The following is a 56,299-nucleotide window of genomic DNA, read 5'->3' as shown; positions in this document are numbered from 1 at the left end:
GCGGCGGCGCGCTGTTGCACGCGCTGCCAGGTGGCCTGCAGGCGCTCGCGGCTGATCGGCTTGAGCAGGTAGTCCACCGCGCCGTGTTCGAACGCATCGATGGCGTACTGATCGTAGGCGGTGACGAACACCACCTGGGTGCGCGGGCTGACTTCGCGCAGTGCACGCGCCACCTCGATGCCGGTGAGCCCGGGCATGCGGATATCCAGGAACACCACATCGGGCTGCTGCGTGGCGATGGTTTCCAGCGCGCTGGCGCCGTCCTCGCATTCGCCCACGATCTGCAGTTGCGGGCACACCTGCGCCAGCAGGGTCAGCAACGATTGCCGCAGCAGCGCCTCGTCTTCGGCGATCACCGCACGCAGCGCGCTCATGCCTGCACCTGTGTGGCATGAATCTGCGCAGCGGGCACCGGCGGCGGCATGATGGACGCGGGCAGCGGCAAGGTGAGGGTGGCGGCCACACCGCTGGGGAAGTTGGACACGATGGCAAAGCTGGCCCTGCCGGCGTAGATCAGCTGCAGCCGCTCGCGCAGGTTCTTCAGGCCGATGCCGGTACCTTGCGTGTGCGTGCTGAAGCCCTGGCCATCGTCGGCCACGGTCAGCGTGGCATGGTCGTCGATGCGACGCGCCAGGATCCACACCGTGCCGCCGCCGGGCTTGGGTTCCAGCCCATGCTTGATCGCATTCTCCACCAGGGTCTGCAGCATCATCGAGGGCAGTTGCAGCGCGCGCAGCTCGTACGGCACCTCCACCTGCAGCGCCAGCCGCGTGCCCATGCGGATGCGCAGGATCTCCAGGTAGGCCTGGGTGCGCTCCAGTTCCTCGCCCAGGGTGGAGATGGCCCCGTCGGCGCTGGGCAGCGAGCTGCGCAGGTACTGGATCAGATGGCCGATCATGATGTCGGCGCGCGGCGGGTCGGTGCGCGCCAGTACCTGCGCACTGGCCAGCGTGTTGTAGAGAAAGTGCGGCTCGACCTGGGCATGCAGCAGATTCAGGCGTGCCACGGCCAGCTCCTTTTCCATCACCGACTGCTCGGCCGCGGCCTGTTCGTCGCGGCGCTGCTCGCCGACCCGCCGCACCACCGCGCGGTTGATCGCCTCGGCGTTCTCGTAATTGCTGCCTTCGTCCACCGCAAACAGGTCCACCCAGGCGCCGGCGTCGGGCTCGCACAGCACGGTGACGCTGCTGGTGCCCTGCCCTGGCGTGATCGTCACCAGCACCTGGTTGCGCTTGATCGCAAAACGCGCGAACAGGTTCCAGCGCGAGGGCTGGCGTCCTTCGTAGGGGTCGATGCGGCGCACCTTGGCGCGGATCAGCAGGCTGCCGGGCGCGCACTCGATGTCCTGCACGCGTGGCAGCACGCGCACCGCCTCCTCGACCACGGCGAAGCTGGCCTGCACGTCCAGCGGCACTTCGATTTGACGCCGCTGGCGGGTCGACAAGGTGTCGTGATCCAGCCGCCCGGCGATCAGGCGCACCCGCCGCACATGGGTGATCGCGCTCATCAGGGCCAGGGTCAGCAGCACCACGCAGATCAGCCCGAAGAACGCGCCGGTGGAGCCGAACAGCTGCGCCCACATGATCCCGGCCACCACCAACGCCGCGGCCCAGGCGAACACGATACGTACGATCAGGAAGACGCTGGCAGACACGGGTGGCGACTCGTCGGGTTGGGACGCGGCGAGCATAGCCGGCAAGCGATCGGACGAAAGCCCCGGGCGACGAATGGCCGTCAGCGCGGCCCCAATTGCCCGGATCGCGGCGCGAAACCCGGCCCGGCCGGCGATGGCAGGCGCTGACGCGCGCGGTATGCTCCAGGTCCGCAAGCGGCGGCCACCGGGCGCCGCCCGCGGCGACGCAGCTCCTGGCTTCTACCGATGCTGCGTGGCGCGCGCGGCGCGTGGCCGGTTGCGCAGGCGCCGTGGTCCCGATCATCTCCTCCACACCGCTCAGGAGTCGCATGCACCGTCGTCATTTCCTGCACAGCGCCGGTCTTGCGCTTGCGGCCGCTTCCACCGGAAGCTGGGCCGCGACCGGCAAGGTGGCCGCTGCGCCGTCTTCGCCATTGCCCGCCATGCCACCGGGCGCCCTGCCCGAGCAGTTCGCCGCAGCGCTGCCGCTGGCACCGATCCGTGCGTCCGTCGATCGCATCATCGCGATCAACGGCTGCACCCGCCCGTTCCGTGCGCAGGGGCCGCGGATCGAGGCCGAGCGCATCGGCCGCAAGACGGTGGTGCACAACTATGGACATGGCGGCAGCGGGTGGTCGCTGTCGTGGGGCGCGGCCGAGCACGCGCTGCGGCTGGTGCGCGCGGCAGATGCGGATGTGCGCGAGCTGGCGGTGATCGGCTGCGGTGCGATCGGGCTGACCACCGCGCTGGTGGCGCAACGCGCGGGCCTGCGCGTGCGCATCTATGCGCGCGAGCGCCTGCCGGACGTGCGCTCGTTCTACGCCACCGGCGTGTGGTCGCCGGACTCGCGGGTGTGCACCAGCGAATACGCCAGCGCCGATTTCAGGACCCGCTGGGAAGAGATGGCGCGCATCTCGTTCCGCCGCTACCAGACCCTGCTGGGCCTGCCGGGCGAGCCGATCGAATGGCGCGATGGTTACGCGCTGTCGGATGTGCCGTTCGACCAGCCGAGCGCATCGGCCGAAGCGCACGAGCCGGATTACCCGCCGCTGGAGCGCGAACTGCTCGACGATCTCGGCCCGCGCTCGCAGCCGGTCGCGCCCGGCAGGCATCCGTTTCCGGTGCCGTTCGTGCGTCGCTACAGCCAGTTGACCTTCAACCTCAGCGCCTATGCGCGGCTGCTGATGGACGACTTTCTGCAGGCCGGCGGCGAGCTGCAGACGCGCAGCTTCGAGCATCCGCGCCAGTTCGGCCAGTTGCGCGAAAAGATCCTGGTCAATGCCACCGGCTACGGGGCGCGTGCCTTGCTTGGCGACGACAGCGTCATCCCGGTGCGCGGGCAGACCGCGCGCCTGATTCCGCAACCGGAAGTGACCTACGGGCTGGTGTGGCGCGGCCACAATCTCAACGTGGTGCCACGCCGCGATGGCGTGCTGGTGCAGGCGCAGGGTGCCAACGATTTCAACAATCCGGATCCCACGCCGGATCACGCCGCATCCGCGGCAGCGGTCCGCGAGCTGGCGCGGCTGTTTCCTCAGGCCTGAGTCGCCTTGCCTGCGCGCTGCAGTCAGGACTCGCCGAGCGAGGCCTGCAGCGCGCGGGCCAGTGCGGCATCGCCGCTGACCAGCTCGTCCCAGCGCAAGGCCACTCCGTTGCGTCGGCCTTTTTCGACCAGCTTCAAGCCCTGCGGGTCGATGATCAAGGTGTAGGCCTGCTCGCCGATCTGCAGCTCGCGGCGTAGCGGTTTGTCCAACGGCGTCATGGCAGCCTCCGGGGCAAGAACGAGCCATCGGTTGTAGCGCATCGGTCCGCAACGACGTGCATCCTCCGCCCGTCCATGCTGCACGGTGCCGATACTGGCGCGAATCGCCGGCCTGCCCTCTGCGCAAGGTGGGTGCGTGATGCGGCAGGTAGCGCATTCACCATGCGCGGTGCACGGCGCAGCTTGAGCAAGTGCCCCTGTTGCTTGCAGCGAGGCCCCACCACGCGGCGCCATCGCATCGGCGACCGCGTGTGGTCGGCGCAGCGTACGGCACAGGTCGCCATCGCATCGGGATCACCGCATCCACCAATTGCGCTAACACGCAGACAGCTAGCGTAGCGACCATGCGAGACAGCGTGCATGTGCACGACCCAACGCTGCATGGCACGCGTCATGGCAGGCAGCGTGCCGTCGAGGCGATGCAACTGCTGGCTCGCGCGCATCGAAGGGCAAGACCCACACCCGGTGCACCGCATTGTTCATCCATCCATTCATCCCCTAGGAGCCGCCCATGGCGATCAAGACAATTGAAGAGCTTTTCGTCCACGAGCTGTCGGACATCTACAGCGCAGAAAAGCAGTTGACCAAGTCACTGCCGCGTCTGGCACGCGCGGCAACCGAACCCAAGCTGGTGGAAGCCTTCAAGCTGCACCTGGAAGAAACCCAGGGCCAGATCGAACGCATCGATCAGATCGTCGAACTGCTCGGCATCAAGCTCAAGCGCATCAAGTGTGCTGCGATGGAAGGTCTGGTCGAGGAAAGCCGTGAGGTGATCGATGAGATCGAGGAAGGTCCGGTACGCGATGCGGCGCTGATTGGCGGCGCGCAGAAGGTGGAGCATTACGAGATCGCCTCGTACGGCACCATTGCAGCGATCGCAAAGCAGCTGGGCTACACCGATGCGGTCACCTTGCTGCTGTCCACGCTGGAAGAAGAAAAAGCCACCGATGAAAAGCTGACCCTGCTCGCCGAGCAAGGCGGCAATCAGAAGGCATCCAAGCCCAGCAAGGCGGCCTGATGCCCTGCGCAGGCGGCGCTGCCGCCTGCGTTTGCCTGCATCCCGCAGGCAACCCCCACCCGTAGCCAGCCTCAGGTTTCTGCGCGCATGCCGCGTTGCAGTTGTCGCCGGGCGCCAGCCAGGAAACACGACCCATGTTCATGCATAACAAGCGTTTGATGTACACCGTACGCGTCGCCGAACCCAATCCGGATCTGGCCACGTTGATGCTCGAGCAGTTCGGCGGGCCGCAGGGCGAGCTTGCCGCGGCGATGCGGTACTTCACCCAGGCACTGGGCGAAAACGATCCGGGCCGCAAGGACCTGTTGTTCGATATCGCCACCGAAGAACTGAGCCACCTGGAAATCATCGGTTCGATCATCGCCATGCTCAACAAGGGCCCGAAGGCCGTGTTGTCCGAGGGCATGGAAGAGGCCATGGAGATGCGCTCCATGACCCAGAACAGCACCAGCCACACCCAGCAGATCCTGTACGGCGGCGGCCCGGCGCTGGTCAATTCCAGCGGCGTGCCGTGGACCTCGGCCTATGTCGATTCGATCGGCTGCCCGACCTCGGACATGCGCTCCAACATCGCTGCCGAAGCCCGCGCCAAGCTGGTCTACGAGCGCCTGATCACCGTCACCGATGACCCGGGCATCGTCGATGCGCTGCGCTTTTTGATGACGCGCGAAGTGGCGCATCAGAAATCCTTCGAGAAGGCGCTGTACGCGATCGAACCGAACTTCCCGCCGGGCAAGCTGCCGGGCGACCCGCGCTTCACCGACGTCTACTACAACATGTCGCAGGGCGAAGGCGATACGGTCGGCCCCTGGAATGCCGGCGAGCAGTGGGACGTGGTGGAAGACCGTGAGCTGCAGTCCGCGGTGGACGGCGGCGATGGCTCGGCCACGGTCACGCTGGATGCAACGCAGACCGAAGCACTGGATGCGATGTCGCTGCGCCTGCTGTCCAACCCGGAACTGGATCGGGTGACCGGTGCAGACCTGGGCGCAGGCCCGGGGGCCGGCTCCACCACTGGCGACATCCAGCGCTGATCGTCCTCGACAGCGATTGCTGAGATTAGCCCGGGTCGTTCGCGACCCGGGCTTTTTAATGCGCGACGTACTTTCCGTTGACGGTCCTGCAGGTGGCTGTTGCCGCACCTGGGCACATCATCTGCCACGACCACGCACTGTAGCTGGCGCGCCAAGGGACGCCGCCCCGTGGGCAACGCGTTACCGAACGACAAAAAAAGAGGCCCATCGGGCCTCCTGTTGCCACTGCCTGCCACCACGCCTCACACCGGCGCGGCCTGTCGGGCCTGCGCATCGGTCCACTCGGGCCGCACGTCCGCCGCGGTGGTGCAACGCTCCAACCGCCAGGGCAGGAGATGACGCATCGCCTCCTCGCCACTGCGCTGCAGCCACTGCGTGGCATCGCCGTCGACGCATAAGGGACGCTGTGTCGGCAGGCTGGCCGAGGACGCGACCAGCAGCGAGAACCCCATCTGCAGGCGGCCACCGATATCCATGACATTGCGCAGGCCTGCGGCGTACAGCGCACCCCCGTCCTGGCTCAACCAGGTTGCCGAGGTGGCGCCATCTGCCGATGCGGTGCAGACGAATCCGCACAGCGGGATCAGGCAGCGCTGGGTTTCCCAGATGGCGAGGTCGACCCGCCCCAGCCACTCCGGCTCCTGGGTATTGATCGAGCGCTGCTGTCCCGGCGCACGTCGACCGAAGGTTGCACGCTCCTCGCGTCTGCCGCCACGGTCGGCAACCAGAATGTCGGCATCGGCACCGACACCGATCTCGACCCAGGCATTGCTCGCAACGCGGCCTGACAACTGAAGGATGCGCGTAATCATGTTGACTCCACTGTGCAGCTTGATGACAGCAGCAGCTACGCACAATACGCGCCAAGTTTTTCGATCCCGCACACAGGCGTCCTGCAACGGTCTTGGATGACGGCAGCGGCAGCGGCGGCGCTGCGAGGTGCGAATTGGTCGCAAACATCTGCACGCACGCGCAGGATTTTCCGTGCGGGTGCGTGGATGTGCACTGCATTCGCACATCGGCACCGTAGCGCCTGCCAGCGTGCGCAGAGACTGCACGCACGCGTGCGCTCGGCTATGGATCGTGCAGCGAGGTCAGCGGCAACTGGATCTCGCATTCCAGGCGTGTATCGCTGAGCTCGTAACGCGTCTGCGCGCCATGGCTGTACGGCAGGGCCTTTTCGATCAGGCGGCGGCCGAATCCGCTTGCCTGGTCGCGATCGTTGCGTCGTTGCTGGCTGGCGCCTTCTTCGGTCCACAACAGCACCAGGCGCGCCGAGGCGTCGTCGTTGGTCACCACTTCCCAGCGCACCGACAAGGTGCCGGTCGCTACCGCCAATGCGCCATGCTTGAGTGCATTGGTCGCGAGCTCGTGCAGTGCCAGCGCCAGCGTCTGCACGGTGGACTTGCGCAGTGCCACCGCCGGGCCGTCCACCACGATGCGCCGTTGGTCGGGCTCGGCACCGAGCGCATCCAGCTCCATGCGCAGCAATGCGCCAATGGTGGTGGGCTCGTTGTCCGACTGCGACAACAGCCCTTGCACGCGCGACAACGCCGAGAGCCGGTCGTCGAACCTGCCGGCGAATTCCGGCATGCTGTGGCTGGTCTGTACGGTCTGCTTGGCGACCGACTGCACCACGGTGATCAGGTTGCGGGTGCGATGCTGCAATTCGCTGACCAGCACGCGCTGCTCATCCTGCAGGCGGCGCAGGTTGTCCGATTCGGTCGAGGTTCCCAGCCACTCCAGCACCTGGCCACGTTCGTCCAGCACCGGCGCGCTGCGCGTATGGAACCAGCGGTAGCGGTGCTCGGCTGCATTGAACAGGCGGTGCTCCACGTCCAGCCCGCCGGTGCGCGCACTGTCGTGCCAGGCATTCAAGGTCAGCTCGCGCTCGTCCGGATGCACTGCCTGCAACCAGCCCAGCTCCAGACTCTGCCCATCGTGTTGCCCGGTATAGCTGGACCATTGCGGGCTGGACCAGGTCCAGCGGCCGCCATCGCGCGAACGCCACACAAGTTGTGGAATCCCCTCCATCAAGGTACGCAGGCGCTGCTCGCTGCTGCGCAACGCGCGCTCGGCGCGCGTCAGCGGGGTGACGTCCATGAAGGTCAACACCGCGCCGCCGATGAAGTTGTTGACCGTGCGGTATGGCAGCACCCGCACCATGTAGCGGGCACGGGTGGCGGGGTTTTCCACTTCGCGATCCAGCACCGCCAGCGTGCGGATCACCCGGCGTACATCGTCCTGCAGTTCGTCGTAGGTCACATGCAGCTTGATGTTGCTGATCGGCCGGTGGATATCGCTTTCCACCAACGGCAGGATGTCGGTCACCGCGGGGGTGAAGTTGGTCACGCGCAGCTCGTTGTCCAGGAACACGGTCGCGATCTGGGTGCTTTCCAGCAGGTTCTTCAGGTCGCTGTTGGCATGCGCCAGTTCCTGCACGCGGTGGGCCAGCTCGCCGTTGACCGTGGTGACTTCCTCGTTGACCGACTGCAGCTCTTCCTTGGAGGTTTCCAGTTCTTCGTTGGCGCTCTGCAGTTCTTCGTTGAGCGACTGGTATTCCTCGTTGGAGGACTTGAGCTCTTCGTTGGTGCTCTCCAGCTCCTCGATCATCGACTGCAGCCGCTCGCGGGTCATGCGCAGCTCGTTCTCCAGCGCCTGCACATGTGCGTTGTCGGACACGGTGTCTTTCGGCGGCGCCAGCTCGGCCAGCTCACGCGCTTCCACTTCCTGGAACAGCACCACGTAGCCGCGCGGCACCTCCGAATCCGAGGTCGGCTCCACGAACAGGTCCACCGCCAGGGTCGCCGCATCCTCGTGCATCTGGATGCCCTTGGCCTGCACCGGCGTCATGTCCGCTTCGGCACGGCCGAGCGCGCTGCGCAACTCCAGCCGCAGGTCGCGGTGAACGAGGTTGAGCAGGTTGAGGCTGGGCGCGCCGCCGCCGGGACGGATGAAGCGTCCGGCCTGCGAGGAGAAATGCAGCACATCGAAATGCTCGTCCAGCACCGCATAGGCCGGCGCGTAGCGGTCGGCGATGCGCTCGCCGGCAAGCACCAGTGCATTGCTGACGCTGCGCTGCTGGCGGCTTGCCGCCGGCGCGTGGCCGTCCAGTCCGGGCGCGGACGACGGGAAGGGGGCATGCATGCGGCTGTCGGCATCGATCTTCTGGAACACGCGGAAGCTGCGCTCCACCGGTGCGAACAACTTGGCATGCCGCGAGACGTTTTCGGCATTGCCCAGGAACAGGTAGCCGCCCGGCTTGAGCGCAAAGTGAAACACCGGGATCACCCGGTTCTGCAGCTCGGCATCCAGGTAGATCAGCAGGTTGCGGCACGACACCAGATCCAGCCGCGAGAACGGCGGGTCCTTGACGATGCTGTGCTGCGAGAACACGCACAACTCGCGCAGCTGCTTGCTCACCACATAGGTGTCGCCTTCCTTGACGAACCAGCGCTGCAGGCGCTCCGGCCCCACATCGGCGACGATGCTGGACGAATAACGCCCCACCCGCGCAATGGCCAATGCCCGCCCGTCGATGTCGCTGGCGAAGATCTGGATGCGTGGCGCCACGTCCAGCGTCTGCGCATGCTCGCGCAACAGCATCGCCAGCGAATACGCCTCTTCGCCGGTGGAACAGCCCAGCACCCACACACGCAGGTGGTCGCCCGGCTGCTTGCCCTGGAACAGGCGCGGAATCACCTGCTGCTCCAGGAACTCGAACTCGCGGCGGTCGCGGAAGAACTGGGTCACGCCGATCAGCAGATCGTTGAACAACAACAGCGGTTCGTCGAAGCGGCTGCGCAGCTGCTCCAGATACTGCTCCAGCGTGTCCGCCTGCACCACCTGCATGCGGCGCTGCACGCGGCGCAGGAACGTGGCGCGCTTGTACCCATGGAAATCGTGGCCGGTGGCATTGCGCAGGATGCTGGCGACCTGGCTGAGCTGATCGTTCTCGCTGCCGTTGCGCACGCCCACCGGTGCCGGATGACCGAAGCGATGGTGGCGCTGCATGTGTGCGGCGATGCGTGCGGCCACCCGCGGCAGCGGCAGGATGTCGTCGCTGATGGCGGCCGGGTTGCCGGCATTGCGCAGATCCATGCCGTGCAAGGACGGGTCGTCCACCGCCAGCGCCAGGCCGCCACACTCCTTGATGGCCGCGGTGCCCAGCGTGCCGTCGCCATCCAAGCGCCCCATGATCACGCCGATCACGTTGCCGTCCTGGTCATGCGCCATCGAGACGAAGAAGCTGTCGATCAGGCCGTGATCGCTGGCGTCCTCCAGCGGGCGCAGCCGCAGCCGGCCTTCTTCCAGGGTCACCAGCGTCTGGCTGGGCGGCAGGTAGATGCGTCCGGGATGCAGCGCATCGCCATCTGCAGGTGCCAGCAGCAGACTGGATTGCGGGCCGAGCAACTCGCGCAGGCGCGACTCGTCGAGCAGGTGACGATCGCGCAGCAACAGCATGATGACCAGATTGGGCGCGCCAGCCACTGCGTCGAGCAGTTCGGCCAGGCGCGTGGCGTCCAGGCCGTCGGCACCGACACCGAGAATGAACAACGGCGGTGGCGCCACGGCATCGGGCGCAGTGGCCGCTGCGGTGTCGTCGCAGGAGGTGTCGTCGTCTGTCATTGCAGCCATCGCATCAACGGCGCCGTGTGTCAGGCGCAATCGTCAATGATGGCGTAAACCTGCCTCTACCGCTACGCGGCGTCTGAGCGGTACAGGCACTGCACGCGATGGGTCTGGAAGCGCCTGCTTACGCGCGGCCTTAACCGACACGGCGCGCACTATGGCGTGCGCGTCGCCGGACCGCGCCACCGCGCGAGGAATTCCCATGCTGGACAATCCACTCAACGGACTTCGCATTCTCGTGGTCGAGGATGATTACCTGCTGGCCGAATCACTCAACGACCTGTTGCTGGAGGCCGGCGTCTGCGTGCTCGGACCGGTGGGCAATGTGCCCGAGGCGCTGTCGCTGGTGACCTCCGGACAGGCCATCGACGGCGCATTGCTCGACGTCAATGTGCGTGGCCAACCGGTGTTCCCGGTGGCCGATGCGCTGCTGCAGCGCGGGGTACCGTTTTCATTCTGCTCCGGCTACGACCGCTACACGCTACCGCCGCGGTTTGCGCACCTGTCGTACTGCATGAAGCCCTACAACCCGCGGACGATCACCGCGCTGCTCAGCAGCCAGACCCAACCGGCCGAGCATTACTGATCGGTGCCGTCGGGGGACACCGCACCGTCGTGGCGCAGGGCGCGCTCTTCCTCGCCGAGCTGGTTGAGCAACTCCACCGCCGACTGATGGGTGGCACGCAAGGTCTCCATGGGCTTGGAGGTCTCGCTGCGTAATGCATACAACGCAAAACCCATCACGTTGAGGCGGTTGCGCAGCTGATGCAGCAGCTCGCGCCGCCGTCCATGCGATGCGTCGCTCACTTATGCGTCCTTGTCGCTGAGCCGGTTGTGCAGCGTGCGCACGCTGATCCCCAATTCGCGCGCAGCCGCCTTCTTGTTGAAGCGCGTGCGCGCCAGTGCCGCCTCGATCATGGCGTCCTCGGCCTGGCGCATGGTCCACCCCGCCGGAATCAGCAAGCCGTCTTCGTCGGCCTGCGGCACGGTCTGCACCACATCCGGCGCGCTCAACAGGTCGCCGTCCGAGCGCAGGTACAGGTAGCGAATGAACGAGCGCAACTCGCGCACGTTCCCCGGCCAGGTGTGGTAGGCCAGATAACGCAGCAACGATTTGGTCGGCAGCTTGCGGGTGCCGTACTTGACGTTGAGCTCGTCAATCACGCGCAGGCCCAGCAGACGCGCGTCGCCGCGACGCTCGCGCAGCGGCGGCACCTGGATCGGGTATTCGTTGAGCCGGTAGAACAGATCCTCGCGCAGCACGCCGTGCTCGCGTTGTACATGCTGGTGCGTCGCCGCGACGACCCGCGCGTCCAGCGGAATTTCCTCGCTGCCGCCCACACGCATGAAGCTGCGCGACTCGATCGCGCGCAGCAGGTAGACCTGCAGCCGGGTCGGCATCTCGCCGATCTCATCCAGGAACAGCGTGCCATCGGCGGCCTGCTCCAGGAACCCGGCATGCCGACGATCGGCACCGGTGAAGCTGCCACGCTCGTGGCCGAACAGCTGGCTGGCCAACAGTTCCTCGGGAATGGCGCCGCAATTGACCGGCACGAAGCGACCACGCCGGCCGGAGACCCGATGGATGGCGCGCGCGACCAGGTCCTTGCCGGTGCCGGTTTCGCCGGTCACCAGCACATTCAGATCGGTCGGCGCCACGCGCACGATGTCCTTGCGCAACAGCACGATGCTGTCGCTGTTGCCGATGATGCCCAGGTTGCCCTGCTGCGCCTCACGCAGGCCGCCGAGCACGCGTTCCAGCCGTTCGGGCGCGAACGGTTTGGTGAGGAACTCGCTGACGCCGAACTGCTGCGCGCGGCCCTGGGTTTCGTAGGCGTAATCGCCCGAGACCACCACGATCTGCGGCGTGTGATCCGGGTCGAGCCGTTCGATGAGATCGAAACCGCTGCCGTCGGGCAGGCCAACATCCACCACCAACAGGTCGGGAAAGTTGCTGTCCAGCCAACGGCTGGCTTCGCCAAGGGTGTGGATGCCCTTGGCACGGAAGCCGCTATCGGTGGCTAGCTCAACCACCTGATCGCAGAACTCCACGTCGTCGTCGATGATGGCGCAGGAAAGACGGTCCATGAGCGCTTCTGTCCGCAATGACTAATACATGTTCAGTTGAGAATTGTGACGGCGGCGCGAAAAACGCGCCTGCACGCCACCACGAAAATCGCACATCGCTGTCACGGCCGTCCGGCCACCTGGCGCTCGCTTCCCCAGAGTCGAGCTCGCCGTAGAAGTTTGCCCGAAGTACGCAGGGCAACGCGGGATTACGCCAGTGCCAAGCGTCACGGTTGGGGTCGGTCGACGCGTCGAATGCGTCGAAACGCCAAACAGCGCAAGCTTTGATGGGGATGGGAGCGCGGCCTGCGCGCGGGCGCGGCTGGACCGAGCTGCTGGATCAGCTCGCTTGCGCCGTGATGTGGCGGCGAGGCGGTTGAGGGGCGATGAGGCGAGCCGAGACGCTGGTTGCAGCGTCGCGCAACCGCGGCTTCAGGGCCAATGGATGCAAGCCGTGATCGCGAGGTGTGACCGCTAGCCTACGCGGCAGGCGTAGAGACAGTGTGCATGGATCCGCCACGCCAGCGCCATGACGCGGCGCGCGCTTGCGTGCGCCGGCATGACGGACGCCGCAACTGCAGCATTGCGCGCGACTCAGCGCTTTTCTGAGCCGTCCGGGCGTTCGTAATCGTGTTCAGGGTCGGCCTTGTTCACATCGCGGTCTTCATCGGGCATGTCGTGGACCTTCCACTCCACATCCTCGTTGCGCTGTTCCTGCGGCGTAAACGGCTTTTTCTGATCATCGTCCGGACCCCACGGCTTTTTCGGTTCACTGCCCATCGTCGTTCTCCTGCGTTGTGGTCATGAGCCCACGCTAGGCCGGTGCGCATTGCAGAGCAGTGAACAAAGCTGCGCGGTGGCGTGAAGCGAGCGGCGCGCGCGCAAGCGGCGGGGGCACCACACACGCCGCCGACATCGCCTAGCCCGTGCGTTTACGTTTGCGTGCGCACACTGCTGCATCACAGTGATGCGTCATCTCGTCAGGAGACAACAATGCCCGTACCCAACTACCCCCGCCCACCGTTCAAACCGCAGCAACAGGGTTTCCCCGGGCGTACCGAAAAGATGGACCCGCGCCCGGACCATGGCGAAGACAGTTATGTCGGCCACGGGCAGCTCACCGGCAAACGTGCGTTGATCACCGGCGGCGACAGCGGCATCGGCGCGGCCGTGGCGATTGCGTATGCACGCGAGGGGGCCGATGTGGCAATCGCCTATCTTCCCGATGAGCAGGAAGACGCTGCCAGAATTGGCGCATTGATCGAGAAGGCCGGCGTCAAGGCGTTGCTGGTGGGCTGCGATATCAGCGACCCCGCCCAGGCCGCTGCGTTGATCGACAAGGTCAACAGCACCTTCGGCGGCCTGGACATCCTGGTCAACAACGCCGGCTACCAGCAGTATTTCGAAAATTTTGAAGACATCACGCTGGAGGAGTGGCGTAAGACCTTCGACACCAACGTGCATGCCGTGTTCCATCTGGTGCAGTTGTCGGTGCCGCTGATGACCGACGGTGGCTCCATCATCAACACCGCCTCGGTGCAATCCAAGAAACCGACGCCGAACATCCTGCCGTATGCCGCCACCAAGGGGGCATTGGCCAACCTGACCATTGGCCTGGCCGGCGTACTGGCCGACAAGCACATCCGCGTCAATGCGGTATTGCCGGGTCCGATCTGGACGCCGTTCATTCCCGCCGGCATGGATGAGGAGTCGGTGGAAAACTTCGGCGGCCAGACACCGATGGGCCGCCCCGGGCAGCCGGTCGAGCTGGCATCGGCGTACGTGATGCTGGCAGCCGATACCGCCAGCTACACCTCGGGCACCTTGCTCACCATTGCCGGCGGCGCCGTCACGCTGTAACCCGCCCAACGCCGCACTGCACCGTCAAGCCCGCCTGGCGTCCTAGCCCGGCGGGCTTTTTCGTTGCCGCAGCGTGCGCTTGCAGTGCCCGGGGCGATGCGCTGCGCGCCGCCAGCAACACGGCGCGCGCATCCACCGACCCACAGTCACGGTGAGGTTTCGGTCAAGGCCACACTCGCGCGGCACGCACCCACCACTGTGCCTGCTCTCACGGCCGCACTCCTACCGTGGGTGGCGTTGGACCGTGATGCACACCCCCTTCTTCTCGCCCAGAGCTGCCCGTCACCCATGCGTGGCGCAGGAGCAGTGCACTGCCGGCGCGATGACGTCACGCAACACGCATCGAAACGTGCGACGTGGTGCATCCGCGCCATTGAGAGGCCGGCGCGTGAGCGCCCTCCACAAGGCAGACAATCAATGAGAATCCTGGTCACTGGCGGCACCGGCTATATCGGCTCACACACCTGCGTCGAATTGGCACTGCGTGGCCACCAGGTGTGCATTGTCGATAATTTGAGCAATTCCTCCGAGCGCGTGCTCGACCATCTGCAGCACCTGATGGGGTTTCGCCCGGACTTCCATCGCATGGATGTGCGCGCACCCGAGCTGGGCACGCTGCTGGCTGCAAGGAAGATCGAGGCGGTGCTGCATTTTGCCGCGCTCAAGGCGGTGGGCGAATCGGTGCGCGAACCGTTGCTGTACTTCAACAACAACGTGACCGGCACGCTGGCACTGCTGCGCGCGATGCGCACCGCCCAGGTGAGCACGCTGGTATTCAGTTCCTCGGCCACCGTGTATGGCGACGCCAACACCAGCCCGATCCGGGAGGACGCGCCGCTGAAGGCGAGCAATCCCTACGGGCGCACCAAGCTGATGATGGAGGAGATGATCGCCGACCTCAGCGCGGCCTGGCCGGAATTCGACGCGGCGCTGCTGCGCTACTTCAACCCGGTCGGTGCGCATCCCAGCGGTTACCTGGGCGAAGACCCGCGCGGCGTACCGAACAATCTGATGCCCTATATCGCGCAGGTGGCGGTCGGTCGCCGCGATGCGCTGCAGGTCTTTGGCGACGACTACCCCACTGCCGACGGCACCGGCGTGCGCGACTACCTGCATGTGATGGATCTGGCACGCGCGCACGTGGATGCCATCGACTACCTGCAGCGCGAGCGCACCGGCCTGGTGGTGAACCTAGGCACCGGGCGCGGCTACAGCGTGCGCGAAGTGGCTGCCGCGTTCGAGCGCGCCAGTGGCCGGCGCATACCGCTGCGCATTGCGCCGCGTCGCGGCGGCGATGTGGCGGTGTACTACGCCAATGCCACGCTCGCCCATCGCCTGCTCGGCTGGAAGGCCGAACACGACCTGGACCGCATGTGTGGCGACGCCTGGCGCTGGCAGTCCATGCATCCGGCCGGCTATGCCACCTCGCGCCTGCGCACGTCGCGCACACCGGCACCGGTGCCGGACCCCGAGATTGCGCGCGACGCAGCCGCGCCGGCGCGCTGCCTGTTGCCGGCCGCCGAGGGCCGCCGGCGCAGCGAGCCTGCACGCACGCTGGTCCCGACGGACCGTCTATCGCGCGCCTGAGCGGCGCGCATTCCTTTTTTCTTCAGCGAGGTCATTCCATGAGTTGGGCTGGTCAGTTCCACGACGACATCGGCAAGAGCCGCCGAGCCGTTTCCTCCGACAGCGCGCCGCAGTTCGATCCGGCACGCACCACCCTGTTGTGCCTGTCGCATCTGCGCTGGAGCTTTGTCTACCAACGCCCGCAGCATCTGATGTCGCGCTTTGCCGGCGACTGCAATGTGCTGTTCTGGGAAGAGCCCATCGCCTGCGATGAATCCGAACCCTGGCTGCAGCTACGCGGCGAAGAAGGCGGCCTGCATGTGCTGGTGCCACGCCTGCCGGCCGGGTGCACGGGCGAGGATGCGGTGCAGGCGCAGCGCCAGTTGCTGGATGGCTACCTGGCCGAGCTTGGCGTGGGCGATCTGCTGCTGTGGTACTACACGCCGATGAGTCTGAGCTTCAGTGCGCATCTGCGTGCGCGCGCGATCGTCTACGACTGCATGGACGAGCTGTCGGCATTTGCCGGTGCGCCACCCGAGCTGGTACAGCGCGAGCGCGAACTGCTGCAACGCGCCGACGTGGTGTTCACCGGTGGCTACAGCATCTGGGAAGCCAAGCGTGCACTGCACGCCAACATCCATGCCTTCCCCAGCAGCGTGGACGTGGCGCATTTTGCCGCCGCACGCCAGCCGCAGCAGGAACCGGCCGACCAGGCCGCCATCCCGCACCCGCGCCTGGGCTTCTATGGCGTGATCGACGAGCGCTTCGACGTGGCCCTGCTGCGCGATATCGCCAGGCAGCGGCCGCAGTGGCAGTTCGTGATGATCGGGCCGGTGGTCAAGATCGCCGCGTCCGACCTGCCGCAGGCCGCCAACATCCATTATCTCGGTGGCAAGACGTATGACGCGCTGCCCGGCTATCTGTCCGGTTGGCAGGTGGCACTGATGCCGTTCGCAATGAACGCCTCCACCCGTTTCATCAGCCCGACCAAGACGCCCGAATACCTGGCCGGCGGCTGCCCGGTGGTGTCCACGCCGATCCACGATGTGGTGCGCACCTATGGCGACACCGGCGTGGTGCGCATTGCCGACACCGCTGCGGCCTTCGTGGCCGCCTGCGAGGACGCCCTGCGCGACGGCAGCGACCGCGAACAGCTGCTGGACACCGCCGACCAGGTACTGGGCGAGATGTCCTGGGACCACACCCATGCCTTGATGCAGGAGAAACTCACGTGGAAGCAATGACACCCTCGGGCACCGTCCCGCTGGCGAGCACGCGCGTGCTCGGCGGCACCCGGCGCGGATTCGACTACCTGATCATCGGCGCGGGCTTTGCCGGCAGCGTGCTGGCCGAGCGTCTGGCCGCCGGTCTGGGCAAGCGCGTGCTGGTGGTCGACCGCCGCCCCCATATCGGTGGCAATGCCTACGACTTCCATGACGACGCCGGGGTGCTGATCCATCGCTACGGCCCGCATATCTTCCACACCAATGCGCAGCGCATCGTGGATTACCTGTCCAGCTTCACCCAGTGGCGGCCCTACGAGCACCGCGTGCTGGCGCAGGTGGGCGAGCAGCAGGTGCCGATCCCGATCAACATGACCACCTTGAACCGGCTCTACGGCCTGCAGCTCACCACCGAGGACGCCGCTGCCGCGTTCCTGGCCAGCCGCGCCGAGCCGGTGGCCGACATCCAGACCAGCGAGGATGTGGTGATCAACCAGGTGGGCCGCGAGCTGTACGAAACCTTCTTCCAGGGCTATACGCGCAAACAATGGGGCCTGGATCCGTCGCAGCTGGACAAGTCGGTGACCTCGCGCGTGCCCACCCGCACCAACGACGACGACCGCTACTTCACCGACACCTTCCAGCAGATGCCGTTGCACGGCTATACGCGCATGTTCGAACGCATGCTCGATCACCCCAACATCAAGGTGATGCTCAATACCGACTACCGCGAGATCCGCGACGAGCTGGACTACGACCAGCTGGTCTACAGCGGCCCGGTGGACGAATACTTCGACCATTGCTACGGCAAGCTGCCGTATCGCTCACTCAGGTTCGAACACAGCACCGTGGATCAGGAACAGGTTCAATCGGTGGCCACGGTCAACTACCCGGCCGAAGCTGTCGCCTACACGCGCATCACCGAGTACAAGCACCTGACCGGCCAGCAGCATCCCAGGACCAGCCTCACCCACGAGTATCCTTCGGCCGATGGCGACCCGTATTATCCGATCCCGCGTGCGGAAAACGCCGAGCTGTACCGGCGCTACGAACGGCTGGCCGCCCAGACGCCCAATGTCACCTTCCTGGGGCGGCTGGGCACCTACAAGTACTACAACATGGATCAGGTCGTCGGCCAGGCGCTGGCCTTGTTCAAGCGCATCGAAGACGCCGAGCACCAACGCCGCGCCGAACTGATGGCCTGAGCGGCCGGATCTCACCCGGCCGAATTGCGCGGCGGTGATGCGAAGCGGCGTTCCAGGCCGGCGTGGCGTGTCAATCACATTTCATTGTTCCGCCGGCAGTGCGGCGAAGATGCAGCAGGACCCCAGATGCACAGCCCCACAGTGTTCGACAGTTTTTTCATGGCGGGCTTCGAGTGTTCGACCCATCGCCGGCGCGATGGCCGCCGGCTGGATCTGATCGCCGGCACCCGGCACGACCGCTGGGCGGAAAACGACTATCGCGCCGTGTCCGCGCACGGCATGCGTACGGCGCGCGATGGCCTGCGCTGGCACCTGATCGAGCAACGGCCAGGGCAGTACGACTGGTCCAGCTTCCTGCCGATGCTGCATGCCGCCAATGCCGCCGGTACCCAGGTGATCTGGGATCTGTGCCACTACGGCTGGCCGGACGATGTGGATATCTGGAGCCCGCAGTTCGTCGATCGTTTCGCGCGTTTTGCTGCCGCGGCGGCGCAATGCGTCAAGAACGCAAGCGATGCCGTGCCGTTCTACGCGCCGATCAACGAGATCTCGTTCTGGGCCTGGAATGGCGGCGACCACGCGCGCATGCATCCGAAGGCGCGCGGGCGCGGCTTCGAGCTCAAGCACCAGCTGGTACGCGCCACCATTGCCGCGATCGACGCGGTGCGACAGGTCGAACCGCGCGCGCGCTTCGTGCAGGTGGACCCGGCCATCCATGTGGCCGCCGCCAACGACCGCCCCGGCCCGCGCCGGGAAGCCGAGCGCCTGCGGGTGGCGCAATTCGAGGCCTGGGACATGATCTGCGGCAGGCAGTGGCCCGGGCTGGGCGGCGCGCCGCAGTATCTGGACATCGTCGGCCTCAACTACTACGCGGACAACCAGTGGTACCTGGGCGGTGCACCGATCCCGCGCACGTCCGCCGACCACCGCCCGCTCTCGGCGATCATGGGCGAATTCTGGCAACGCTATCAGCGCCCGCTGATCCTCTCCGAAACCGGTGCCGAAGGCGACAAACGCGCCGGCTGGCTTGCGCACGTCGCCAGTGAAGTGGCACTGGCCATGCAGCAGGGCGTGCCGATGGAGGGGATCTGCCTGTATCCGGTGCTGGACTATCCGGGCTGGGACAACTACCGCCATTGCCCCACCGGCCTGTTCGGCTATGCCGACGAACACGGTCAGCGCCCGCTGGACGCCGGGCTGGCCGGGCAGTTACGCCGCGAGCACGAACGCTTCGGCCTGCGTGTACCGCAGCGGGCGCTGGCCGACATCGACACGTGAACACCATCGCGCAGCCCGCGCTGTTGCCGGACACGCCTGCGCGTTTTCTATGGCATTACATTCGCCAGCGGCCCTGGCATTTTGCCGGCTTGCTGCTGTTGATCGTCGGCGCTGCCGGCTGCGCGGTCTCGGTGCAGTACGGCATGAAGGTGCTGGTCGATGCGATGGCAGGCGACCAACGGGCCGAGGCCGAGGTCTGGCTGCCGCTGGGCGTGTTCATCGGCCTGATCGCCATCGAAAACCTGCTGTGGCGGCTGGGCGGCTGGCTGGGCTGTCGCACCGTGGTGGCCAGCGTGGTGGACATCCGCGTGGATCTGTTCCGCCACCTCACCGGCCACCCGATGCGGTATTTCAGCGAGCACCTTGCCGGCGCGCTGGGCAACCGCATCACCGCACTGGGCAGCGCGGCCGGGCAGATCTACGGCGGGCTGGCCTGGAAGATCGTGCCACCGGTCGTGGACTTCATCGGCGCCATCGTGCTGCTGCTCACGGTGGACTGGCGCATGGCCGCCACCCTGGTCGGCTTTATCGCGGTGGTGGCGGCCATCATCACCAGCTTCGGCATCCGCGGCCGCGCCAAGCATCAGCGCTTTGCCGCGCAGGCCGCGCGCGTGGGCGGCGAGCTGGTGGATGCAGTGTCCAATGTGTGGACGATCAAGGCGTTTGCGGCGCGCGATCGCGAAAGCGCGCGGCTGGCCGAGCAGATCGGCGACGAGGCGGTCGCCCATCGACGCAGCTGGATGTATGTGGAAAAGGCCAGAGTGATCCACGACATCTGCCTGTCGGTGATGGCCGGCGGCATGCTGATCTGGGCGATCAGCCTGTGGCGCGCCGGCACGGTGAGCGCCGGCGATGTGGTGCTGGTCAGCGCGTTGACCTTCCGCATCCTGCACGGCTCGCGCGACCTGGCGCTGACGCTGGTGGACACCACCCAGCAGCTGGGCGCCATCGCCGACACGCTGCAGATCATCCTGCAACCGCATGCCATCGTCGATGCGGACACACCGCTGGCGCTGGCCCAGGGCGATGTGCGTTTCGAAGATGTGTGCTTTGCCTATCCACAGCGGGCGGCCGTGCTGGACGGGCTGACCCTGCATATCCCTGCCGGCCAGAAGGTCGGCATCGTCGGGCCTTCCGGTGCCGGCAAGTCCACCCTGATCGCCTTGATCCAGCGCCTGGACGATGTGCAATCCGGACGCGTGCTGATCGACGGCCAGGACATCCGCAGCGTCAGCCAGGACAGCCTGCGCGAAAGGATTGCGGTGGTGCCGCAGGAGACCGCGCTGTTCAATCGCAGCATTGCCGACAACATCCGTTACGGCCGCCCGGAGGCCAGCGATGCACAGGTGCAGGACGCCGCGCGGCATGCCTTCTGCGATGGCTTCATCCGGCAGTTGCCGCAGGGCTACGACACCCAGGTCGGCGAACGCGGGGTCCTGTTGTCCGGGGGTCAACGCCAGCGCCTGGGCATCGCGCGCGCCTTTCTGAAGGACGCGCCGATCCTGATCCTGGACGAAGCCACCTCGGCGCTGGACACCGAGTCGGAAGCGGAAATCCAGGCCGCGCTGGATCACCTGATGCGCGATAGCACGGTGCTGGCGGTGGCGCACCGCCTGTCCACGGTAATTGGCTTCGATCGCATCGTGGTGCTGCAACACGGCCGCGTGGTCGAAGATGGCAGTCCCGCGCAGCTGCGTGGACACGGTGGCGTGTTCGATGGCCTGTGGCAACGCCAGGCCGCGGGATTCGATCAGGCGGCGCCTGACGCGTGATGACGACCGTGTTGCGACGAGGTCGCCCGGCAACCGCTGAACCTGCAGCCTGCGGCGTACATGCGCGATGCGCGTCGCGCTTGCCCACAACGGCAACAGGCAGCCGAAGCTGCCTGTTGTCCGTGTTCACGGCACACGCTGCGGTGCGCGATCAGCGATCGCGGTGGATCAATGCGCCTGGTTCGCCTTGGCCCGCAGCGACTTGGCATGTTCCAGATGCTGGGCGATGGTCTGGCGTGCACGCTGCAATTCCTTGCCCAGATCGCTCGATCCCGGCTCGCTGGCCAGCTGTGCGTCCAGCAACGTCAACGCCTGCTCGTGGCTGGTCACGCTGGCCTGCAGGTACTGCGTTTCGAACTCCTTGCCGTCCAGGCCTTCCAGGCGCTTGCGGGTGCCATCGGCGCGGCTGGACGCGGCCTGCGCCAGCGTGCCGCTGCGATCGGGCGCGAAACGGCTGAGGTCGGTCAACGCTGCGCTGTGTGCCTCGTCCATCTTGCGGGCGAACTGCAGCGTCTCGCCTTCAAGGCCCTTGACGACCGCCAGCTGCGCAAGCGTGCGCTCCTGCTCGTTGAACACCACCAACGCACCCAGTGCCTGCTTGCGGTCGCTGGACAGCGTGGTGGCTGCACGCAGCGGGTCACCATGCGGCGGGGTGCTGCCGGCCTTCGCCGGCGCACCGAGCGACTGCTGTTGAACGTCGCGGTCGTTGTTCGTCGGGCTGGCCGTTTCACCGGTGTCGCCCTGACGACGCTGCCACGCCTTGTACGCCACGTAGCCCACCGCGCCGGCGGTCAGCATCTTGAAAATTCCCATCGTTGTCTCCTTGATTGATCGCGCAAGGCGCGGTCGTTGATTGTCGGGGTCGCATGGTCGCTGCAGGCATGAGCTGCGGACGATCCAGCGTGGCAGTCGAGAGTGCGAGTGCGCGGGTTATCCAGACGTGACACGCGCATCAACGCCGCGTCGCCAATCGGGCGCGTCCACACCGTGCGCACGTGCCGTGCTGATGGACTTAACGGCGCGCCGCCAACACTGCACGGCGTTGCCGCATACCGACGGCCTTACGGGAGATCTCCATGCTTGCCCTCAACTACCACGGCTCACGCGATGTGCGGGTCGAAACCGTGCCGGATCCGACCCTTGTCGAACGCGACGATCTTATCCTGCGCGTCACCGCCACCGCCATCTGCGGCTCGGACCTGCATCTGTACCGCGGCAAGATTCCGGACCTGCGGCATGGCGATATTCTCGGCCATGAGTTCATGGGCATCGTCGAAGACGTCGGCCCCGATGTCACCGCGGTCAAACCCGGCGACCGTGTGGTGATCCCGTTCGTGGTGGCCTGCGGACGCTGCTTCCACTGCATGCTGCAGGAGTTCTCCGCTTGCGAGACCACCAATACCGGCAAGGGCGCCGCACTCAACCACAAGGACATGCGCCCACCGGCGGCGCTGTTCGGCTTCAGCCATCTGTATGGCGGTCTGTCCGGCGGGCAGGCCGAGTACGTGCGCGTGCCCAAGGCCAATGTCGGGCCGTTGGTGGTGCCCGATGCATTGCACGACGAGCAGGTGCTGTTCCTGTCCGACATCCTGCCGACCGGCTACCAGGCCGTCATCGATGCCGGGGTCAAGCAGGGCTCGACAGTGGCGATCTTCGGCGCCGGCCCGGTGGGCCTGATGGCCGCGGCATGCTGCCGCATGCTGGGCGCCGAGCGCATTTTCATGGTGGACCGGCATGCGTACCGGCTGGACTTCGCGTCCAAGGCCTACGGCATCATCCCGATCAACTTCGACGAGGTCGATGACCCGGCCGATGTGATCGTGTCGCAGACCGATGGCCGCGGCGTGGACGCCAGCATCGAGGCAGTGGGATTCGAGGCCGAAGGCAGCGCGATCGAGACCGCACTGACCAACCTGAAGCTGGAAGGCAGCAGCGGCGTGGCGATTCGTCAGTGCATTGCCGCAACGCGCCGCTGCGGTGTGGTCAGCGTGCCGGGCGTGTATGCCGGCTTCATCCATGCCTTCATGTTCGGCGATGCCTTCGACAAGGGCCTGAGCTTCAAGATGGGCCAGACCCATGTGCAGAAGCATATGCCGTACCTGCTGGAATGCATCGGCAATGGCGACCTCAAGCCCAGCGCGATCATCTCGCACCGCATGCCGCTGGCCGATGCCGCGCGTGGCTACGAGCTGTTCGACAAGAAGCAGGACGATTGCCGCAAGGTGGTGTTGACGCCGTAACCGCCAACAGCGCGGCAAACGCTGCAAACGCAAACGGCGCGGTCGATGACCGCGCCGTTTGCATTGCTCGTCGATGTGCGGCCTGGTCAGTCCAGCGGCTTGGCCGGCACGAACGGCGACACCGGATCGCTGGCCGGAAAGGTTTCTTCCAGCGCATCGTCCTGCAAGGCGTCCTGTTTTTCCTTCTCGCTGCGTTGGTCGTCGTGATCGCCAGCCGAATCGGGCGCAGCTGCGTGGTTGTGGTCGGTGGTCATGGGTTCTCCTGTCGCGTGGATGCGGACCACCCAACGCTACGGTGGTCCGGCGACGGCACAGGTGAAAAACATCTTCGCATCGGCACGACAAAGGCAACCGTTTAGGGACACCTCGGCTGCATCCAGCCAGGCGGCGCGTTGCGGGCGCTGTTGCACGCTGGCAGCCGATGATCGCTGTGAATCCCGCAATCCAGGCCGTGACGCAACGGAGCAACGGAGAATGCGTGGATCGACGCGCCCTGTGCGTCATGTCTGTCTGCGCATTACACAGTTCGACATCGCCCTTATGATCGGCATGGCGCGCGTTTATCTCCTTACCTGCCTGCCTTCTGTCGATGCCAACGTCGCAGCGTCGATGACGCACGCATACGACCCGCACCATTGAGTGCCTCGACCGATGCCTCCGCGCGCGGCACCCGCACCGCAGGCCCATACGCAATGCACGCATCGCAGTGCCGACAACGCGGCCATCCAGGGCACTGCGGCAGCGATGCCCGTCTGCTGCATCCAAGGCAGGGGCCGGTTCACACCCCGGCACGCCCAGGGTGTATGGTGCAAGGGCGGCCGGACTCCGGTGTCGCCTTCACTCTATCTGGCCTTTTCCATCAAGAATCTCTGCGAACGCTGCGATGCCGTCTGTTGCCGGCTCACCGTCATGGTCGATCCATCCGACCGCATCCCCAACCACCTGACCAGCGTGACGCCGCAAGGCTGGCACGTGATGGCGCGTGACGAGGAAGGCTGGTGCGTGGCCATCGACGCGGCGCGCATGTGTTGTTCGATCTACGAGACGCGGCCGGCGATCTGCCGGCGTTTCGTCATGTCCGGGCCGTATTGCCGCGACGTGCGTGCCACCTACGACGACCAACGCCGGCGGGGCATTCCCTTGACGCTCTACAACGCATGAGGATTTCGCCATGAACAACTCCCGCCGTCAGTCGATGACCGTGAGCAATCAGCCAGGCAAGCCGCGGTTGTCCGAGCAGCGTCTGGCCGCCGATCTGGAGGCGTTCCAGCAATCCGGCGGCGCGATCGAGCGGCTGGGCGATACCCCGCTGCGTCGCGACAAGAAGCGTGGCGAGCCCGAGACCACGCCTGCGGTCGCCGTCAAACCGGCAGCTGCCAACGCCAAGTAAGCGTGCGCGGCGCCTGCCGGTACAACCGGCCCGCCGCAACCTGCGACCCTGGTCCTACAGCAGCTGCGCGCGATCGATCGCGCCAAGCCCTTGCGCCAGCGAGGCCATTTCATTGGCCAGGTTGATCATGTTGCCGCCAGCCTGTGCTGCGATGGCCATGATGCGCTGATACGCATCCCAGAAGTCCGGTCCACGGCCATAGGCATCGTGGAACCCTTGCAGCTCCAGGACCAGCAGATCGGACACTTGCATGTCGGAGTGGTCCATTGCGTCCCTCGTTGGGGGTTTCCCGGCCCGCAGCTTATACCCGTTCACCTGGCAAAACCGGCGCGATCAGACCGCCGGGGATTGAAACCTGAATTGGTTAGAGAGGGTGACCGGGGTGACATCACTGCGCAATTTCCGCCGCTGCCGCGCTGGGTGCGCCTGGCACCGTGGCGCCCCACGGCGCCAGGCAGCCGCCGGCACCTGCCGTGGAGAGGAGCCGGCTCAGCCAGCACCAGCGCGGCTGAATGCCGCCAGCCCTGCCCGCGGCCACAGGCGCCCCGGCCCTGGCCCGGGCGCCGAACCACGCACATTCCCGTGTAAAATGCGCGGTCTTTGACCGGACCAATGGCGAAAGCTGCTTCACGGGCGCCCTTGTCGGGCCCGGCGTTCATTCGCCTGCTCGCTCGCCTCACCGATGCCCACGTTGCCCAGTCCAACCATGCGCTCGCCGACCGGCTCAGCCAATGGATCGACTGGACGCGCGCAGTCGCCGTGTCCAAGGCGCTGGATGGCAAGCTGCCCGAGATCGAAGCGCTTCCCGAGACGCGCCGGCTCGACGTCGAGGCCTGCGCACGCGTGCGCACCGGGTTGGCGACCAGCAGCGTGGTCGACCTGGATGCCGTGGTCGCGCGCGTACGCCGCGATGCGCGCAGCGCCGCCGCTGCCGGCAGCGACGCGGCGGCAGCGACGCCTGCGCCCGACTATGCCCCGTTCCGCCAGCACTACCTGGCCATGCAACGCGCAATGCGCACCGCCACCGGCGACCTGCGTGGCCGCCTGCGCGACATGCTGGCCCTTGAGTCCGGGCAGATGGCGCGGCTGGCCGAGGTGGATGCGGTGATGGAGCTGACCTTGAGCCCGCGCGAACAAACCCTGTTGAACCATGTGCCGACCCTGCTCGGTGCGCATTTCGAGCGTCTGCGCGATGCCGCGCAGGCGCCAACCCCGGCAGCCGACGGCGACGCCGCGCCACGCGCGGTCTCCGACGGCTGGCTGGATGTGTTTCGCAAAGACATGCAGAGCGTGTTGCTCGCCGAACTGGATGTCCGTTTTCACCCGATCGAAGGCCTGCTTGCAGCGCTTCGTACCCGCTAACTGGGACCTCATGTTCAGAACTCTCGTTCACCTGTGTGTGTTTGTCGTCGGCCTGTTGGCGGTTTGCTGGGTCGGCATCGGTTATCTGGGCTCCAACCCGCTGGGCGCCTGTGTCGCAGCGGTGATCGGCGCCTGCTATGTGGCCGGCGCGCTGGAGCTGTATCGCTATCGCCAGGCCAGCGCCACGCTGGACGATGCCGTTGCCGCGTTGACCACCGCACCAACGGCATTGAGCGAGTGGCTGGAGCGCCTGCATCCGAGCCTGCGCAATGCGGTGCGCCTGCGCATCAAGGGCGAGCGCGTGGCGTTGCCGGCACCGGTGCTGACACCGTACCTGGTCGGCCTGCTGGTGTTGCTGGGCATGCTCGGCACCCTGCTCGGCATGATGGCCACGCTCAAGGGCACCGGCTTTGCATTGCAGAGCGCCACCGACCTGCAGGCCATCCGCGGCTCGCTGGCCGCACCGGTGGAAGGCCTGGCGTTTGCGTTCGGCACCTCGATCGCCGGCGTGGCGACCTCCGCAATGCTGGGGCTGTTGTCGGCGCTGTGCCGGCGCGAACGGCTGCAGGCAGTGCAGCGGCTGGATCTGAAGATCGCCTCCGAGCTGCATCCGCACTCGGACGCGCACCAGCGTGGCGAAGTGTTCAAGTTGCAGCAGCAGCAAAGCGCGCTGATGCCGGCGCTGATCGATCGCCTGCAGACGCTGATGGGCAGCATCGAGCAGCAGAGCATCGCCGCCGATGAGCGCCTGGCCGCGCAGCAGGCCGAATTCCACGCCAGGAGCGAGGCGACCTATGCGCGCCTGGCCACGGCGATGGAGCACGCGTTGCAGGCCGGCGTGGCAGAAAGCGCACGCGCGGTGGGCGCGGCCCTGCAGCCGGCGATGGAAGCGACCATGACCAGCATCGCGCGCGACACCGCCGCGTTGCATGAGCGCCTCACCCACGCCGTGCAGCAGCAACTGGACGGCATCACCAGCGGCTTCCAGCACAGCGCCAGTGCCGCGGCCGCGCACTGGACCACCGCGCTTGCCGCCCAGGAACGCGCACAGCAAGCGCTCGACACGCAGCTGCAGACCACGCTGGAGCAGCTCGCACAACAGGCCACTGCGGTGCAGGACGGCGTCGGCAGCGCCGTGCAGCAGCAACTGCACGCACTCAATGACGGCTTCCAGCACAGTGCGCAGACGGCCGCCGACCACTGGCAGGCCGCATTGGCCGCGCAGGAACGTGCGCACCTCGCGCTGACCGAGCAGTTGCAGGCCACGTTGGCGCAGATCGATCAGCGCAGCATCGCGGTGCAGGACGGCGTGAGCCACGCGGTGCAGCAGCAGTTGCACGCACTCAATGACGGCTTTGACCGCAGCACCGCCGCCGCTGCCGACCACTGGGCAGCGGTGCTCGCCGAGCAGCAGCGCGCAGGTGCCGCGTTGAGCGCGCAGTTGCACGCCACGCTCGCACAGCTCGCGCAGCAGACCACCGCGCTGCAGGACGGCGTGCACCAGGCCGTGCAGCAACAACTCGATGGCCTGAGCAGCGGCTTCGAAAACAGCACCGCGGCGGCCGCCGCCACCTGGACCGCGGCAGTGGCCGAGCAGCAGCGCGCAAATCAGGTGCTGACGCAGGAATTGCAGGGCACGCTGAGCCAGTTCGCCAGCACCTTCGACGCACGCTCCAGCGCCCTGGTCGATGCGGTGTCCAGGCGCATGGATCAGTCCAGCAGCGAGACGGCCAGTGCCTGGAACGATGCGCTGGCGCAGCAACGCGACGCCAGCGCCGCCCTGGCGAGCCAGCACCAGGGCACGCTGGCGGCCGCCACCGCCAGCTTCGACACGCATGCCGCCGCCCTGGTCGGCACGCTGCAGCAATCGCATACCGACCTGCAGGCCGCGCTGGAAGCGCGCGATTCCCAGCGCCTGGCGCTGTGGAGCGAGCGCTTCACCGCGATGAGCGCGGAGCTGACCACCCAATGGGAACGCACCGGCGAACGCGTCACCCAGCAACAACAGGCGATCTGCGACACCCTGGCCAGCACTGCCAGCGAGTTGTCCACGCAGGCGCAGGCACAGGCCAGCGCCACCATCAGCGAGGTGGCGCGCCTGATGCAGATCGCTTCCGAAGCGCCCAAGGCGGCCGCCGATGTGGTGGCCGAGCTGCGCCAGAACCTGTCCGAAAGCATGGTGCGCGACACCGCCATGCTGGAAGAACGCAGCAAGCTGCTCGCCACCCTGGACACCTTGCTCAACGCGGTCAATCACGCCTCCACCGAACAACGCGCAGCGGTGGATGCGCTGGTCACCACCTCGGCGGACCTGCTGCAGCGCGTGGGCACCCAGCTCACCGAACAGATCGGCAGCGAGACCGGCAAGCTCGGCGCGGTAGCCGCGCATGTCAGCGGCAGCGCGGTGGAAGTGGCCAGCCTGGGCGAAGCCTTCGGCGTGGCGGTGCAGCTGTTCAGCGGTTCTACCAGCGAGCTCAACGCGCGCCTGCAGCACGTCGCCAGCGCGCTGGACGCCTCGCTCGCCCGCAGCGACGACCAACTGGCGTATTACGTGGCGCAGGCGCGCGAGGTGGTCGACCTCAGCATGCTGTCGCAAAAGCAGATCATCGAAGAACTGCGCCAGCTCGACCGCGGCCGCAGCGACGCCGGTGAGGCCGCTGGCGACGAGGCCAGCGCGGCATGAGCGACGAGATCGACATCGACGGCGAATCGGGCACACCGATCTGGGCCGCCTTCGGCGACCTGATGTCGGTGCTGCTGGGGGCGTTCGTGCTGATCCTGGTCGGGGTGATCGGCGTGCAGCTGCAGCTGTCCAGCCGCCTGGACGAAGAGGTCAGACAGCGCCAGGCCGAAGCGCAGCGCCGCAAGACGCTGGAGCAGGCACTGGCGGCGCCACTGGCCGCCGGCCGCGTGACCCTGGTCGACGGACGCATCGGCATCCGCGGCAATGTACTGTTCGCCTTCAATTCCGATCAGTTGCAGCCGGAAGGCCGCGAGGTGTTGAAGACACTGGCCGCGCCGTTGACCGAGTATCTGACGGCGCGCGAAGAGATCCTGATGGTCAGCGGCTTCACCGACGACCGCCCGGTGCTGGGCGGCAACCGTCGCTACGCCGACAACTGGGAACTCTCCGCGCAACGCGCGCTCACCGTGACGCGTGCATTGATCGCCGAAGGCGTGCCGGCCGCGTCGGTGTTCGCCGCGGCCTTCGGCTCGCAGCAGCCGGTGGATTCCAATGCCGACGAAACACGCCGCGCCAGGAACCGCCGCGTGGAGATCGCGCCGATCGCGCGCCCTGCCACGTCGCATGCGTCTTCTGCCGCCAAGCCCACAGCGGCCGCAGGCACGCGATGAGCACGCAGGCGACATCCGCGCACGCGCGCCTGCAGCGCTGGCGCAGCAAGGGTGCCGACCAGCTGGATCCGGTGCGGTTCCACCTGATGGAGACGCTGGCCGCGCGGGCCGGCACCCAGGCCGAGGCAGTGCGCCAGGTGCTGGAAGAAAAGCTGGGCAGGCTGGTCGATGCGTATGCGGCAACGGTCAAGCAAGCGGCGCGTCGTCCTGTGGCCGGCGATGCCGCGCAGCCACTGCAACGCAGCGCGCTGGGCGCACTGGCCGAGCGGATGGCAGGCCATGCCGCGTTGATGGAAGTGGACAGCAGAAAGACCGCCACGGCCGACGCCACGCCGTTTCCCGAGCTGCCGGCGCTGGAGGATTTCCGTCGCACCTGGACCACGGTGCGCACCGCCAGCCAGGTGCGGCAGTCGCTGCAGGACGCCCCCAAGGACGCCGGCCCGCTCAATTCCAGCGTGCTGGTGCACCGCTGCATCAGTCTGATGCGCGAGTGCTCACCGGGCTATCTGCAGCACTTCCTCGGCTATGTCGATGCGCTGTCGTGGCTGGAACAGCTGCACAACGGCGGCGCGTTGGCCAGCGAGGACGCCGCGCCCGTGGTGCCCGGCAAGAAGCGCAGCAAGCGTCCGTCCACGCGGCGCAGCTAGCGCGACCAATCACGCACGCTGCGCTGCACGCGCACGCCGCTGGCGGACACCAGCCTGGCGCACGCACGGTGCGGTGGCAGCCAGTCCGACGGCCTGCCGTCGTTCGCGCCCACCTGGCTCCTGCGTGGTCCATCGACCACGCAGGAGCGTCGATCATCGCTCAGCGTGGCATCGCACCGCTGCTCAGAACCGCAGCCGCACACCCACCGTCCAGCTGCGCGGCGCGCCGGGATACACCCACTGCTCGCTGTAGGAGAACGCGGCGTAGCGGCGGTCGGTGAGGTTCTCGACCTTGGCATACAGGCGCAGGCGCTCGCTCAGGTCGTAATGGCCGACCAGGCGCCACACGGTGTATGCAGGCAGCACGAAGTCGGTATTGCTATCCACCGAACCCAGCCGCTCACCGGTATGCGACACGCCCACGCCCACCGCCGCACTGCGCTTGCCGGTCAACGGCTGCTCATAATTGAGGAAGGCATTGCCGCTGAAGCGCGGCACGTTCGGAAAGCGGCGCCCCTCGGCCAGGCCGGTGCCGGCGGCGGCTGCGCTGCTGCGCGTGACCTGCGAGTCGGTATAGGCCAGGCCCACCGAGGCGGCCAGACGCGGGGTCAGCCGCCCGAGCAGATCCAGCTCCACGCCCTGGCTGCGCATCTCGCCCACCGGCAGCGAAAAACTGGTGTCGGCCGGATCCAGGCTCAGCACGTTCTTCTTGTCGATGCGGAACGCGGCCAGCGTCGCTTCCAGGCCATCGCCGGGCTGCACGTATTTCAGGCCGGTTTCCAGCGAGCGGCTTTTCTCCGGCGCAAAACTCTGCCCGTCCGCACCCACGCCGCTGTTGGGACGAAAGCCTGCCGCAGCACTCGCATACAACGACAATGCCGCGTCGACATGGAAGATCACGCCCGCACGCGGGCTGACCACACCGTCGGAGGCGCGCTGCGTGGCGCCGCGCAATTGATTGTCGAGATTCTGCTGGTAGTGGTCGTAGCGCAGGCCGAGCAAGGCCTTCCAGCGCGCGCCAAGATCGAGCTGGTCCTGCGCATACACGCCCCACACCTGCTGACGCTCCTCGGTGTCGGTGATCGTAGCCAGTCGGCCTGGCTGCGCAACGCCGTACTGCGGTGCAAGCACGTCGATGCTGTACGGCGTGGCCGCAGAGCGGGCGCGCTGCTGGAAGCGGCTGTCGTCGAAGCGATTGCCATCCACGCCGAACAACACGTTGTGGGTGACGCCACCCATCTGCAAGCTGCCGAGCAGTTCGGCACGCGCGGCGATGTCGCGGCCCTGGTAATCGCGGTAGCGGCGCTCGCGGCGCAGCGTGCGCTCGTCGGCCTGCAGCGTCCACGGTTCGGTGGAAAACCCGCGCATGCCGCTGTCGCGATAGGTCGCCCCGCCCTGCAGCGACCAGGTCTGGTTCACGCCATGCACCACAAAGACCTGGTGCCCGGTGGAATGCAGGTCGATATCGCCATCGCGCGGCTCGCCCAGGAAACGCCCGGCCGGCAGCCGATTGGCATCGCCATCGATGGCGGTGACCCCGCGATCGAACGGCGCATGGATGCGCACGAATTCCAGCTCGTAGGACACCGTGGTATCGGGCGTCGGCATCCACAGCAGCGAGGGCGCCAGCAGCGTGTTGTCGCTGTCGACGGTGTCGCGGAAGCTGTGCTGATCCTTGTGCATGACATTCAGCCGATAGGCCAGGTTCTCGCCCAGCGGGCCGGTGCTGTCGAGCGCAGCGCGATAACTGTCAAAGCGCCCCGCCGACAGATCCACGCTGTGCTGCGGCTGGAACAGGGGCTTCTTGGTGACGATATTGACCGCCCCGCCCGGCTCGCCGCGCCCGTACAACGCCGAGGCCGGGCCCTTGATCACCTCGATGCTCTGCGTGTTGGCGCCATCGCGCAGGCCGTTGTAGCCGCGGCTGGCGTTGAAGCCGTTGACCATGTAGTCCGAGCTGAAATTGGGGTCGCCGGTGAAGCCGCGCATCGAATAGCTGTCCCACAACCCACCCAGGTTGTTGGCCTTGGTGATGCCGCTGGCCAGCTCCAGCGCGCCGGCCAGATCGGTGACCCCGGCGTCCTCGAGCAGGGTCTGGTCCAGCACGCGCGCGCTGATCGGCAAATCGCGCAGCGGCGCATCGGTCTTGGTGGCGCCGGTCACGCTCAAGGCGCGGTACGGCGTGTACTGGCTGCGCACCTGCACCGTATCCAGATCGCGCGCCTGCGGCTCAGCGGCCGCGGCTAGGGGGCTGACGCCTGCGCAGCTCAGTGCACCGAGCAAGGGCAGCGTGTTGGACAGACGGCGGCGCGGCGTGGACATCGGGCAGGACTCCTGAAGCACCCGGGCACGCTGGGCCCGGGTCGCACGTGAGACAACGAAGGTTGAGGGGTGAAACGCAGCCGCTATGACGCGGGATCGGCACTTGCATCGAAACCTGGCGCGCGCCCGAAGTCCTCGCGCGTAAAGGGCCGGTCGCGGAACAGATAGCCGTAATAGAACGTCCGCAGCGCACGGTGATAGGTGCGGATGCGATCCTGATACGCCAGTTGCGCACGCAGGTCGGTGGCTGCCAGGCGCGTCAATGCAGCCTGCAACGCCACCGGTGGCAACACACTGGCCACGCGCTGCGCCAGCGCTTCGCGGCGCTGCAGGCCCTGGCGATACGCCGCGACCTGCGGCGCCACCTGCTGATCGCCGTTTTCGTGGAAGGCGAAATACCACTTGTAGTGGAACGCCCCGGTCAGCGGCGCCGAGTCCGCCCACTGCGGGTTCTGCGCGTAGAAGGCCCGCATGGTGTCCTGGCGTGGAATGTCCCAGGCATGGTTGACCGCCTCGCGCTGCAGCCGCGCGATCTCGCTGCCTTGATTGACCGGCACCGCCTGGTTGATCGCCACATGCGCCAACGCCGGCGCCACCAGAGCCAGCACCACCCAGCAGGTCGCCAGGGCGGTGGCATGCGCGGCCGGGCGCCAATGGATGCGCCCGACCAGCACCGACAGCAACACCCAGAACAGCAGATAGGCGCAGGTCAGTGCCAACACCGCGAGTTGTTGCTGCAGCGGCACCGCATTGACGCTTGCCGCGATCACAAACGGCACGCACAGACAGGCCAATACCGCAGCTGCACGCACCACCACGCGCCGCACCAGCAACGCCGTGCCCGCACCCGGCAGCGCCGCCAGCATGCGCGCGCGTCCGGCCTCGCGCTCACCCGAGCGCAGATCGAACAGCAGTGCGATCACGAACAAGGGCAGCAGGAACACCAGCACGAAGGCGTAGTCGAAGCGCCCGGCCAGTGCCAGCTCCGGGTTGTAGCTGTCGCCATCGTGGATCTGCGCTTCCAGGCCCAGCGCGCGCACACGCAGGATGTACGGCGAGACATCGCGCATGCCCACCGCGGCAAATGCCAGTGGCGTGGGCAGGTCCCAGGTCGGGTGGAAGCTGTAGTAGGCCGCGCTGCCCGCGTCGTTGGAGCGGGCCACATAGTCCTGCACCGCCGCGATATCTTCCTGTTGCAGCGCCGCGATGCGCGCGATGTTGGCGCGCTGCGCGGCGATGACATGCTGGCCGGAGAGCAGGCTGCACACGGTCAGCACCGCCAGCAACAGCAAGCCGGCCAGCGCGGCGCGTGCGCGCAGCAACAGCAGCAGTTCGTATTTCCACAGCAGCATCAGCGCGCCACTCCCACACGCCGGCCCGCGGCGACCAGCAGGCACAGCGCAGCCAGCAGCCAGGCAGCGACCAGGCCGAGCGCGGCGCCGGCGGCCCGCAGCACCTCGGTCGTAGCCGGCGGCTGGAATGCGAACACCGGAATCTGCTGCCAATGCGCGGAGGAGATGCGTTTGCGTTGGTCGGCGCCGGCATCCTGCGCGGTGTCGTCGGCCATGCTCACCGCATCGGCCTGCAGCTGGTTGAGCTGCTGCACCAGCGTGTAGCGGTAACGCTCGGCCTGGGCGAGAAACCGCTCGTGCGCACGCAGGTCGGTTTCCGCCAGCGTCATCGACAACGCGCGCAGCGCAACCGTGGGGCTCAGCAAGGCGAACGTGCGCACCAGCAGATTCTGTTGCTGCTGGATGGCCGAATCACGCGCGGCATAGCGCTCGAACAGGCTCGCGGTGAGCCGCTCGCCTTCCAGCGCCAGCAGGCCCTTGTAGTTCACCGGCAGCTCTTCCACCCGCTGCACGCCATAGCGCGCCAGCGTCTGCTGCTTGAACTGCGCAAAGTGCGGGTCATCCGGGTTGTGGCTGTCGCCGAGGGTGCGCAGGTCGCGCTGGATCGCCACATCGGTTTCCAGCCGCGTTGGCAGGCGATATGCCGCACTGGCCACATCCGGTGCCAGGCGCGGCACCAGCAGGGCCAGCCACACCCACACCGCCAGCGACACCAGCAGCGCATCGCGGCCACGCCGGCACAGCATCGACACCGACAGCACCAGCGCGCACCACACCAGCAGATAGACCGCATACGCCAGCACCAGCAGTGCGACCCGTAGTGCCTGGCCCGGCAACAACGCGATGGGCACCAGCCCAACCAAGGCCGGCAACAGGCAGGCAGCGGCCACCGCGGCGAGCGCGAGATATTTGCCGCCGAACAATTGCCCACGCGTGGCACCCTGCAACAACAGCGCACGCAAGGTGCCGGTCTCCTGTTCGCGCGCCACCGCGCCATAGCCCAGGAACACCAGCAGCAGCGGCGCCAGCACCTGCAGCACGAACGCAGGCGTCAGTTGTCCGAAGCGCACCAGCAACGAACTCTGGCGCACATCGCCGAAGTTGGCGGTGTTCTGGCGGTGGCCTTCCAGGAACATGCTGTTGCCGGTGAACGCGTCCACGCCGGCATCGAACGCAGCCAATGCAGGCAGCGGGCGATAGATGAAATGGCCGTAATGCACCACCCGATGCGGGTGGCGGTCCGGCTGCGCCTCGAAGGCCTGCTGCGCGGCCAGTTGCTGGCGCGCGCGGAACGCGGCCACCTCGCGCTGATGGTGCGCAGCGGTCAATGCCGCCACCAGCGTGAGCAGCATCAGCAACACCACACCGATGGCAGCGGAACGGTTGCGCGCCATGTAACGCAGTTCTTCGCGCGCGACCAACAGCACCGCACTCATGCAGCCTGATCCTGGTTGCGCGTAAAGCGCGCATGCAAGGTGCGCACGTCGAAGCCGCTGTCGCCGGCACCGATGTCCCCGGCGATGCGCCCGTGTTCCAGGAACCCGATCCGGTCCGCCACCTCCACTGCGCCGAGCAGGTCGTGGGTGACCATCAGCACCGCGCCGCCACGCTCGCGCACGCTGCCGACCAGCCGGTTGAAGTCGGCGATGGCGCGCGGGTCCAGGCCGGAGGTGGGCTCGTCCAGCAGCAGCACTGGCACCTGGCGCAGCGTGGCCACCGCGATCGCCACCTTCTGGCGCATGCCCTTGGAAAACCCCGCCAGCCGCTGGCGCCAGGCCTCGCGCTGCAGGCCGGCAGCGGCCAGCGCCTGGCCGATCTCGGCCTGGCTGCGGCGCTGGCCGGCCAGCGCGAGCAGGTAGTCGGCATTTTCCAGCGCGCTCAGGTGCTCGTAGAGCGCCACATTTTCCGGCAGATAGGCCAGCCGCGCACGCGCGGCGCCAGGGTCGGCGACCGGGTCGATGCCATCGATCCGCAGGCTGCCGGAGGTGGGTTTGACGAAGCCGAGCAAGCTGGAAAGCGTGGAGGACTTGCCGGCGCCATTACCACCCAGCAGGGCGTAGACACTGCCGGGGGCGACCTGCAGATCCAGCCCCTGCAGCACGGCGCGGCCGCGGTAGGCCACGTGCAGGTTGCTGATCGAGATGGCGGGGGCGGCTTGAGAACTGGAAAGCATGGCGAGGCAATGGCTTAACGAAATGATACGTTATCACATTGCGTTCGACGCTTGCAGTGGGCCGGGCGACGCCGCGCAAGCGCCAGCCGGAGCCGCGAACGCGCGTTGTTACCCCTCTCGGGCGACAGCACCACAGGAAGCAGGCTACCCAGTGCAGCTGCGCGACCGTCGACGCGAGCGCGGCCCGTCAAATGTTACTGTATTACGCAAATGCCCTGCTGCTTGCTGCAGCGCCGGAGGCAGGAACTCCCTGCACCGCGCGACCCTCGCCCAGGGAATGACCAGCCCTCCGACCCACGCAGTCCGCTGCAACAGATCAATGCGGCATCGCGCCCGTCGAACGCCGCCGCCGCTGCCGCTGCCGTCGCAACCACCCAGGACCAGCAAGCCTTGCCACGTTCTCCCCTCAATCGAGATCCCGTACGTCCCACATGACTTCCGATACGCGCCCCTCTGCCTCGCACGCTTCCGCACCCGCTTCCGGCAACGCCGCAGGGCCCGCCAGCCGCAGCACCACGCGTGCCGCTGCCGGCCTGCTCGCCGCAACCCTGTTCACCGCCGCGCAGGTGGGCGCGCAGTCCATCGACACCAGTGCACCACTCCCGCCGGTGCGCGCCTGGCATGGGGCCAGCGAGGCGTTGATCGCCACGCCGGACGATCCGTGGAGCACGCCGGCGGAGCGCAGCGATTTCGCCAGCACGCCCAGTTACGACGAAACGCGCGCCTGGCTGGAACGCCTGGTCGCCGCCTCGCCGCTGCTGTCGTTGGAGGTCTTCGGCAAGAGCAGCGAGGGCCGCGACCTGCTGCTGGTACGCGCGCAAAAGGGCGCCCCCGGCAAGCCGGTGGTGCTGGCGCAGGCCGGCATCCACGCCGGCGAGATTGATGGCAAGGATGCCGGCCTGATGTTGCTGCGCGATATCGCCCAACGCGGCAAGGACACCTTGCTCGACCAGGTGGATCTGGTGTTCGTGCCCATCCTCAATCCCGATGGCCACGAGCAACGCGGCCCGCTGATCGGCGCGGCCTTGCGCGGCCCGCAACAGATGGGCTGGAACACCACCACCCGTGGCATCAATCTCAACCGCGACTACCTCAACCTGGAAGCGCCGGAAACCCGCGCGATGATCGCGCTGCTGCACACCCTCGACCCGGCGCTGTACATCGACCTGCATGTCAGCGGCGGGCTGGATCATCAGTACGACATCACCTTCACCTTTGCCGGCTGGGGCACCTACGCACGCTCGCGTGCCACCGCCGACTGGCTGCAACAACGCTTTACGCCGGCGGTGAACACCGCGCTGCGCAGCCAGGGCCATGCGCCTGCGATCTATCCCAGCCTCATCGACGAAGACGCGCCGCGCTCGGGCCTGCGTTACTCACCGGAAGGGCCGCGCTATTCCACCGGGTATGGCGACTTCGCCGGCATCCCCACCGTGCTGGTGGAGAACCACCGCCTGAAGTCGTACCGGCAGCGCGTGCTGGGCGACTATGTGCTGCTGGAGGCAGCACTGCGCGTGGTTGGCCGCGATGCAAGAAAGATCGATGCGGCCAAGCGTGCCGATCGCGCCGCCCGCCCGCAGGAGCTGATGGTCGCCTGGGAACGCCTGCCACAGCCGATCGCCCAGGTGCCGTTCAAGGGCGTGACCTATACCCGCGCGTTCTCGCCGGTGACCGGCCGGCAGGAACTGCGCTGGGAAGGCCGTGATGAAACCTGGACCATGCCGGTGATCGGCTATCGCCAGACCCAGGCCGTAGGCTATCCACTGGCCTGGTGGATCCCGCCCGGCAACGACGATGTGGTCGCACTGCTGCAGGCGCATGGCATCGCCTACGAACGCCTGCAACAGCCGCGCCAGCTCAGGGTGCAGCAGATCCGCGTGGTGAACCAGGCCGGTGCCCGGACAGCGCAGACCGACGCGGCGGACGAAGCCTTCCCCGCCGGCAGCGTCCGCGTGCCCGCCGATCAACCGATGCGCATGCTGGCGGCCGCGTTGCTGGAACCGGCCAGCAGCGACTCGCTGCTGGCCAGCGGACGCTTTCGCAATGCCGGCAGCCCCGACAGCGGCTTGTACGGCACCGAGCTGGTGGATTTCACCGAGCGCGTGCTGCACAACGACGCCGCCCTGCGCGCCGCGTTCGAACGCAAGCTCGCAGACGATGCCGCCTTCCGCGCCGATGGCGATGCGCGGCTGCAATGGATCTATGCGCGCTCGCCGTACGCGGCGATCACCGGGTGGCGTTATCCGGTGCGGCGTCAGCTGGTGGAATGAAAATGTCGCATGCCGGTTGCAGACGAGGCGCCAGTAACCGTTTCCAGTCCCGCGTCAGCCGTTATCTGGCGACGCGTGCATAGCCGACCAGACTTTCGAAAGCGGCAACGCACCAGCGCCAAGTAACTGGCGCGTTTTCCCGAAGTAACTCAACAACGCCACGCCTGGCCTGCCAGTGCGTGGCGTTTTTTTTTTGCACGCGCACGCGCTGCAAAGGTGGCAAATGCCGGTTTCTGCCGCCTAAAACGCGCTGTGGCTGGTGTCACTCACCGGGTTCCACCGACGCGGACGATTATGTCCGTAGATAGTCGTGCTCGCTGTTTCAAACACGCCAATCAATGGCCTCGATAGAGCAAAACTATCGCCCGCTTTTTTTGCGCGCGTTGGATTCTTAACCCGCTAATTCCGATTGTAAAAATCCTGCTAAAGCAACGATGCAGACGGCCGCTACCGCATTCCAGGGCGTCACGGCGCCCATCTCCGTTTTTGCCCGCGCGCCATCAATGGTGCTGCGTCCATCACCCACCCAGCCGAGATTTCAATGAAATTGACCGTCAAGCTTCTCAGTGGCGCCATCGCCCTGGCATCGTCGACCTGCGCCTACGCGCAGCAGGACGCGATGTTTTCCTTCAGCGGCTTCGGCACGCTGGGTGTGGTGCATTCGACCGAGGACCAGGCCGACTTCACGCCCGACATCCAGACCGTGGAAGGTGCCGGTGCCAGTCACTCCACCTCGGCACGCCCGGACTCGCGCATTGCCGGCCAGGTCAACGCCAACTTCACCGAGAAGTTCACCGGCGTGCTGCAGGTGACCAGCGAATACGCCGAGCGTGCCGATTACACGCCGAAGGTCACCCTGGCCCACGTGAAGTATCAGTTCGGCCCGCAGTTCGCCGCGCGCCTGGGGCGCATCACTGCGCCGTTGTACATGCTGTCCGAATACCAGCGCGTCGGTTACGCCACCCCGTGGGTGCGTCCGCCGTACGAGGTCTACAACTACCTGCTGCCGATGGACGGCGTCGAAGGCGTGTACACCATCAACGCTGGCGAGAGTGTGGTCAGCGTGCAGGGTTTCTACGGCCGCATCAATTCGAAGAAGGCCGATGTGTACGCCATGCGCGGCCTGGCGCTGGGCCTGGAATCGGGTGCGTCCACGTTCCGCGCCGCCTACATCGTGGGCACCACCGATTTCGATACACCGTCGCTGGAGCGCCTGTTCTCGGTCTATCAGCGCATCAATCCCGCACTGGCCGATCGCCTGACCACCTATGGCGTGGACGGCAGCTTTGCCAGCCTGGGTTACGCCTACGATCCGGGCAACTGGTTCCTCCGCAGCGAAGTGATCCGCGCCGATTACTCGCCCTCGCTCAACGGCAAGACCACCTCCGGTTATCTCAGTGTCGGCGGTCGCTTCGGCACGCTGACGCCGTCGATCACCTATGCAAACGTCGATCGCAAGGGCCCGACCATCGCGGCCGGCCAGGATCCGGTCGGCGTGATGACGCGCGCACTGGCGCAGGCCGAGAGCGGCCGTCACAGCTTTACCGCATCGCTGCGTTGGGACGCGCGTGAAAGCGTCGCATTCAAGCTGCAGGCCAGCCACATCAACAACAACGCGGGCTCGTTCGGATCGTTGAACAACATCCAGCCGGGCTTCCGTCCGGGCGGCAGCTACAACCTGCTGTCGGCCTCCGTCGACTTCGTGTTCTAAGAGAGCCCCCATGACCATTTCCAAGTGTTTTGCAGTCTCGCTGCTTGCCGCGTTGTCGCTGACCGCGTTCTGCGCCAATGCCGATGTCGTGGTGGTGATGGCGGCCAAGGGCGGCCCGGACAGCCTCAGCGCCGCGCAGGTGTCGCAGATCTTCCTGGCCAAATCCAGCAGCCTGCCCGGTGGCGGCGCAGCGGTGCCGATCGACCAGGAAGAAGGCGTGGCCACCCGCGATGAGTTCTACAAGAAAGTCGCTTCGCGCGATTCGGCGCAGCTGAAGTCGTACTGGTCGCAGCTGATGTTCACCGGCAAGGCGCAGCGCCCCAAGCGTGTCAGCGGCGACGACGCGGTCAAGAAGGCCGTCGCCGCCACGCCGGGCGCCATCGGCTACATCAGTGCCAGCGCAGTCGACCCGAGCGTCAAGGTCGTCCTGAAGCCGTGACCCGCCCCCTGCTCGAGACTCACGTCATGAGACGCATCCTGTCGCTACCGTTGTTCTGGAAAATCCTGATGCCGGCCGCGGTGGCGATCCTTTGCCTATCGAGCTATGTGGCCTTCAGTACGCTGGTGTTCCACCGCAACAACGACCGCCTGGAAGCGGTACGCGACGTGCATTTCCCGCTGCTCGATGCCATGACACGCAACGTGGCTGCGCTGGACAAGCTCATCAACGGGCTCAACGGCGCCGCTGCCGCCGGCGATGCCGACATGCTGGCGGCCACCAAGCCGGTGGCCGAAGAGATCCACGCTTCCTACGTGAAACTGCAGAAGGCCGATCCGGCCAATGCCAGGGAGCTTGCCCGGCTGGGCAAGCAGTTCGACGACTACTACGGCCTGGCCCAGGGCGTGGCCGCCGCGTTCGTGGAGCAGCGCGAACCCGACACGGCGCAGATGAGCGCCATGGCGCCGGCACTGGAGACCTATCGCACCACCCTGACCGCCATGCAGAAGCGCGCCGATGCACGCTTCCGCGGCACCGTGCAGGAAGCGGTGGACAGCTCAGTGGCGGCAAGCCTCGGCGGGCTGGTGCTGGGTGTGGTCGGTGCGGTGCTGTGCATCGCCTTCGGCTGGATCGTGGCACGCGCCATCACCCAACCACTGAACCGTGCGGTGGGCATTGCGCATGCGGTGTCCTCGGGCAAGCTGGACAACAGCATCTCGATCGACCGCAACGACGAGGTCGGCCAGCTGCTGCAGGCGATGGACAGCATGCAGCGCCAGCTGCGTCGGGTGATCCAGGCGCAGACCGACATGGGCGACAGGCACGAGGCCGGCATGGTCAGTCACCGCATCGCCGAGCAGGAATTCCCCGGCGAATTCGGCAGCATGGTGCGTGCCAGCAATGCGCTGGTGTCCAGCCATATCGCGGTGACGATGCAGATCGTTGCATTGACCGAACGCTATGCCGCCGGCGACCTGTCGCAGCAGCTGGAGCCGTTGCCGGGCGAGAAGGCGGTGATCAGTCAATCGATCAACGATGTGCGGGCCAGCCTGCTGTCGATCAACGGCGAGATCAAGCGGCTGGCATCGGCCGCAGCTGCGGGCGACTTCAGCGCACGTGGCGACGAAACCGCCTTCGAGCATGACTTCCGCCAGATCGTGGTGGACCTCAATCACCTGATGGGCAGCTCGGACAAGAGCCTGGGTGCGGTGTCGCAGGTGTTGCAGGCGATTGCGAGCGGCGACCTGACCACGCGCATGCACGGCGACTTTGCCGGCGTGTTTGCGCGCATGCGCGACGATGCCAACACCACGGTGGATCGCCTGACCGACATCGTCGGGCGCATCCAGCACTCCTCATCCGAGATCGATACCGCTGCCGGCGAAATCGCCGCCGGCAATCAGGACCTGTCGCGGCGTACCGAACAGCAGGCGGCCAGTCTGGAAGAGACCGCCGCCTCGATGGAGGAACTCACCTCCACCGTCAGGCAGAACGCCGAACATGCGCTGCAGGCCAACGAGCTGGCACGCAGTGCGGCCAGTGTGGCTTCGAAGGGCGGCGAGGTGGTCAGCCAGGTAGTCGGCACCATGTCGGGCATCGAAACCTCATCGAAGAAGATCGCCGAGATCATCTCCGTCATCGATGGCATCGCCTTCCAGACCAATATCCTGGCCCTGAACGCGGCCGTGGAAGCGGCGCGTGCCGGCGAACAGGGCCGTGGATTTGCAGTGGTGGCCTCGGAAGTGCGCACGCTCGCCCAGCGCTCGTCCGCTGCAGCCAGGGAGATCAAGGAGCTGATCGACGCCTCGGTGGGCAAGGTGGCCGAGGGCTCGGTGCTGGTGCACAAGGCCGGCACCACCATGACCGAGATCGTCGCCAGCGTGAACCGGGTCACCGACATCATGGGCCAGATCACCGCCGCCTCCAGCGAACAGTCGGCCGGTATCGAACAGGTCAACCAGACGGTGATCCAGATGGACGAAACCACCCAGCAGAATGCAGCGCTGGTGGAAGAGGCCATGGCCGCGGCACGGGCGATGGAAAAGCAGTCCAGCACCCTGACCCAGCTGGTCTCGTTGTTCCAGCTGCAGCCTGCCAGCGCAACGCAGCTGGAAAAAGAGGTCGCATAGCCGACCGAGCGGATCGTCTCGCGACGTCTTTGACGCCCCCTCTGCATGGACTGCAGAAGGAGGTTTTTTGTGTCCGCCGGTGGCGAACGCAGCGCAGGCCCGGCACCGTTTCAAGGCGAGCCACGCGCATCTTGCGCCGATGACCGGCCCCGCGGTGTTCGCGACTGCATCCCCGCAGCCGTCTATCTGACCGCGGGTGCCGGCATACCCCGACCTCCACGCGGGCGGTTGTCCGACAGCAGCGACCGCGTCTTGCTGATGGCGCAGCTGTGCGCCATCGCAAAAAGACCAGTTAGGCAGGCGCGTTCTTGCGCTCCAGGCATAACCACGCGCTTATCGCCTGCCAGCCCGTATGCCGCCCAACGCGCGAGACCGGTCACAGTTTTGTCGGAAAAACTGACGTGACCGCACATTCCTCACGCCTACGTCACCACCAAGCAACATTTGCATGCGATAGCTGTCGCGCTCGCTAAAAAAGCGAGCCAACTATCCCCCTTCCAGCGCGCGTTCCGCTGAGCGTCGATCTGCCCCCGGCAGCCGGCGATGGCGTCGTGCGTCCGATTGATTTTCCAGGAGATTCACTGCCCATGCGCTTCCGGACTTTCTTCGCCGTTCTGCTGTTCACCGCTGCCAGTGCCAGCGCAAACGCCCAGGTCGTCACCCTCAACAAGGGCGGCTACACCTTGCGCTACGACTGCACCAACCACACCGCGTTGCGCTACGAGTACGTACTGCAGGCCGATACCGGCTCGGCCGCGCGTCCGTCCAGCTTCAATCTGGACACCGAACTGCCCAGCGGCTGCGCCGGCCAGACCTCCACCGCCTCCTACGCCAGCGTGCGCACCGGCTACGATCGCGGCCACCTGGTGACCTCCAACCACATGGACTACAACGCGACCTACATCCGTCGCGCCAACCTCATGTCCAACATCGTGCCGCAGGTGGCCAGCTTCAATCAGGGCATCTGGGTGCGCGCGGAAAACGTGGCCGAGTGTTACCGCGACATCGCCAGCGTGCAGGTCTACGGCGGCGTGATCTACAGCGACACCACCAACGATTACTTCCTGAGCAGCCACGGCATCCGCACCCCGGATTTCTTCTGGAAGACGATCATCACCGCCAACCCCGGCGGCGGCACCCGCGCGATCAGCTGGCTGATTCCCAACAGCGCCAACCTCGGTTCGCTGGACAGCTACATCGTCAGCATCGACGAACTGGAAGACCTCTACGGCGCCAGCACCATCGGCATCACCGCACCGGCCGACGTCAAGGCCATGCTGCCCGCCACCACCTGGCCGCAGCCGAGCAATTGCGACCTGGGCTGAGCGCGGGCTGCGCGCGTCTCTCGCCGCGTCGATCAACAGCGGCTGACGCCATGTTGCGAGCAGTCGTCAGGTGGGTGCGAACGGCGCGCCCGGAACCGGAGTGTCCGCATGGCCCTTGCCGATGCCGGGCACCGGCCGTGCCCGCCTGGCGCTGAGCGCAGCAGCCTGGCCAGCCGCGCTCCATCGCGGGGCGTGTGATCCAGCAGACAAGGCCCGGGATTCCCGGGCCTTGTCGTTGCAGGCAGCGCCACGCATGGCCCGCCGCAACACGCACTCAGGCATCGGGCGCGGCAAGCGCCGCAAACCAGTCCGCGTAGGGCGTGTTCTTGACCAGATGCCGATTGAAGTCCTTTGCGCCATCGCTCCACCACACCGGGCCGCGCTCTCCCAGCGCCGTCTTGGCACGGTCCACCGCCGCACGCGCCGTGGCCAGCCGCCCGGCATCGTCATCGCGCCTGGCCGCCTTGACCGCGCGCCGCGCATCCATCAACGCGCCGACCAGCCCGGCACGCACGTCTTCGCGCAGATGCGGGTTGGCGGTACGCCAGAGCCGGCCACGCACGATCAGATACCGGCGATCGGGCGTGGTGACGGGCGCAGCGGCGGCCGTCATTGCCAACGCACTCGCAAACAACCCTGTAGCGTCGGGCAGGCCAAGCCGCGCCTACTCGACCCGCGCAAAGCGGGGACGCGCAACGCCGTCCACCTCGACCTGCGCGACGAACATCGCATACGGCCGCACCCACAGACCGACGTCGCTGTCCAACGGGCGGTAGAGCACCAGCGGGGCCAGCGTTTCGCTGCAGCGCACGACGCCGAGCACGTCATAACGGCCGCCCTTGAAGTGGCGGTACTGGCCCAACGCGATGCTGGGTAATGGCGACAGAGAGGTGTCCATGGATGTCACAGGATGGGCAGCCCCCAAGTCTAGGCAGCCCGGCCCGCGACAGCCAGCACATGCCGCGCAACCGGCGGCATGCGGGTGTCACCGATGCACGGCGCGGACAACGCCACGACGTGCTTACTGGTCGTCGTCCTCTTCGTCCTCTTCGTCTTCGTCGCCCAGGTCGCTATCCTCCTCCACCGGGTCCTCGATGCCATCGTCGTCATCGATCTCGCTGTCCTGCGCAGGCCCTTCCTGGATTGGCGCAGTGTCCCTGCCCGGCGCCTTGACGCCATTGGGCGGGGTCGGATCGTCCACGCCGCGATTGCCGTTTTCGTCGTTGCTCATGGTCAGCTCCAGCGGTGAAAGACCGCACGGCCACCCTCCTCCCGCCGATGTGACGTGCACGTGTGTCCTGCACGATCGCAGTGCAGCCCATGCCGGCCACGCCTGAGCCGAGCGGGCGCCACCGCATCCGGCCGGTGCCTGTGGCCGTACTGATGAAAACGCCCACGGAGCCACCCGCATGCCGAGCTTGATCCGCAACCTGGAAAACCTGCTCGCCGCCTGGAAAGCCGAGGCCAGCACCTTCGATGCCTGCGACATGCCGGCCTCCGCGCTGGCCTTCCGCGACTGCCACCGTCGCCTGTCCGCGTTGCTGGACGAACATGCGCGCCATACGGCCGGGCCAGTGGTCGAGCGGGCCGCGCACGAGCAGCAGAACTCAGTGCCCCAGCTGCAGGCGCGCGCCATCGCGCCGATGGGTTCCTAGGGTGTCGATCAGCGTGTCGCTGGCCTGATTCACGCCGATCACCTCGACCTCGGCGCCGTGCGCGCGCAACTTGAGCACCACCCGATCCAGCGCCGCCACCGCGCTGATGTCCCAGAAGTGCGCGTGGCTCAAATCGATCAGCACCTTGGGCGGCGTGCCCGGGAAATCGAAGCTGGCCACGAACTGCCCGGCCGATGCAAAGAACACCTGGCCGCGCACCGCATACACGCGCACTCCGTCGTCACGCTCGCTGGCCTGCACCTGCAACATGCGCCCGACCTTTCGCGCAAAGAACAACGCCGACAGCAGCACCCCGGCCAGCACGCCGCGGGCCAGATCGTGCGTCCACACCGTGACCACGACGGTGCCCAGCATCACCACCGACGAACTCCCCGGGTGCGTGCGCAGATCGCGTAGCGAGCCCCAGCTGAAGGTGCCGATGCTGACCATGATCATCACCGCCACCAGTGCCGCCATCGGAATCTGGCGCACCCAGGGCGCGCCATACACCACCATCAACAGCAGGACGACGCCGGCCACCAGGCACGACAGGCGCCCGCGTCCGCCCGAGCGCACGTTGATCACCGATTGCCCGATCATCGCGCAGCCGGCCATGCCACCGAAGCACCCGGCCAGCAGGTTCGCCAGTCCCTGGCCTGCGCATTCGCGGTTGCGCTGCGACGGGGTGTCGGTGAGGTCTTCGACAATCTGTGCGGTCATCAGCGACTCCAGCAGGCCCACCACGGCCAGCGTCGTCGACACCGGCAGCAGGATGCGCACGCTGTCCCACGTCAGCGGCACGTCCGGTAGCAGGAACACCGGCAGGCTGTCGGGCAGACGGCCCATGTCGCCCACGTTGCGGATGTCGATGTGCCAATACGCGCACACCGCCGTCAGCACCACGATGGCGACCAGCGGCGAGGGAATCGCCGTGGTGAAGCGCGGCAGCAGATAGATGATGGCCAGGCCCGCCGCACACACCGCATGCACCGGCCATGGCATGCCGACCAGCTCCGGCAGCTGCGCCAGGAAGATCAGGATCGCCAACGCATTGACGAAGCCGGTGATCACCGAGCGCGAGACAAAGCGCATCAATGCACCCAGGCGCAATGCCGCCGCGATCAGCTGCAGCACGCCGGCCAGCACGGTGGCCGCCAGCAGATACTGCAGCCCGTGTTCCCTGACCAGGTCCACCATCAACAACGCCATTGCGCCGGTGGCGGCAGAAATCATCCCGGGCCGGCCACCGGCGATGGAAGTCACCACCGCAATGCAGAACGCCGCGTAGAGCCCGACCTTGGGGTCGACACCGGCAATGATCGAAAACGCGATGGCTTCGGGAATCAGCGCAAGCGCGACCACGATGCCGGCGAGCACATCGCCACGCACGTTGCCGAGCCATTGCTGGCGCAACGAGAAAACTTTGGACATTGAAACGACTCCGCGCACCGGCAAACACACGGCGCGAACACATGAACGTCAAACACCTGGACCTTCGCAGCAACTGCGAGCGCGTGATGCCTTAGGTCAGGGTGGTGTCATGTGTCGGAGGAAATCGCTCTGGACGAGGCTGCATGCTAACGCGCTGAGGTCGGTCTGCACAACCCGACGGCGCGCTGCTGCGCACGCGCGTCGAGCCGAGCAACGCTGCCAATGCATGAGCAACATCAACGCACAGGCCGCTGGAAGCTGCGTGCTGGCATCGCATGCTGCCGCTGGCGATGGCAAGCTGCATGCGTCGCGGGCGCAGGGCGTTACGTAAGACACCGTCTGCACGCGGTAGATCTACCGGGCCAGCATGCGCCCCGTCGCTTCAGCCGCTGCCGGCAGCGCGTGGCTCAGTCGTCGCCGAGCACACGCTCGCCCATCAGTTCGCGTTCGCGCTTTTCCAGTTCTTCGGCATAGCGCTTGCGCACGAAGCCTTCCGACAACACGCCCAGCACCTTGCGTTGTGCATCGATCACCGCCAGCTCGTCGGCCTGCGTAGCGTCGAAGACCTTCATGACCGCCACGATGTCGGTGTCTGCCAGCAATGCCGCATCGCGGTGCTTGGCGTAGTCGCTCACCGGCGCATCGGCCTGCACGTTGTCCGCATACAGCACCGCCAGCGGCACCACACCGGCGTAATGGCCGGCGGCGTCTTCCAGCACCACGCGCTGCGTGGACCCCAATGGAAACCGCCGGCGAAACTCGCTCACCGTGGTGTCGTGCGCAGTGTGGTTGGCGTCCTTGCGCATCATCTTGCCAGCCGACAGATTGCGCACCCACCCCACGTCGCGTGCACTGCGGATGTTCTCGCCACGCAGATGCAGGCGCCAGGTGGAGAACGAATAGCCGAACACCTGGCGCACCACGGTGTTGGCTACCAGCACCGCCACCATCACCGCGCTCGCCAGTACAAAGTCGTGCGTGCCTTCCAGGATCAGCATGGCCATCGTCATCGGCGCGCCGACAATGGCCGCCGCCAACGCGGCCATGCCCACCAACGAAGCGCTGGTGATGTCCACCGCCGCGGCGCCGACCAGCAGGTTCAGGAACACCGCAAACAGGCTGCCCACCAGCGAGCCCATGAACAGCGAAGCGAAGAACAGGCCGCCACGGAAGCCGAAACCCAGCGAGATGCCCGACGCGATGCATTTGAGCACCAGCAAACCGGCCAATACCTGCAGCGTGCTGCTACTGGTCAGGTCCAGATGCAGGGCGCCATGTCCCGACGACAGCACTTGCGGCGAATACATCGCCAACGGAATCAGCAGCAACCCGCCCACCACCGGGCGCCCCCAGATCGGCAGCTCGATCCGCCCCACGGCGCGTTCGATACCGGCCACCAGCCGCATCACCGCGATGCCGATCAACGCGCAGGTCAGCCCCAACGCGATGTAGATCGCATAGTCACGCGGCTGCAATTGATAGGCGACCGCCGCCGGCAACGAATACGGCGCGGCACCGAGCGCGTTGGCCATGAACGCGCCGGCCAGCGCCGCTGCGGCCACCGGCGCAAGCGCCGACGGCGTATAGGCGCCGATCACGATCTCGAACGCGTAGAACGCACCGGCCAGCGGCGCCCCGAACGCACCGGCGATCGCGCCTGCCGCGCCGGCACCGACCAGCGTGCGCATGTCGGCCCGGCGTACCCGCAGGACACGGCCCAGCTGCGAACCGGCGCCTGCGCCCATCTGCGTGTAGGTCGCCTCCAGCCCCACCGATGCGCCGAAACCGTTGGACAGCAGCGTCTGCACCGCAACGATCAGGTTGTCGCGCATCGACATGCGCCCGCCGTGCAGGGCATTGGCTTCCACCGCATCCACCAGCGGCCGCTTGCGCCGCCGCGCCAGCAAGGCCACCAGGCCCACCAGCAGGCCGCCCAACGGCAACACCAGCAACTGGGTGGCGGTGATCGATTCGGCGGTACTGAGCCGCTCGCCCGGTGCAAGCGCGTACAGCCAGGCCTGCAGCGCATGCGCCATGCCGGCCTGCACCACCATCAGTGCCGCCGCGATCAGCCCCACCACGGCTGCCAGCCCAATGAACCACAGATCGTTGGCGCGCAACTGCCGGCGCAACCACTCCAGCGGCCGTCGCCAGGATGCTGCCGCCGGGTGCACGGCGTGCGTGGGGTTATGAGGAAGTGGCTGCATGGAAGACCAGCGCTCCGCCGGATCAGGGTGCCGGCGCACGGGGAGACGTCAGCGATGCGGCCTAGTGTGCAGCAACCTGGCTGACCTGCCGCAGTCTGGCCGCGGCAGTGCAAGCAACGAACACAGCGGCGGCAGCGGGCGCAGGCCACACGCCGGGGGACGGCGCGCTCACCCCAGCGCACACAGCGGCTTTTCCCCGGGGCGCAAGGTCAGCACACGCACACCGGTACGCGTCACCGCCACGGTGTGCTCGAACTGCGCCGACAACTTGCCGTCGCGCGTATGCACCGGCCATTGATCCGGCTCGGCGCGGATCGCCGCTCTGCCCTGGTTGAGCATCGGCTCGATGGTGAACACCATGCCTTCCTGCAGCTGCATCCCCGTGCCGGCATGCCCGTAGTGCAGGATCTGCGGCTCTTCATGCATCTGCCGGCCGATGCCATGCCCGCAATATTCCTTCACCACGCTATAGCCCTGCTCGCGCGCATGCCGCGCAATCGCATGACCGATGTCGCCCAGCCGCGCGCCCGGACGCACCGCGGCAATCCCCTTCCACATCGCCTGATAGGTGGCCTGCACCAGCCGCCGCGCCGGATACGCCACCTCGCCCACCAGGTACGTCGTGCTGGAGTCGGCAAGATAGCCGTTCTTTTCCAGCGTGATATCCAGATTGACGATCTGCCCGTTGCGCAGCACGTCCGCAGCCGATGGCACGCCGTGGCACACCACATCGTCGATCGAGGCATTGAGCACGAAGGGAAAGCCGTACTGCCCCTTGCTGGCCGGCCGCGCGTCCAGCTCATCGACAATCATCCGCTCGACGAAGTCGTTGAGTTCCAGCGTGCTGCGGCCTGCCAGCGGCAGCCGATCCAGCGCATGGAACACCCGCGCCAGCAACGCACCGGCGTTGGCCATCAGCGCAATCTCCGCCGGCTGCTTGATCATGCCCGCGCCGGTTTCAAGGATGGCGGCCGCACGCCCGCCGCACGCAGCTGCTGCGCCACGATCTGCTGAAACGACAACTCCGGATGCATCTCGCACAGCATGCCGACCTTGATCCAGAACGTGGCCTGCGCATTGATCGACCGGCTGGTCACCGTGCACGCGCGACGTAGCTGATCGTGCAGTTCGTCATCGATATTGACGATGCCCATGCAGGCTCCGATGTCAGGAATATACGAATCGTATATGAAACGTATATCCGCGCACAAACGCCGGTACATGCCCTCGGCTGCGCTCGGGGTATGCCAAGCGAACGCAGCCGGGAAGGAAACCGGGAACGGCGCGCTAGTGGCCGGCAACCGGCGAGCGTGCGCCCGCGGCAAACCCATGGCGTCTGGCACGCCATGCAATCAACCATCCGATGGCCAGCAGCAAGGCCATGGCAACCGGGAAGGTCTGCGCGCCCCAGTGGTCCAGCAGCACGCCGCCCACCACGCCACCGCCGGCGATGACGCTGTTCCACGCCACCACATTGAGCGATAGCGCCACATCGGCGCCTTCGCCTGCGCTGTCGGCAAGTGCCGTCTGCAGCAGGGTCGCCGCGCCGCCGAAGGTCAGCCCCCATATCGCCACACATACGTAGACCACAGGCTGCACGTCCTGCAGGAATGCCAGCACCACCGAGATCGCGAGGAACGTTGCCAACGACACCAACACCGTGCCACGCAGGTGCTGCTCCACCAGCCTTGCCGCCACGCCGATGCCAGCCAGTGCCGCAACGCCGAAGATCAGCAGCAACACGTCCACGCGATGTCCCAGCCCGGCGTGTGCGGCGAACGGCGCCACATAGGTGTACAGGATGTTGTGGGCCAGCATCCACGCCATCACGGTGGCGAGCACGGGACGCACGCCCGGCGTGCCAAGCACCTTGCGCAGCGGCACCCGCTGCGCTGCCGACTGGCCCGGGTAATCGGGCACCTTCAGCAGCACCCACACGATCAGGATCAGCGTCAATCCGGACATGGCGGCGAACGCGCTCCGCCAGCCCAGCAGGCCTCCCATCCAGGTGCCCAGCGGCACGCCGAGGGAGAGCGCAACCGGCGTGCCCACCATCGCAATCGCCATGGCCCTGCCCTGCTGGTCCGGCTGCACCATGCGCCGCGCATAACCGGCAAGCAGGCTCCACGCCAGGCCTGCCGCTGCGCCGGCAAAGAAGCGCGCCGCCAGGGTCAGGCTGTAGTTGCTCGACAGTGCGGTGACCGAGTTGAACAACAGGAAGCCGACGATGGTGAGCAGCAACACGTTACGCCGCCGCCACTGCTGGGTCGCAATGGTCAGCGGGATGGCGGCCATCACCGAACCCAACGCGTACGCGGTCACCGTCTGCCCGGCCAGTGCCGGGCTGATGCCAAGGCCAGCGGACAGTTGCGGCAACAACCCTGCCGGAAGGGTTTCGGTCACGATGCAGATGAAACCGGTCATGGCCAGCGCCAACAGGGCGGCGATTGGTAATGGCGGCGGAATCGCGCCGGCGGTGGATGCAGTTGGAGAGGTCACACGCTGTCCTTCGTTGGGGAGGGAGATTTTTCTGCACGGCTCGCTACATCTATATTGATCGATATATATCTAGGCCAAAAAAAGCAGGTCGTCGTCGTGAGACCTGCCGGCCGGCAACACCACGTCATGATCTGTATCGTTCGATATATATATCCGCGCGGCGACCGCGTTGTCAACGATATCTGTATCGACTAGTCTTGATGTAGAGATCGGAGGGCGCCATGGCGCAAATGGGAAGGCCGCGCAGCTTTGACCGCGACGCCGCGGTCGAGCAGGCGCTTCACCTGTTCTGGGAACAGGGCTACGAATCCACCTCGCTGAGCCAGCTCAAGGCCGCGATTGGCGGCGGCATCACCGCGCCCAGCTTCTATGCCGCGTTCGGCTCGAAGGAAGCGCTCTTCAGGGAATGCATGGACCGCTACCTGGCGACCTACGCAAAGGTGACCCACTGCTTGTGGGACACCACGCTCGGCCCGAAACAGGCGGTGGAACTCGCGCTGCGCCGCTCGGCCAAGATGCAGTGCGAGCGCGGCCACCCGAAAGGCTGCATGGTCACGCTGGGAGTGATGAGCGCGCCGTCGCCGGAGTTCTCGGCACTGTGCGCACCGCTGACGCGCTCGCGCGCCCGCACCCGCGCCGGCATCCGCGCCTGCGTGGACCGCGCCATCGCCAGCGGAGACCTCGGGCCGGCCGCCGACGCCGCCGCACTGACCTGTGTGTTCGACAGCTTCCTGCTCGGGCTCTCCACGCTCGCCCGGGATGGCATGAGCTTCAAGGCGATGGATGCCGCCATCACCCAGCTCATGGGGTTCTGGGACGCCCAGGCCGGCTAGGCAGCCCGCGCTTCAACCCGTGCGCCGCAGCGGCCAGGAACGGCAGCGCGCATTGCGCTGACTTTCTCAGTCGAAGGTGCCGATCGCAGCAAGCCGCACCAACTCGTCCACCACGTAGCGCACCTTCGGGCGCAAGTGGCGCGTGCGCGGCCAGAGCGCGTAGATTTCGATGCAATAGCCCGTGCACTCTTCCAGGACGAGACGCAAGCTGCCCGACTGGATGTGCGGGCGCACCAGCGAGATCGGCATCTGGCAGATGCCCAGACCTCCGATCGCAGCGTCGATGACAGCGTCCCCGTCATTCAACTGGTGCGTTCCTTCAGGTACGAAATCGCGGTCGGCCACCTTGCCGCCAAACCGCCAGCCGACAGGCTGGCCATTGCGGAAGCCCACGACGCTGCGATGCGCCTGCAGGTCCTTGATCGTGCGAGGAGTGCCGTGCGCGGCGAGATACGCGGGTGATGCGCATAACACCAGGCGCTGGCGTCCCAGCTTGCGTGCCACCAGGCCACCCGAACTTTCGAGTCCGCCAAACCGGATCGTCAGGTCGATGCCTTCCTGGGCCGGGTCGATCAGATGGTCGTTGAAGGAGAGCGTGTAATGGAGGTCGGGATGCGCTGCGCCGATGCGGAGCAGGATCGGCAACATGACGTGGCGGCCGAAAGACGACGGCATGTCCACCCGCAGCCGGCCGGTGGGCAATGACGACTGCGAGGCCAGGCCGGCTTCTGCACTGGCGATCTCTTCCAACGCAGCAGCGCATGCGGCGAAATAGGATTCGCCGTCGGCGGTGAGCGCGATGCGGCGCGTGGTGCGATGGAACAGGCGCACGCGCAGCCGCGCCTCCAGGCGGGCGATTGCCTTGCCCACCGCCGAGCGCGAGATCCCCAGCGACGCGGCCGCCTCGGTGAACGTGCTGGAACGGGCCGCGGTGACGAAGGTGACCAGCCCATTGAGTGTCTCGACAGGAATCATCCGACCTCCGTTGGAGAATTGTTGTCCCCAATGGCGGGACTCCTGGCACCTTTATGTGCATCGAAGTCAACCATACCTTCTTTAGCCCTCCCCACCAAATACCTCCCCCCATGACATCAACGATTTTCCAACCCTTCGATCTCGGCGACACCCGGCTGAGCAACCGCATCGTGATGGCACCGATGACCCGCGCCCGCAATCCGGAATACGTTGCGAACGCATTGACGGCCACGTATTACGGCCAACGCGCGAGCGCAGGCCTGATTGTCAGCGAGGGCACGCCTGTCTCGCAGCAAGGCCAGGGCTATATCGATGTGCCCGGCATCTGGTCGCAGGAGCAGGTTGCCGGCTGGAAGGTGGTGACCGATGCAGTGCATGCGCGGCAGGGCAAGATCTTCGCCCAGCTGTGGCATGTGGGCCGCATGTCGCATACCTCGCTACAGCCCAATGGCGCCGATCCGGTGAGCGCGAGCACGCGCCCGGTTGCATCCAGCTCCAAGAGCTTTGCATTCATCTACCGCGAGGACGGAACGCGGGGGACGGCTGAGCCCAGCCCGGCGCGCGCGCTCGAGACCGAAGAAGTGCCGGGCATCGTCAGGGATTTCGAACAGGCGGCCCAACGCGCGATCGATGCGGGCTTCGACGGCATCGAGATCCACGCGGCCAACGGCTACCTCTTCGAGCAGTTCCTCAACCCGATCACCAACGACCGTGTCGACGCCTACGGCGGCTCGCTGCAGAACAGGGCGCGGCTCATCCTCGAGACCGTGGATGCAGTGGCAGCGCGCATCGGCTCGCGCAAGGTGGGAATCCGCCTTGCACCGAACAATCGCCAATTCGACATGCCCGCATACGCGGAGAGCGAGGCCAGCTACCTGTACCTGGCCGAAGAACTGGCCAAGCGCGGGCTTGCGTATGTGCATCTGAACGACAACCACGCAAACGGCTCTCCCGACATGAGCGAAACGTTCCTCGCAGCGTTCAAGCGCAGCTACGGCGGCACCGTGATCCTTGCAGGCAAATTGACCCTGGAATGGGCCACTCGGTTGATCGACCAGGGGGGGATCGACCTGGCCGCGTTCGGCCAGCCTTTCATTGCAAACCCGGACCTCGTCGCCCGCCTGCAGACAGGTGTCCCGCTCGCCACTCCGGATCGCGACACCTACTACGGCGGCGGTGCAGAGGGTTACATCGACTATCCGGCCGCAACCTGATCGCAACCTGACAAGATGCATCCACCGCGTCGATGCACCGCCGGCAGCTGCCGCTGCGCCATGCGAACTCGCCTCATGGGATATCGCAGCGCGCAGCGGCATGCTCCTGCGCGGGGCTGCAGCGCGCATGGAGGTGGACGCGAGTGACGCGTCGTCCCTTGCGCTGGCGGCATGCGTGATTGCCGGCGGCGCGCCATCGACCTGCAATAGCGCGCGCACAAACGCTGGGCAACGGGCGCCGAATGCCAGGTGGCGCGTGACACTGGCAACGATGACCACCAAGACCATGCGCTGCCGACGGCAAGACCGCCCAGGCGCAGCTAATTTCGCGGCGATTTCCCGGCCAAGCTCAAATCAAACGCCTGCAGACCGCTGAGCCGGCTGCAGAGCACAGCGCTATCCAGGCGCGTGGCGCCTGCCACCATGGGCGGCGACGAACATTCCGACAGCCGACCGGCAGTAGGACTCGATTTCATGGCTGTCTTCTGCTTTCCGCGCATCGAAGCGCGCGATGATCAGCAGGTCAGCTCCCTTGAAAAGCGCTGCAAACAAGCGCGCGGACCCGAGAGGATCGGGCACGTCCAGCAGTGCCCGCTCATGCAACTGACGTAACAACGCCGCGATTTGGGCAATGACATACGCGGGGCCGCCCTCGTAGTGGAGCCTGCTCAAGGACTTCTGGTTGGTCTTGTCGGCCATGACCATGGCTTCAACGCTGCGGACATCCGGGCTCAACAGGGTGCGAAGCAGCGATGATCCAACGGCCATCAGTTGATCTTCAGCCGAGCCGTCGACGCTTTCAGAAAACATCTGCGGCGCAAATTGGTGGCACCGGTCTGCGATGGCCGCGCTGAACAACGCCTCCTTGCTCTCGAAGTGCCGGTAGATGCTGAGCTTGGAGATCTTCGCCCGCTGGGCGACCTTGTCCAATGTGGTCGCCTGGAAGCCCAGTTCCACAAAAAGCGCATAGGCAGCGTCGATGATCGTTTGACCAAGCGCCGCATTGGTTGGCCGGCCGCGCCGGCTTTGACTGTTCTGGGCCACTCGAATTTGAGTCCTTGACAGTATCCTAATTCTGTATTTAGGATACTAACCAGTACCAAAAATGGCAACCCGCAGGCTGGCGCGTTTCCAGCTCCAGGCGTTTCGCCAGGCCGGCGGCCTCTTTCATTGACAGCTCGGAACCTATTCCTATGGATGACGTCATCATCATCGGCGGCAGCTTTGCAGGTCTCGCCGCCGCCCTGCAGCTTGGCCGTGCCCGCCGCAAGGTCACTGTCCTGGACACCGGCCGGCCGCGTAACCGCTTTGCCGGACACTCGCACGGCGTGCTCGGCCACGATCACAAGCCACCGCTGGACATCCTGGTCGAGGCCCGGCAGCAACTGACGCGCTACCCAACGATCAGGCTGATCGATGCGCGGGCCGAGCGGGTGTCAGGCGTTATCGACGATTTCTGCGTGCTCACCGACGATCACGAAAGCCTGAAGGCGCGTCGCCTGATCCTGAGCTATGGCGTCGTCGACCAGATGCCCGCGGTGCCGGGCTATGCCGAAAGCTGGGGGACATCCATCGTACCCTGCCCTTACTGCGATGGCTTCGAAGTCGCCTCGCAACATTGGGGCCTGGTCTGGTCCGGCCCGCAGTCGATGCACCAGGTCCGGCTGTTCCACGATTGGACTGACAGGCTGACGGTCTTTGCCGATGGCCATGCCATCGCA

Annotated in this window: 51 protein-coding genes and 1 other RNA gene (2 of these 52 cut by a window edge); 26 read left to right on the top strand and 26 right to left on the bottom strand. The window is 66.4% G+C overall.

Going from position 1 to position 56,299, the window contains the following annotated elements; translation table 11 throughout:
* A protein-coding gene (locus CPBF1521_RS18065) for a LytR/AlgR family response regulator transcription factor (protein ID WP_104650182.1) crosses the window boundary here: on the bottom strand, positions 1 to 374 show its 5' end (the start). The gene continues 403 nt to the left of window position 1, outside the view; the window shows 374 of its 777 coding nt (coding positions 1-374); it begins with the start codon at positions 372 to 374; the stop codon falls past the left edge of the window.
* Entirely contained in the window at positions 371 to 1,654 is a 1,284-nt protein-coding gene (locus CPBF1521_RS18060; protein ID WP_115677960.1) for a sensor histidine kinase, read from the bottom strand. Before CPBF1521_RS18060 ends, CPBF1521_RS18065 begins: the two co-directional genes overlap by 4 nt.
* A 308-nt stretch (positions 1,655 to 1,962) precedes the next feature.
* Between CPBF1521_RS18060 and CPBF1521_RS18055 the strand changes: the two genes are divergently transcribed.
* Positions 1,963 to 3,177 (top strand): FAD-dependent oxidoreductase, encoded by a 1,215-nt coding sequence (locus CPBF1521_RS18055; RefSeq protein ID WP_115677838.1) that lies wholly within the window; start codon positions 1,963 to 1,965, stop codon positions 3,175 to 3,177.
* A 23-nt stretch (positions 3,178 to 3,200) separates the two neighbouring features.
* Here CPBF1521_RS18055 and CPBF1521_RS18050 read toward each other — a convergent pair whose 3' ends face one another.
* On the bottom strand, positions 3,201 to 3,395 hold the full coding sequence (locus CPBF1521_RS18050; RefSeq protein WP_115677837.1) for a hypothetical protein: 195 nt from the start codon (positions 3,393 to 3,395) through the stop codon (positions 3,201 to 3,203).
* A gap of 511 nt (positions 3,396 to 3,906) precedes the next feature.
* On the opposite strand from CPBF1521_RS18050, the gene CPBF1521_RS18045 reads away from it, so the two are divergent.
* Both CPBF1521_RS18045 and CPBF1521_RS18040 read left to right on the top strand, forming a co-directional pair.
* A complete protein-coding gene (locus CPBF1521_RS18045) occupies positions 3,907 to 4,413 on the top strand; it encodes a YciE/YciF ferroxidase family protein (protein WP_104583195.1) in 507 nt (168 codons plus the stop codon).
* A 134-nt stretch (positions 4,414 to 4,547) separates the two neighbouring features.
* Positions 4,548 to 5,447 (top strand): manganese catalase family protein, encoded by a 900-nt coding sequence (locus tag CPBF1521_RS18040; protein WP_104583194.1) that lies wholly within the window; start codon positions 4,548 to 4,550, stop codon positions 5,445 to 5,447.
* 242 nt (positions 5,448 to 5,689) lie between these two features.
* Here CPBF1521_RS18040 and CPBF1521_RS18035 read toward each other — a convergent pair whose 3' ends face one another.
* Positions 5,690 to 6,259 (bottom strand): hypothetical protein, encoded by a 570-nt coding sequence (locus CPBF1521_RS18035; protein ID WP_115677836.1) that lies wholly within the window; start codon positions 6,257 to 6,259, stop codon positions 5,690 to 5,692.
* Between the two features lie 262 nt (positions 6,260 to 6,521).
* Positions 6,522 to 10,076 carry a CheR family methyltransferase gene (locus CPBF1521_RS18030; RefSeq protein WP_181901286.1) on the bottom strand — a complete coding sequence of 1,185 codons (3,555 nt, stop codon included), beginning with the start codon at positions 10,074 to 10,076 and terminating at the stop codon, positions 6,522 to 6,524.
* Between the two features lie 205 nt (positions 10,077 to 10,281).
* Between CPBF1521_RS18030 and CPBF1521_RS18025 the strand changes: the two genes are divergently transcribed.
* Entirely contained in the window at positions 10,282 to 10,665 is a 384-nt protein-coding gene (locus CPBF1521_RS18025; protein ID WP_115677835.1) for a response regulator, read from the top strand.
* On the opposite strand, the gene CPBF1521_RS18020 is transcribed toward CPBF1521_RS18025, so the two are convergent.
* The 3 genes from CPBF1521_RS18020 to CPBF1521_RS18010 all read right to left on the bottom strand — a co-directional run bounded on the left by CPBF1521_RS18020 (position 10,659) and on the right by CPBF1521_RS18010 (position 12,926).
* A complete protein-coding gene (locus tag CPBF1521_RS18020) occupies positions 10,659 to 10,886 on the bottom strand; it encodes a hypothetical protein (protein ID WP_181901285.1) in 228 nt (75 codons plus the stop codon). The genes CPBF1521_RS18025 and CPBF1521_RS18020 overlap by 7 nt on opposite strands.
* Entirely contained in the window at positions 10,887 to 12,167 is a 1,281-nt protein-coding gene (locus CPBF1521_RS18015) for a sigma-54-dependent transcriptional regulator (RefSeq protein ID WP_104583191.1), read from the bottom strand.
* 573 nt (positions 12,168 to 12,740) lie between these two features.
* Entirely contained in the window at positions 12,741 to 12,926 is a 186-nt protein-coding gene (locus CPBF1521_RS18010; RefSeq protein WP_104535190.1) for a hypothetical protein, read from the bottom strand.
* 213 nt (positions 12,927 to 13,139) lie between these two features.
* On the opposite strand from CPBF1521_RS18010, the gene CPBF1521_RS18005 reads away from it, so the two are divergent.
* The 6 genes from CPBF1521_RS18005 to CPBF1521_RS17980 all read left to right on the top strand — a co-directional run bounded on the left by CPBF1521_RS18005 (position 13,140) and on the right by CPBF1521_RS17980 (position 21,050).
* The gene (locus tag CPBF1521_RS18005; RefSeq protein ID WP_104583190.1) at positions 13,140 to 14,006 is read left to right on the top strand and encodes a glucose 1-dehydrogenase; all 867 of its coding nucleotides are present in this window, start codon (positions 13,140 to 13,142) and stop codon (positions 14,004 to 14,006) included.
* A gap of 417 nt (positions 14,007 to 14,423) precedes the next feature.
* A complete protein-coding gene (gene galE, locus CPBF1521_RS18000) occupies positions 14,424 to 15,593 on the top strand; it encodes a UDP-glucose 4-epimerase GalE (RefSeq protein ID WP_104583189.1) in 1,170 nt (389 codons plus the stop codon).
* A 38-nt stretch (positions 15,594 to 15,631) separates the two neighbouring features.
* Complete coding sequence (locus tag CPBF1521_RS17995; RefSeq protein ID WP_104583188.1) at positions 15,632 to 16,816, top strand: glycosyltransferase family 1 protein; 1,185 nt, start codon at positions 15,632 to 15,634, stop codon at positions 16,814 to 16,816.
* Positions 16,813 to 18,000, top strand: coding sequence for a UDP-galactopyranose mutase (gene glf / locus CPBF1521_RS17990; RefSeq protein WP_166767551.1), 1,188 nt, complete (start codon positions 16,813 to 16,815; stop codon positions 17,998 to 18,000). Before CPBF1521_RS17995 ends, glf begins: the two co-directional genes overlap by 4 nt.
* 126 nt (positions 18,001 to 18,126) lie before the next feature.
* Complete coding sequence (locus CPBF1521_RS17985; RefSeq protein WP_115677833.1) at positions 18,127 to 19,278, top strand: beta-glucosidase; 1,152 nt, start codon at positions 18,127 to 18,129, stop codon at positions 19,276 to 19,278.
* Positions 19,275 to 21,050: an ABC transporter ATP-binding protein gene (locus tag CPBF1521_RS17980; RefSeq protein WP_115677832.1), complete on the top strand. Its 1,776-nt coding sequence runs from the start codon at positions 19,275 to 19,277 to the stop codon at positions 21,048 to 21,050. Before CPBF1521_RS17985 ends, CPBF1521_RS17980 begins: the two co-directional genes overlap by 4 nt.
* Positions 21,051 to 21,218: 168 nt before the next feature.
* Here CPBF1521_RS17980 and CPBF1521_RS17975 read toward each other — a convergent pair whose 3' ends face one another.
* Entirely contained in the window at positions 21,219 to 21,863 is a 645-nt protein-coding gene (locus CPBF1521_RS17975) for a DUF4142 domain-containing protein (RefSeq protein ID WP_115677831.1), read from the bottom strand.
* Between the two features lie 263 nt (positions 21,864 to 22,126).
* Here CPBF1521_RS17975 and CPBF1521_RS17970 point away from each other — a divergent pair, with 263 nt between their 5' ends.
* On the top strand, positions 22,127 to 23,290 hold the full coding sequence (locus tag CPBF1521_RS17970; protein ID WP_104583183.1) for a zinc-dependent alcohol dehydrogenase: 1,164 nt from the start codon (positions 22,127 to 22,129) through the stop codon (positions 23,288 to 23,290).
* Between the two features lie 86 nt (positions 23,291 to 23,376).
* Here the strand turns inward: CPBF1521_RS17970 and CPBF1521_RS21525 are convergent, their stop codons facing one another.
* A complete protein-coding gene (locus tag CPBF1521_RS21525) occupies positions 23,377 to 23,544 on the bottom strand; it encodes a hypothetical protein (protein WP_164739097.1) in 168 nt (55 codons plus the stop codon).
* Between the two features lie 490 nt (positions 23,545 to 24,034).
* Between CPBF1521_RS21525 and CPBF1521_RS17960 the strand changes: the two genes are divergently transcribed.
* Entirely contained in the window at positions 24,035 to 24,451 is a 417-nt protein-coding gene (locus CPBF1521_RS17960; protein ID WP_104650172.1) for a YkgJ family cysteine cluster protein, read from the top strand.
* Between the two features lie 10 nt (positions 24,452 to 24,461).
* Entirely contained in the window at positions 24,462 to 24,680 is a 219-nt protein-coding gene (locus tag CPBF1521_RS17955; protein ID WP_104583181.1) for a hypothetical protein, read from the top strand.
* 54 nt (positions 24,681 to 24,734) lie between these two features.
* Here CPBF1521_RS17955 and CPBF1521_RS17950 read toward each other — a convergent pair whose 3' ends face one another.
* Positions 24,735 to 24,947, bottom strand: a complete 213-nt coding sequence (locus tag CPBF1521_RS17950) for a hypothetical protein (RefSeq protein ID WP_104583180.1) — start codon at positions 24,945 to 24,947, stop codon at positions 24,735 to 24,737.
* Between the two features lie 345 nt (positions 24,948 to 25,292).
* Between CPBF1521_RS17950 and CPBF1521_RS17945 the strand changes: the two genes are divergently transcribed.
* From CPBF1521_RS17945 to CPBF1521_RS17930, 4 genes are read left to right on the top strand one after another with little or no spacing between them, the layout of a single operon-like run.
* Positions 25,293 to 26,042, top strand: coding sequence for a DUF3348 domain-containing protein (locus CPBF1521_RS17945; RefSeq protein WP_181901284.1), 750 nt, complete (start codon positions 25,293 to 25,295; stop codon positions 26,040 to 26,042).
* Between the two features lie 10 nt (positions 26,043 to 26,052).
* A complete protein-coding gene (locus tag CPBF1521_RS17940; RefSeq protein ID WP_181901283.1) occupies positions 26,053 to 28,725 on the top strand; it encodes a DUF802 domain-containing protein in 2,673 nt (890 codons plus the stop codon).
* Complete coding sequence (locus tag CPBF1521_RS17935) at positions 28,722 to 29,396, top strand: OmpA family protein (RefSeq protein WP_115677828.1); 675 nt, start codon at positions 28,722 to 28,724, stop codon at positions 29,394 to 29,396. Before CPBF1521_RS17940 ends, CPBF1521_RS17935 begins: the two co-directional genes overlap by 4 nt.
* A complete protein-coding gene (locus tag CPBF1521_RS17930) occupies positions 29,393 to 30,043 on the top strand; it encodes a DUF2894 domain-containing protein (protein ID WP_115677827.1) in 651 nt (216 codons plus the stop codon). The genes CPBF1521_RS17935 and CPBF1521_RS17930 overlap by 4 nt, the downstream gene beginning before the upstream one ends.
* A gap of 183 nt (positions 30,044 to 30,226) precedes the next feature.
* Here the strand turns inward: CPBF1521_RS17930 and CPBF1521_RS17925 are convergent, their stop codons facing one another.
* The 4 genes from CPBF1521_RS17925 to CPBF1521_RS17910 all read right to left on the bottom strand — a co-directional run bounded on the left by CPBF1521_RS17925 (position 30,227) and on the right by CPBF1521_RS17910 (position 35,890).
* Positions 30,227 to 32,365: a TonB-dependent siderophore receptor gene (locus CPBF1521_RS17925; RefSeq protein WP_115677826.1), complete on the bottom strand. Its 2,139-nt coding sequence runs from the start codon at positions 32,363 to 32,365 to the stop codon at positions 30,227 to 30,229.
* A gap of 83 nt (positions 32,366 to 32,448) precedes the next feature.
* Positions 32,449 to 33,717, bottom strand: coding sequence for a DUF3526 domain-containing protein (locus tag CPBF1521_RS17920; RefSeq protein ID WP_104650164.1), 1,269 nt, complete (start codon positions 33,715 to 33,717; stop codon positions 32,449 to 32,451).
* Positions 33,717 to 35,153, bottom strand: coding sequence for an ABC transporter permease (locus tag CPBF1521_RS17915; RefSeq protein WP_115677825.1), 1,437 nt, complete (start codon positions 35,151 to 35,153; stop codon positions 33,717 to 33,719). Before CPBF1521_RS17915 ends, CPBF1521_RS17920 begins: the two co-directional genes overlap by 1 nt.
* Positions 35,150 to 35,890 (bottom strand): ABC transporter ATP-binding protein, encoded by a 741-nt coding sequence (locus tag CPBF1521_RS17910; RefSeq protein ID WP_115677824.1) that lies wholly within the window; start codon positions 35,888 to 35,890, stop codon positions 35,150 to 35,152. Before CPBF1521_RS17910 ends, CPBF1521_RS17915 begins: the two co-directional genes overlap by 4 nt.
* Before the next feature lie 431 nt (positions 35,891 to 36,321).
* On the opposite strand from CPBF1521_RS17910, the gene CPBF1521_RS17905 reads away from it, so the two are divergent.
* From CPBF1521_RS17905 to CPBF1521_RS17885, 5 genes are all read left to right on the top strand, one after another.
* Positions 36,322 to 38,160, top strand: coding sequence for a M14 family metallopeptidase (locus CPBF1521_RS17905; RefSeq protein ID WP_370659386.1), 1,839 nt, complete (start codon positions 36,322 to 36,324; stop codon positions 38,158 to 38,160).
* 541 nt (positions 38,161 to 38,701) lie between these two features.
* The gene (locus CPBF1521_RS17900; RefSeq protein WP_115677823.1) at positions 38,702 to 39,871 is read left to right on the top strand and encodes a hypothetical protein; all 1,170 of its coding nucleotides are present in this window, start codon (positions 38,702 to 38,704) and stop codon (positions 39,869 to 39,871) included.
* Positions 39,872 to 39,881: 10 nt separating this feature from the next.
* The gene (locus CPBF1521_RS17895) at positions 39,882 to 40,310 is read left to right on the top strand and encodes a type 2 periplasmic-binding domain-containing protein (protein ID WP_104583171.1); all 429 of its coding nucleotides are present in this window, start codon (positions 39,882 to 39,884) and stop codon (positions 40,308 to 40,310) included.
* Between the two features lie 26 nt (positions 40,311 to 40,336).
* Complete coding sequence (locus CPBF1521_RS17890) at positions 40,337 to 42,439, top strand: methyl-accepting chemotaxis protein (protein WP_370659385.1); 2,103 nt, start codon at positions 40,337 to 40,339, stop codon at positions 42,437 to 42,439.
* Between the two features lie 587 nt (positions 42,440 to 43,026).
* Positions 43,027 to 43,764 carry a DNA/RNA non-specific endonuclease gene (locus tag CPBF1521_RS17885; protein ID WP_104650158.1) on the top strand — a complete coding sequence of 246 codons (738 nt, stop codon included), beginning with the start codon at positions 43,027 to 43,029 and terminating at the stop codon, positions 43,762 to 43,764.
* A 40-nt stretch (positions 43,765 to 43,804) separates the two neighbouring features.
* Here the strand turns inward: CPBF1521_RS17885 and CPBF1521_RS17880 are convergent.
* The 4 genes from CPBF1521_RS17880 to CPBF1521_RS17865 form a co-directional block, all read right to left on the bottom strand.
* A non-coding RNA gene (locus CPBF1521_RS17880) (sX9 sRNA) lies at positions 43,805 to 43,881 on the bottom strand.
* 157 nt (positions 43,882 to 44,038) lie between these two features.
* Positions 44,039 to 44,377, bottom strand: a complete 339-nt coding sequence (locus CPBF1521_RS17875) for a hypothetical protein (RefSeq protein ID WP_115677821.1) — start codon at positions 44,375 to 44,377, stop codon at positions 44,039 to 44,041.
* Between the two features lie 51 nt (positions 44,378 to 44,428).
* Positions 44,429 to 44,662, bottom strand: a complete 234-nt coding sequence (locus CPBF1521_RS17870) for a DUF1653 domain-containing protein (RefSeq protein ID WP_104650156.1) — start codon at positions 44,660 to 44,662, stop codon at positions 44,429 to 44,431.
* Between the two features lie 123 nt (positions 44,663 to 44,785).
* The gene (locus CPBF1521_RS17865; protein ID WP_115677820.1) at positions 44,786 to 44,995 is read right to left on the bottom strand and encodes a hypothetical protein; all 210 of its coding nucleotides are present in this window, start codon (positions 44,993 to 44,995) and stop codon (positions 44,786 to 44,788) included.
* 178 nt (positions 44,996 to 45,173) lie between these two features.
* Between CPBF1521_RS17865 and CPBF1521_RS17860 the strand changes: the two genes are divergently transcribed.
* The gene (locus CPBF1521_RS17860; protein WP_104583165.1) at positions 45,174 to 45,419 is read left to right on the top strand and encodes a hypothetical protein; all 246 of its coding nucleotides are present in this window, start codon (positions 45,174 to 45,176) and stop codon (positions 45,417 to 45,419) included.
* On the opposite strand, the gene CPBF1521_RS17855 is transcribed toward CPBF1521_RS17860, so the two are convergent.
* The 5 genes from CPBF1521_RS17855 to CPBF1521_RS17835 all read right to left on the bottom strand — a co-directional run bounded on the left by CPBF1521_RS17855 (position 45,372) and on the right by CPBF1521_RS17835 (position 51,556).
* Complete coding sequence (locus CPBF1521_RS17855; RefSeq protein WP_235858480.1) at positions 45,372 to 46,850, bottom strand: SulP family inorganic anion transporter; 1,479 nt, start codon at positions 46,848 to 46,850, stop codon at positions 45,372 to 45,374. The genes CPBF1521_RS17860 and CPBF1521_RS17855 overlap by 48 nt on opposite strands.
* A gap of 407 nt (positions 46,851 to 47,257) precedes the next feature.
* The gene (locus CPBF1521_RS17850) at positions 47,258 to 49,057 is read right to left on the bottom strand and encodes a chloride channel protein (RefSeq protein ID WP_054592654.1); all 1,800 of its coding nucleotides are present in this window, start codon (positions 49,055 to 49,057) and stop codon (positions 47,258 to 47,260) included.
* Positions 49,058 to 49,225: 168 nt separating this feature from the next.
* Positions 49,226 to 50,002, bottom strand: a complete 777-nt coding sequence (map, locus tag CPBF1521_RS17845; protein WP_115677819.1) for a type I methionyl aminopeptidase — start codon at positions 50,000 to 50,002, stop codon at positions 49,226 to 49,228.
* The gene (locus CPBF1521_RS17840; RefSeq protein WP_104583161.1) at positions 49,999 to 50,211 is read right to left on the bottom strand and encodes a ParD-like family protein; all 213 of its coding nucleotides are present in this window, start codon (positions 50,209 to 50,211) and stop codon (positions 49,999 to 50,001) included. The genes map and CPBF1521_RS17840 overlap by 4 nt, the downstream gene beginning before the upstream one ends.
* Positions 50,212 to 50,344: 133 nt before the next feature.
* Positions 50,345 to 51,556: an MFS transporter gene (locus tag CPBF1521_RS17835; RefSeq protein ID WP_321186774.1), complete on the bottom strand. Its 1,212-nt coding sequence runs from the start codon at positions 51,554 to 51,556 to the stop codon at positions 50,345 to 50,347.
* A gap of 221 nt (positions 51,557 to 51,777) precedes the next feature.
* Here CPBF1521_RS17835 and CPBF1521_RS17830 point away from each other — a divergent pair, with 221 nt between their 5' ends.
* The gene (locus tag CPBF1521_RS17830) at positions 51,778 to 52,389 is read left to right on the top strand and encodes a TetR/AcrR family transcriptional regulator (RefSeq protein ID WP_104583160.1); all 612 of its coding nucleotides are present in this window, start codon (positions 51,778 to 51,780) and stop codon (positions 52,387 to 52,389) included.
* 66 nt (positions 52,390 to 52,455) lie between these two features.
* Here the strand turns inward: CPBF1521_RS17830 and CPBF1521_RS17825 are convergent, their stop codons facing one another.
* Complete coding sequence (locus CPBF1521_RS17825) at positions 52,456 to 53,364, bottom strand: LysR family transcriptional regulator (RefSeq protein WP_104583159.1); 909 nt, start codon at positions 53,362 to 53,364, stop codon at positions 52,456 to 52,458.
* A 110-nt stretch (positions 53,365 to 53,474) separates the two neighbouring features.
* Between CPBF1521_RS17825 and CPBF1521_RS17820 the strand changes: the two genes are divergently transcribed.
* Entirely contained in the window at positions 53,475 to 54,578 is a 1,104-nt protein-coding gene (locus CPBF1521_RS17820) for an alkene reductase (RefSeq protein WP_115677818.1), read from the top strand.
* Positions 54,579 to 54,974: 396 nt separating this feature from the next.
* Here CPBF1521_RS17820 and CPBF1521_RS17815 read toward each other — a convergent pair whose 3' ends face one another.
* Complete coding sequence (locus tag CPBF1521_RS17815) at positions 54,975 to 55,622, bottom strand: TetR/AcrR family transcriptional regulator (protein WP_115677817.1); 648 nt, start codon at positions 55,620 to 55,622, stop codon at positions 54,975 to 54,977.
* Between the two features lie 149 nt (positions 55,623 to 55,771).
* On the opposite strand from CPBF1521_RS17815, the gene CPBF1521_RS17810 reads away from it, so the two are divergent.
* A protein-coding gene (locus tag CPBF1521_RS17810) for an NAD(P)/FAD-dependent oxidoreductase (protein WP_115677816.1) crosses the window boundary here: on the top strand, positions 55,772 to 56,299 show its 5' portion. Its footprint extends 366 nt past the window's final position; only the first 528 of its 894 coding nucleotides appear in the window; it begins with the start codon at positions 55,772 to 55,774; its stop codon lies beyond the right edge, outside the window.

This window comes from Xanthomonas euroxanthea, assembly GCF_900476395.1.
GTDB lineage: Bacteria > Pseudomonadota > Gammaproteobacteria > Xanthomonadales > Xanthomonadaceae > Xanthomonas > Xanthomonas euroxanthea.
This window is presented reverse-complemented; position numbering and strand designations above follow the sequence as displayed.

Bases quoted from the DNA above. Each gene is read 5' to 3' on its own strand.
- CPBF1521_RS21525 (WP_164739097.1), bottom strand. From the start codon at position 23,544: ATGACCACCGACCACAACCACGCAGCTGCGCCCGATTCGGCTGGCGAT.
- CPBF1521_RS17955 (WP_104583181.1), top strand. From the start codon at position 24,462: ATGAACAACTCCCGCCGTCAGTCGATGACCGTGAGCAATCAGCCAGGC.
- CPBF1521_RS17825 (WP_104583159.1), bottom strand. From the start codon at position 53,364: ATGATTCCTGTCGAGACACTCAATGGGCTGGTCACCTTCGTCACCGCG.
- CPBF1521_RS18015 (WP_104583191.1), bottom strand. From the start codon at position 12,167: ATGGACCGTCTTTCCTGCGCCATCATCGACGACGACGTGGAGTTCTGC.
- CPBF1521_RS17890 (WP_370659385.1), top strand. From the start codon at position 40,337: ATGAGACGCATCCTGTCGCTACCGTTGTTCTGGAAAATCCTGATGCCG.
- CPBF1521_RS18055 (WP_115677838.1), top strand. From the start codon at position 1,963: ATGCACCGTCGTCATTTCCTGCACAGCGCCGGTCTTGCGCTTGCGGCC.
- CPBF1521_RS17995 (WP_104583188.1), top strand. From the start codon at position 15,632: ATGAGTTGGGCTGGTCAGTTCCACGACGACATCGGCAAGAGCCGCCGA.
- CPBF1521_RS17830 (WP_104583160.1), top strand. From the start codon at position 51,778: ATGGCGCAAATGGGAAGGCCGCGCAGCTTTGACCGCGACGCCGCGGTC.
- CPBF1521_RS17945 (WP_181901284.1), top strand. From the start codon at position 25,293: ATGGCGAAAGCTGCTTCACGGGCGCCCTTGTCGGGCCCGGCGTTCATT.
- CPBF1521_RS17840 (WP_104583161.1), bottom strand. From the start codon at position 50,211: ATGGGCATCGTCAATATCGATGACGAACTGCACGATCAGCTACGTCGC.
- CPBF1521_RS17970 (WP_104583183.1), top strand. From the start codon at position 22,127: ATGCTTGCCCTCAACTACCACGGCTCACGCGATGTGCGGGTCGAAACC.
- CPBF1521_RS17855 (WP_235858480.1), bottom strand. From the start codon at position 46,850: ATGTCCAAAGTTTTCTCGTTGCGCCAGCAATGGCTCGGCAACGTGCGT.
- CPBF1521_RS17920 (WP_104650164.1), bottom strand. From the start codon at position 33,717: ATGCTGCTGTGGAAATACGAACTGCTGCTGTTGCTGCGCGCACGCGCC.
- CPBF1521_RS18050 (WP_115677837.1), bottom strand. From the start codon at position 3,395: ATGACGCCGTTGGACAAACCGCTACGCCGCGAGCTGCAGATCGGCGAG.
- CPBF1521_RS17925 (WP_115677826.1), bottom strand. From the start codon at position 32,365: ATGTCCACGCCGCGCCGCCGTCTGTCCAACACGCTGCCCTTGCTCGGT.
- CPBF1521_RS17910 (WP_115677824.1), bottom strand. From the start codon at position 35,890: ATGCTTTCCAGTTCTCAAGCCGCCCCCGCCATCTCGATCAGCAACCTG.
- CPBF1521_RS18040 (WP_104583194.1), top strand. From the start codon at position 4,548: ATGTTCATGCATAACAAGCGTTTGATGTACACCGTACGCGTCGCCGAA.
- glf (WP_166767551.1), top strand. From the start codon at position 16,813: ATGACACCCTCGGGCACCGTCCCGCTGGCGAGCACGCGCGTGCTCGGC.
- CPBF1521_RS18025 (WP_115677835.1), top strand. From the start codon at position 10,282: ATGCTGGACAATCCACTCAACGGACTTCGCATTCTCGTGGTCGAGGAT.
- CPBF1521_RS17985 (WP_115677833.1), top strand. From the start codon at position 18,127: ATGCACAGCCCCACAGTGTTCGACAGTTTTTTCATGGCGGGCTTCGAG.
- CPBF1521_RS17885 (WP_104650158.1), top strand. From the start codon at position 43,027: ATGCGCTTCCGGACTTTCTTCGCCGTTCTGCTGTTCACCGCTGCCAGT.
- map (WP_115677819.1), bottom strand. From the start codon at position 50,002: ATGATCAAGCAGCCGGCGGAGATTGCGCTGATGGCCAACGCCGGTGCG.
- CPBF1521_RS18010 (WP_104535190.1), bottom strand. From the start codon at position 12,926: ATGGGCAGTGAACCGAAAAAGCCGTGGGGTCCGGACGATGATCAGAAA.
- CPBF1521_RS17935 (WP_115677828.1), top strand. From the start codon at position 28,722: ATGAGCGACGAGATCGACATCGACGGCGAATCGGGCACACCGATCTGG.
- CPBF1521_RS17900 (WP_115677823.1), top strand. From the start codon at position 38,702: ATGAAATTGACCGTCAAGCTTCTCAGTGGCGCCATCGCCCTGGCATCG.
- CPBF1521_RS17875 (WP_115677821.1), bottom strand. From the start codon at position 44,377: ATGACGGCCGCCGCTGCGCCCGTCACCACGCCCGATCGCCGGTATCTG.
- CPBF1521_RS18030 (WP_181901286.1), bottom strand. From the start codon at position 10,076: ATGACAGACGACGACACCTCCTGCGACGACACCGCAGCGGCCACTGCG.
- CPBF1521_RS18035 (WP_115677836.1), bottom strand. From the start codon at position 6,259: ATGATTACGCGCATCCTTCAGTTGTCAGGCCGCGTTGCGAGCAATGCC.
- CPBF1521_RS17865 (WP_115677820.1), bottom strand. From the start codon at position 44,995: ATGAGCAACGACGAAAACGGCAATCGCGGCGTGGACGATCCGACCCCG.
- CPBF1521_RS17915 (WP_115677825.1), bottom strand. From the start codon at position 35,153: ATGAGTGCGGTGCTGTTGGTCGCGCGCGAAGAACTGCGTTACATGGCG.
- galE (WP_104583189.1), top strand. From the start codon at position 14,424: ATGAGAATCCTGGTCACTGGCGGCACCGGCTATATCGGCTCACACACC.
- CPBF1521_RS17975 (WP_115677831.1), bottom strand. From the start codon at position 21,863: ATGGGAATTTTCAAGATGCTGACCGCCGGCGCGGTGGGCTACGTGGCG.
- CPBF1521_RS17930 (WP_115677827.1), top strand. From the start codon at position 29,393: ATGAGCACGCAGGCGACATCCGCGCACGCGCGCCTGCAGCGCTGGCGC.
- CPBF1521_RS17820 (WP_115677818.1), top strand. From the start codon at position 53,475: ATGACATCAACGATTTTCCAACCCTTCGATCTCGGCGACACCCGGCTG.
- CPBF1521_RS17950 (WP_104583180.1), bottom strand. From the start codon at position 24,947: ATGGACCACTCCGACATGCAAGTGTCCGATCTGCTGGTCCTGGAGCTG.
- CPBF1521_RS17905 (WP_370659386.1), top strand. From the start codon at position 36,322: ATGACTTCCGATACGCGCCCCTCTGCCTCGCACGCTTCCGCACCCGCT.
- CPBF1521_RS17960 (WP_104650172.1), top strand. From the start codon at position 24,035: ATGCCCGTCTGCTGCATCCAAGGCAGGGGCCGGTTCACACCCCGGCAC.
- CPBF1521_RS18005 (WP_104583190.1), top strand. From the start codon at position 13,140: ATGCCCGTACCCAACTACCCCCGCCCACCGTTCAAACCGCAGCAACAG.
- CPBF1521_RS18045 (WP_104583195.1), top strand. From the start codon at position 3,907: ATGGCGATCAAGACAATTGAAGAGCTTTTCGTCCACGAGCTGTCGGAC.
- CPBF1521_RS17870 (WP_104650156.1), bottom strand. From the start codon at position 44,662: ATGGACACCTCTCTGTCGCCATTACCCAGCATCGCGTTGGGCCAGTAC.
- CPBF1521_RS17860 (WP_104583165.1), top strand. From the start codon at position 45,174: ATGCCGAGCTTGATCCGCAACCTGGAAAACCTGCTCGCCGCCTGGAAA.
- CPBF1521_RS17850 (WP_054592654.1), bottom strand. From the start codon at position 49,057: ATGCAGCCACTTCCTCATAACCCCACGCACGCCGTGCACCCGGCGGCA.
- CPBF1521_RS17940 (WP_181901283.1), top strand. From the start codon at position 26,053: ATGTTCAGAACTCTCGTTCACCTGTGTGTGTTTGTCGTCGGCCTGTTG.
- CPBF1521_RS17895 (WP_104583171.1), top strand. From the start codon at position 39,882: ATGACCATTTCCAAGTGTTTTGCAGTCTCGCTGCTTGCCGCGTTGTCG.